Source organism: Algoriphagus sp. AK58 (assembly GCF_014324365.1).
Lineage (GTDB): Bacteria > Bacteroidota > Bacteroidia > Cytophagales > Cyclobacteriaceae > Algoriphagus.
On sequence record NZ_QEIG01000017.1, the window covers coordinates 1 to 57,671 of the forward strand.

Genomic DNA, 57,671 nt, shown 5'->3' on the forward strand with positions numbered 1-57,671 from the left:
TGAATAATGATCAATACAGTGTGGTCATTACCTACAATCATCTAAACCTTCCCAAGTCCATCATATTCTCAGGGACTGGAAGAAGCCTCACCTATTGGTACAATGCGGAAGGGGTGAAGGTTCGCCAAGTAAATGTAGAAGGGGCCACTACCACTACCTTGGATTATTTGGGGGAATTTGTGTTTGAAAAAATCAATACGGGAGCCAATACCCTGTCCTATATCATGCATGAAGAAGGACGCGCGGCCTATGAGAATTCAGCGTTCCAATACGAATTCTTCGTCAAAGATCACTTGGGCAATGTACGTCAGGTAGTCCGTGCACCACAGTCCACGCTGAGAATGGCTACCATGGAGCCGGAAAAGGCCGAGGAGGAAGAGGAGCTGTTTGACAATATCAAGGAATCTCGCCAAGGCGCAAGTGAGCATAACAAGACACCGGGTGGCTATGCGACAGCGTGGCTCAATGCGGATCGTGGAAGAATACTTGGTCCTTCCCGAAGTCAGGAAGTGCAGCAGGGAGACAGTGTGGAAATCGGAGTTTTTGGGAAATATATGGATCCACGAAAAACGCGCCTCCATCCGGTATCCTTTATAAGAACGGGGGCAAATACGAAGATGATCCAGCAGTTGACTGAATTTGGTCAAAATTTGCGGGCTACCGGTCCCAATGAACTGGCCATAGCAAATGTCATCGCTCTGGTGATTACAGAACTTCAGCAAAAACCCGCCCCCGAGGCCTATATGGGCTATGCCCTTTATGATTCGGATTCGGTACTTTACGAACAGGGCAAGGTAGTATTATCCAAAGAAGCCAGAAACAAGCACGAGGAACTGATTCAAAAGCTTGCGATAAAGAAAGATGGCTATATCGAGACCTACCTGGTCAATGAAACGGCTGAAAACGTCTGGTTTGACCAATTCCGGATCATGAGTACAGGTCCGCTGATCGTACAGGAAACCCACTATGACCCGTGGGGAGTCGATCTTTCAGGTCTTGGTTACCAATATGGAGGAATCAAGGTGAATCCTTACCTTTATAATGGTAAAGAGCTGACTAGTGGCCTTGGAGTGATTATGTATGATTACGGAGCAAGATTCTACATCCCGGCGATTGGGAGATGGTTTGTGCATGATCCTTTGTCGGAGTTGATGAGAAGTAATTCCCCATATAATTATACCTTCAATAACCCCCTAAGGTTTATTGATCCAGACGGGATGGCTCCTTATTCGGTTCAGGGTACTCCTGTAAATTCTGGAGAAAATGCATCACAGGATAATGGAGATTTTACTTATTCGGATGGATATGGGACTTATAGCGCTCGAAATAGTACAGGGTCTATGTCCTTTAGTGGATCTTATACCACAGATACCATAAAAACAGATTTGATAGTTTTCAGTAATGGTAGGTCAGGAGAAATTTATCATTCCTACATTGAAAGCTATTTTGAGAGGACAGGAAGAGTAGTAGGTGCAAAAACATTAGCTAATAATCGGTTTTTGGGAAGTAGCAGTATTGATTTCAGCAACTCAAATTTAGCCTTAGATATTGGTGGCGGAATTTATGGAGCGTTACAAGGATTGACTTCTTCTCAAGGTATGTGGCTTGGCCAGAACGGGAAATACTATAATAACTCCTGGGGTGGTAATCAATACACAGGAAGCCGTTCAGGAGCTTTAAAGGCAGCTAGTAATTTTAAGCTAGCTGGTAGAGCTACAATTTTTGGTTCGGCATTAATTGGAATTTATAATACAAGGGTTGGATATCAGAAAGATCGGGGCCAATTTGGATATAATTCGCAAATGGCAGCTGCTAGTAGTATGGGAAGTATTGTAGGAGGTATAGCTGGTGCAGAAGCTGGTGCTTTAATTGGAGCAAGCTTTGGTGCACTATTTGGTGGAGTTGGAGCAATTCCGGGAGCAGTTATCGGAGGCGTAATTGGAGGTTTTGGATTTGGGATAGGAGGAAGTTATGTTGGGGGCTATCTTGGTGGTAAAGCAGTGAATTATTATCATGGTCGATAAGATATGTTTATGAAAATTGAAATGTTGTTTAATATCATACATTACTGTATTTATGTGGCTGATTCTAAGCGGCACATATTTTTTAATAAACTGAATCCTTTTGTTCTTATAGGAAGAATTCCAGCCGTAAAGAAAAAGTTTGAAGAGCAGGGAACAACACATTTAGAAGTGACAAATAAAATTTGGGAGGATAAAAGATATGGGTTTTCTATAATGATTTCGGGGGCAGGACTTGTTATTGTATTATTTTTTATAATTATGGGTGTTTTTGATATATTAAATAGCATTTTTAAGCATCCAATTAAATCTTCTGAATCTCCCTTTCTGATATGTGCTATAGTTGCATATATAATTTGCCATTTTACAGTTTTTAAAGATGATAAATACCTCAATTATTTCAGACAATTTAGTAAATGGACAAAGAGACAAAAATGGAAATATGGATTATTCTCATTTGTTTTTGTGGTTGGGTCATTTGCCTTGTTTTTTTATAGTTTTAAATTTATAACTAAATTTTGATAATATGGGCCTTTCTGAGTATATAAGGAGCTAGTTAAAGTCTAGGACAACTTATAGTTGTAGAGTTTCTATATCCTGGCGATTGGGAGATGGTTTGTGCATGATCCGCTAGCGGAGAAGGCTAGAAGGCAAAGTCCGTATAACTACGCACTCAACAATCCGATGCGCTTTATCGATCCAGATGGCATGGAGGCGTATTCGGTGATGGGGGGGATTACGGTAGATGGGTATTTAGCTCCTGAAGACGTAAACATGCCAATATCCCCAAATGGAGGAGGAAAAGAAGTCCAACGTAAAAATGCAGAACGAGCCAAGCAACAACAAGAATCGAGAAATAGAGTAAATAATGAAATTAGGCAGAGGGCTGGATTAAGGGTAAATGAAAATATGGCTTCAAGTATGTCCTTTCCAGAAAGATCTCTACCAAATTTAATGGTTGCGGAAAGGGCTCAAAATGTAAGTGATTTAATAAATCCAAGCGGTGGAGCATTAAGAGGGCAGGATGCTTATGGAAGTGGGCACTTTGGAGCCTCTCGAGATGGAGGTGGCAGGAAGCATATGGGTATTGATATCTTAACGACTGTGGGTCAAAATTTGGTGTCTCCGGTTACAGGTAGTGCTGTGAATTATACTGGGGCTACCTCTGGAAAGCCTATGATCGATATCACACCTTCTAACTCGACCTTAGGTATTGATAAAGTAAGAATATTATATGTTAATATTCCTTCTGGTGTGAATGCTTGGAAAAAATATAATGTTACAGCTGGGCAAACAATAATTGGCACAGCTGCTAATTTAGGAGCATTGGGTTACCCTAAAGGCATAACTCCACACATTCATGTACAAATAATGGTAAAAGGGAATTGGGTTGATCCAACTCCATATTTCTTTGGACGATAATTTATAACGTAACTATGAAAATAAGTTTTAATTTAGTTTTAGTAGTATTTCTATTTAGCAATAGAACTTGCTCTCAAAGTATTAATGAAAATTTAATAGGTCATTGGTTGTACGTAGGAACAGAGGAAACAAAAAAAGGGGAGATTGAATGTCCTGATCTTTTGGTATTGAACAAAAATGGAAATTATTCTATACTAAATGATTGCTATGGAGGTGATATTGAAAATCCAATAGTTGAGCAAGGCCAATGGAAATTTGATCCTAAAGAAAATAAAATATTACTAACAAATAGGAAGTTTTTTGGGAATTATATCTTTCATGATTCTGTTCCAATACTACAATTGTATGTAAAGATGAGTACAGATAAACTATTAAATATTTGTTTTGATAGAGAGGAGTGTATTATTGAGAATTATGAGAATATTTTAGGCTAAAATAAAAAGTAAATGCAGCTTTTTACCCTCTCTGTTACCAAGGTATTAGTCATAATAATCCCAAATTAAGGGACCATTGCCAAAGTGATTGATTGCCTTAGTAATTTCAGAAGTCCAGCGAAAGCCGGCTCCGGAAGCCTATATGGGCTATGCGCTTTATGATGCAGACAGTAATCTATATGAACAAGGAAAGGTCATCTTATCCAAAAAAGCCCGAAACAAACACGAGGAACTGATTCAAAAGCTGGCGATCAAAAAGGATGGGTACATAGAAACCTATTTGGTCAATGAAACGGCTGAAAACGTCTGGTTTGACCAGTACCGGATCATGAGTACAGGTCCGCTGATCGTGCAGGAGACGCACTATGACCCTTGGGGTGTGGATCTATCAGGTCTTGGTTACCAATATGGAGGAATCAAAACAAATCCGTATTTATACAACGGCAAAGAGCTGACAAGCGGCTTGGGCGTGATTATGTACGATTATGGAGCTAGATTCTATATTCCTGCGATTGGGAGATGGTTTGTGCATGATCCGCTGGCGGAGAAAGCAAGGCGACATAGTCCATACAACTATGCATTGAATAACCCGATGCGCTTTATCGATCCAGACGGGATGGAGGCGTATTCGGTGATGGGGGGAGTTGTATTTGATGGGTATGTGGGTGATGATGGAAACGGGAATTACATTGGAGGACATAAGGGAGACGGTTCCAAGGAAAAGAAACCGAAAAACGAGGGTAGTAATTCAGATGCAACGGAATCACAAACCAATGAGGCGAAAAATGATAACTGTCCTGAATGTATCAATCTTAACCTTGATCAGTTTACTGTAACTGCCCCAAGGTGGTGGCCAGGAGTATTAGGTAGAGCAGCGGATTTGTGGTATGCCCAAAATATTACAAATAGTACTTATGGGAGGGATTATGGAACTGGATATACTCCACAGTCGCAGTGGTATTCTGATTTCCGTACTTTTGTAGGAGCAGGGTATGGAGTCATCAACAATATGTTGATGTTGCCTTTGAGCGGTGCTGGATATGCAGATGAGGTATTGGCAGCAGGTGGTTCTATTGGATCAAATGGAAGAGTATTTTGGTCTGGCGGAAACTTAGCAAGAGAAGCTGCAGAAAACTTTGCTTTGAGTACTGGAGGTAGGACATTAGAGATGACTTTACAGGGAAGGCTCCTGACAAGACTAACAAATTTAACTTCTTACAATGTCACAGCACCCTTGTGGAGGTGGGCATCTTCATCCTTTGCTAGGAATGCTCAGGGTTCTGTGAATGTATTTCAAAATGCTAATACAGGAGTACGTCTAAATAGTGTTTGGAGGACATCAGAATATCCGATATTGAGAGGGAATAATAACATCATCTACCATAATGTCTACTAGTTATGTTAACAATAGAAAAGTTAAATATTTATAAAAAATATTCTGGCGATATTGATTTGTGGGCTCGCTTGAGGAAGAAAAATGAGATTTCATTGATGAATGATAATGATTGGAAATTAATTGATGACTTGGTCCAGAGTCTTGAATTAATTAAAAAAAATGTAACATCAGAAAATTTCAAATTTCAAACTTTTGAAAGAATACAGGCTGTATGCGAAGATGAAGAGACTCAAAATGCTTTGAAATCCTTAGGTGGGAAACATAACTTCAATAGTTTTTGATAGAAAATATTTTAGTTAAAATTAAATAGTATATAACGGACTACCTCTCCGAAAAAAAATAGTCTTTGGTTAATGTTTTAAATCATGAATTATTATATTATTAGTATTTACCTTAGCCAAGATAAATATCCAGAAATAAGTTCAGTTTTTGGATTGGATTTTGAATGGGATAATCAGACAGGTAGATTTGAATTCAATTGTGATTTTAAAGAGAATTATTGGACCTGTTTAAATAGAATTCTTGACATAATCGAAATAAATTCTGATAAGTTGGAATCACTGGGAATCAAAAAAGAGAGTATTTCTATTTGGTTTATTTCTGAAATGTCTGAACAAACAAATTTTGAATTTCCTCCTAACTTATTAGAAAATCTTGGTAAATCAGGAGTCCATTTTTGTATTTCTTTATATTGACAAAAATATTTATAATTCACATAATCACAATCACATTAAAATTATTTTATAAAACTTAGTTGACCATGAAAATCAAAATTCTACTCTTTTTATTTCTGAGCCTGATTTTTATTCAATCTTGCGAAGTTAATGAACTTGACCAAAATCCAACAGAGGAATTGGTTGGTAAAGGTGATCCTGAAAATCTTACGATTTTGGGAAATAAAAGAACGAATCCTTTCACTATTGAAAACGCTAAATTAGCTATGCAGATTCTTGAAGCGAAATATCGGAAAGAAAATAGAAGGTTAGGATGTTCTAATTGTTCCACTAGCCTTAGTCCTACTCATAAATATGTTAAATTTAAGCCTCAGAATTACGATCAACTTATTGCTTTGGAACAGACTGGGTATGATTTGTGGGATTATCCGCTGGATCAAGACATTCAATTTATTGGGGACTATTATCATGATCCTGCAGTAGGCACAGATGGAATTACATATTTCTATACACTTATCCCTTTCCAATATTCAATAAATATTAATGTCCCTTATGACATTCTCTCCGATGTTTATTTGTACCACGAGGATGACGGAGATATCCAAGACGTAGACCCATGGACTCCCCGTCCAGGGTGCTATGACCCAAATAGTACTGATCCGAACTGTGCAATTGCAAGGGAAACTCTTGTAAGTAATACCTTAAACGCAACAAAAACCCTTGATGATTTAGGAATAAACCGCAAAGAACTGTATAACTTAATGATGGAAATTTCCGGAAATGAAGATGAAGTTATTACAGATACAAATGCACGAATAAATTCAACAAATGTTGTGGCCGGGACTATTAAAGTGCGAGATAATTCAATTAATGCGGATGTGCCTTTAGGTGGAGTTTTGGTTAAAAGCAGAAGGTGGTTCAAACTTCGTAGAATATTAACCAGGCCAAATGGTCAGTATTCGATTTGTGTAAACTATCGAAAAAAAGCAATAGTATCTGTCCAGTTTTCTAATGGATCTACAAAAATTCGTGGGATCAACAATGTATGGAAATTTTGGCAATTTGTCATTCCAGTTAATAAAACGTTGGGAGAATTCAATACCTCTGATTTAGCAAATGTTTCATACACATTTCAATACAATTCAAATCCCAATACTAATGCAGCTACTCAGTGGGTTGCCGCACATACTTGGAATACAATCCGAGATGCAGGTTTAAAAAATAGCCAACTTGGAATTAATTATACATCGGAAGCATTAAATGTTTGGATTTCCTCACGAATTACCCAAACTGCCTCTGCACCAATGCTTCGTACTTTATTTAATACATCTATTGTTTCCCTAGGTTTAGATTTTTATCTGGCCGGTGTTACAGGACCCATTGGTGTTGTTGCTAAACAAATAATGCAAAATCTTGTCCCAGATATCACTTTAAGATATGGATCAAGTAGTTCCCAAACTCAGTTTGCAGCTTCAATTATTGAAACTATTTATCATGAGATGGGTCATGCTACCCACTACACTCTGGTTGGGAATGGATACTGGACTGATTATATTTCCTATATTGTTTCAAACGGTGGATATGGATCTAAAAACACAACCGGAAGTGGGAGGATAGCTGTAGCAGAAGCTTGGGGTGCATATGTCGGGGGACTTTATGGGAGTATGTACTATGGAGGAGTATCAGGTGGGGCAGGCCAAGCGATTGCTGATAATTTCATTTTGAATCTTGAAAATCAAAAACCATCTGATACTTCAAAATCAAATTATTGGATCCCGCGTGGATTGTATTTCGATCTTACGGATACTGGGGAGCCTGGAATTACAGGTGTAGTTGATAATGCTAATCTTTATACACCAAATATGATCTTTGGAAGTCTAAATAGTGGGGTGTTATCTGTAGCTCAATTCAAAACAGATTTATTAGGCAGAAACAACAATTTGCAATCCTCACAAGTTAATCAACTAATACAGAGTTATGGATATTAAAATAACTAAATTTGATTTTTTTCGACATGTAAGGCTAATTGTATCCCTTGCTCTATTATCGTTCTCATGTGGTGAGGATGACACATTGTACCTATCGAAAGAGTTTAACTTTCCGGTTACAATTACACCTGCCAGGGAAAATTTTAAGATTGGAGATACGTTGAAAATTGAAGTTTTAATTCCAAAAATTATGGCAGATCGGGAAAATTCAGTCCAATACCTGTTTGAAAACTTTGATTTCGATCCATTTTTAAGTATTCGTGAGCTAGGGGATAAATCAAAATTTCTTACAAATCAACCAGGTGCGAATGATAAAGTGAAAATTTTGAATGGAGAAGGCGAAATTTTACCTTTTAGTGAAGCTGGAAACAAACTAATATTAAATTATACAGGATCAGAATATAAACTTTCAGGTAAATTGGTTTTACTAAATGAGGGAGTTTTTAATTTGTTATTTAGTACTGGAGAGATCAAAGGAAAGGCTGCAATTATAAATCCACCACCTGGATTTAAAAAAATAATTTCCGGTGTAGGCCCGTCGTATTTTTTGGTTAATTCAGGAATTGATATAAATCAATTTTTGATTAATGAATACACAAATACTAAATTAGGTTTACCAGATAGTATCGACTGGGCTAGACCATTTTTCTCTTTCCGAGTAGTACGATAGAATATAAACATTTTCATTAGTTCTTTCCCCAGTAGAGCTACGCCTTATATGATTCGGATTCCGTCTTATATGAGCAAGGTAAAGTCGTCCTAAGTAAGGACGACAGAAATAATCACGAGGAACTGATGCAAAAGCTGGCGATCAAGAAAGTTTGACACATAGAAACCTACTTGGTAAACCAAACATCTGAAAACGCCTGGTTTGACCAGTTCCGGATTATGAGTACAGGCCCGCTGATCGTGCAGGAGGCGCATTATGGCCCTTAGGGAGTGGATCTTTCAGGTCTAGGATATCAATATGGAGGAATAGAACAAATTCGTATCTAGACAATGGCAAAGAGCTGACAAGCGGCTTGGCGGTGATCATGTATGATTATCTGGAATTGCTGTATAGTATTAGGCCAAATAATGAGATGTATTATGAGAGAATTACTCTTATATCCTTAAAATCGAATGAGAAATTTCCTATTAATTTTGGCAGGTGCTTTGTTTTCATTTTCATGCCAACCACAAGAATCACCAGGTGAACCACCGATATGGAGTCATTTTATCAGACTTGAAACAGCAGATGGAGAAGATTATTTTTCAGTAAAAGGGAACTATAAAATTTCAGATTTGAAATTATGCACAAATCTAAGTGAACCATTCTGCACTCTAGTAACTTCCGATACGCTTTACTATACCGAAAAAGATGGTTTCAAAGTAATTGGTGTAGGGAGAAAAGGTGATAGGTATCTAGATTTTGGAAACGGTGATATTGATACTTTAAGCTATCAATGGAGTCCAAATGTAGACCCTAGCAGTAACTTTAATAACCTTGATTATTTTGATGTTTTTTATAATGGTAAGAAAGTGTTTCGTTATGATTTTAAAAATGATACTCCTTCTTGGCAGGACCTAATGGTAAGAAATGGGAATAGGTTTAAAGAAAATCTAATTATTATCCCAATTGTCAAAGAGGACTTTGAGGAGGGGGCTGATTAGATTTGTTGCGAAATGGCCAATTGATGTCAGTAGCATGACAAAATGGAAATAGTAGAAAGGGGATTATCCAATCGTACTCTTCGTACAGCTCGTACATATCGCACGGTACGAATTGTTCGAGGGCTGAAATTCGAAATCACTCAAATGGATTAGGAATGGCTAAATTGCAAGGTCACAAAAATTCGATTTCTGATCTCAGTAGCTAAAATTCTTTTGAAATCAGAATCTTTACATTAAAAGAAAAAAATCATTTAAATCTCGACTGACTTAATTGGCTCATAAATCGTGATTTTATTGATAATTTCAGGTTGTAGACTGAAATCAATTCAAATGAATTTGAAATTTTTGGCCCAAAATGAACCTGTCCCCCGATTTGTCCTCTAGATGTCATAAATTATTATTAACCAGTATTTTAAAATAGTCCTGTTCCCGCTACTTAGCAAGGACACTGAAAAGTGTCCTTTTTTATTTTGTGGCTTTTATACTAAGGCTAGTATAATGAGGAAGAGACAGGTTTAACTTTTGATCGATTTACTCGAGTTTATATTTTGCAAAAATACAATTACTCTCCTCCTCCTTTTCTCTCCTCCTCGGCGAAGTATTTCGCATAACGCTCCAGGTCCTCGTCCATGCAAAGGGGAAGATAGTTGAGCCGGAAGCGGCTGAGAAGCTCGGCTCTTTTTTGGTGAATTGCGGCACGTTTGAGAAGGAATTTTTCTCTCTGAGACTGCTTTAAAAAATCAATCTTCCGTCTCAAACTGCTTTTCCCGTTCCTCTTCAATTTGGTTTCTATTAAGAATGCTTGTCCTTTTATTGATTACCAGAGCAAAAATTTTGCTAGCTTCTCTGAGAAGGCAAATTAACCGCGGAAATCTTAAATAAAATACCCACAACTGGGTATTTTCTGAATTCTTTTCCTAAAATCTAGGGAATTTTGGGTTTTTTTCTCTTAGGGTTTCTTTGCTGAATCCAAAGAAAACTTACCTGCCCCTGCGATCAATATCCCCAGGAAAACTGCAAAATAAAGCAAGGGTAACTCCTTCTTTCCAAAAGGATCGTTCCAATGCGCATAAAAGGCCGCAACCAGCATGGTAATCATCAGGGGGATGGTTGCTATTCGGGTTTTAAAACCGACCATGATCAAGATCGAGCAGACTACCTCCGAGAAAATGGCCATGATAAGGCTAACCTCGGGCCCAATTCCAAAAGGGTTAGCGAATTTGACCGGACCTTCACCCAAAAGTCTTCCGATCTTTGGAATCCCGTGGGTAAGCATCATGCCGCCAGCCAAAAGTCTGACTAACAAAAGTCCCAAGTTATTGAGCGTCTTGTTTTGCATAAATAGGTTGGTTAGGTGTCTAAATTAATTCGAAGTAGCGGTGATCATCCTTTCTTTTCCATTAAGATCAGAATGAACGGTTACTCGGTCGTAACCTTGTTTTTCCAAAAGCTCCTTTATTCCCTTCGCGGCTTTTTCATAAATCTCAAAATAAAGACGCCCACCTTTTTTCAGCAGACTTTTTCCTTTTTCTCCAATCACCCGATAAAAAATCAAAGGATCTTCGTCAGGCACAAAAAGGGCCAAATGAGGCTCAAAATCCACCACATTCCGATGCATTTCGGATTGATCTTTTTGGGGGACATAGGGAGGATTGGAAACCAAAATGTCCAATTCTGAAATGGCGGGAAGTTCGTTGAGGATATCACATTTCAGGAAATTTACCCCTGAATGCAGTCTTTTTGCATTTCGCTTAGCCACTTCCAATGCTTTTTCCGAGACATCCAATCCAAATACCTCTGACTCCTTCATTTCCAAATTAAGTGTGATCGGAATACATCCTGTGCCGGTACCTATATCTAAAATCTTTTTTCCTATTCCAGGATTTTCCTTGATAATCAGGTGTACCAACTCCTCGGTTTCGTTTCTGGGGATTAAAGTATCCCGGGTCACTTCAAATTCCCGACCGTAAAAAGGGCCATGCCCAAGAATGTATTGAATCGGTTCGCCTGTTTTCAACCGCTCCAAATCTGTTTTTAAAGCGTTTGGTAGATCTTTTTCCTCCAAAAAATGCAGCATATCCACTCTTCTCAATCCCAAATGATGCTCTAAAAGCCATTCTACTAAAGTGGAAGCTTCATTCTCCGGATAAAGAGTAGTGAGCTCCTTAGCCATTTTTTGCGAAAGTTCTTGATATGAAATCGGCATGTCCAAAGGTAAACAGGCTTCTGCTTTTTTGTGAGAAATCTTCCAAAAAGCCATCCTCCAAGAATTACCCTTACCTTTGTGGGAGAACCGGTTTTCCATGAAGTTACATAACAACACCATCCGCGGAGTCCATACCGCATTGCAAGCCATTTTTGAAGAAGGTCAATACGCAGACAAAGTCATCGAGCGGACGCTCAAGTCCAACCCAAAGTGGGGAGCTAAAGACCGATCTTTTATCGCAGAGACGACCTATGAAATGGTGAGATGGTGGAGGCTGATCAATCACCTCAGCCCATCATCCAACTACTGGGATTTGTTTGGTACGTATTGGATCATGCAAGGTCATGCCTTGCCGGATTGGGAGGAGTTTGAGCGACTTCACCCGGAAAAAATCAAAGCCAAATACGAAGCCACCACCGATCCTGGGCTGTTGGAATCCATTCCAGAGTGGCTTCAAAAGCTGGGATCCAAGGAATTGGGCGAAAAATGGGAACCCGAAATCCACGCCCTCAATGAGGAAGCGGAAGTGGTCCTTCGTGTCAATACCCTAAAAACCACTCGGGAGAGGCTAAAAAATCGATTGGCTGAAGATGGAATCAATACCTACATCGTCAAGGGTTATCCTGATGCTTTGATTTTAGAAGAGCGGCAGAATGTGTTTCGCCATCCGGCATTTAAAGAAGGGCTTTTTGAAGTTCAGGACGCAAGCTCTCAGTTGGTTGCCGCTGCTTTGGCAGTGGAGCCCGGCATGCGGGTGATCGATGCCTGTGCGGGTGCAGGTGGAAAGTCCTTGCATTTGGCGGCCTTGATGGAAAATAAAGGAAAAGTGATCTCCATGGATGTAGAGGAGTGGAAGCTGCAACAGGCCAAGTTGCGGGCACGAAGAAATGGAGTGTCGATCTTTGAGCCCAAAGTGATCGAAGGCACCAAAACCATCAAGCGCCTGAAGGAGTCCGCGGACCGATTGCTACTCGATGTGCCTTGTTCGGGGTTGGGAGTACTTCGACGAAATCCCGATACGAAGTGGAAACTCTCTCCGGAGTCTATCGAAAAAGTACAGCAAACCCAGCAGGAAATTCTCCAGACCTATCCTTCCATGCTCAAAAAAGGAGGACAAATGGTCTATGCCACCTGTAGCATCCTACCTTCTGAAAACGAGCTTCAGGTCAAAAAATTCCTGGAAAGTGAAGCGGGAAAGGATTTTGAACTGATCGAAGACAAAAAAGTATTGGCGCAGGAAAGCGGCTTTGACGGCTTTTATATCGCGAGGCTTCGAAAGAAATAAGCAAAAAGACGAAATTCTCTATACAGGCTCTGATATTGAATTCCATCTTTCCGTGGGGAGAGATGGAATTTTTTATGCAAACCATTTAAAATCCAAACCAAATTTCAAATCAGATAAGATTATTCAGGATAAACCGCATTTATTTTGTTTTTTTCTGGGAGGACAAAAGTTTTTGTGTGTAACTTTGACGGGCAAATAGGGTTACCTACAACCAATATTTGCCATGAATCCAAACTCCTCGAAGTTTCTTTACGAAGCACTCACCTATGACGACGTGCTTCTTGTCCCAGGATATTCCGAAGTTCTCCCTAGAGAAACCAACACTTCCACCTGGCTTACCAAAAAAATCCGACTGAACATTCCTCTGGTTTCCGCTGCCATGGACACCGTGACTGAGGCCGAATTGGCTATTGCCATCGCGCTTGAGGGTGGTTTGGGCTTTATTCATAAAAATATGTCCATCGAGAAGCAAGCTGCCCAAGTGCGTAAGGTGAAGCGTTCTCAGGCTGGGATGATTCTCGACCCGATCACCTTGGATATCAATTCCAGAGTAAGGGACGCCGAAGCCATTATGCGTGAATTTCACATCGGAGGGATCCCTGTGGTGGACGAAAACAAAATCCTTAAGGGCATCATCACCAACCGTGACCTTAGATTTATCAAAGATCCCAATAGATTGATCCGTGAGATCATGACCAGTGAAAATCTGATCTCGGCCAAATCAGGGATTTCGCTGGAACAGGCAGAGGAAATCCTGCAGGAGTACAAAATCGAAAAGCTTCCCATCGTTGATGAGGATTATAAACTAACAGGGCTGATCACTTACAAAGACATTCTTAAGAGAAAGGACAAGCCCTATGCGTGTAAGGATGAGTTTGGCCGATTGAGAGTGGGTGCTGCTGTTGGTGTGACTGCAGATATCGTGGAGCGAGTGGAGGCTTTGAAAAATGCTGGAGTGGACGTAGTCTCCATCGACACCGCTCATGGTCATTCCAAAGGGGTGATCGATACCTGTAAAAAAATCAAAGCGGCATTTCCTGATTTGGAAGTGATCGTAGGAAATATTGCCACTCCGGAAGCTGCCATTGCATTGGCCGATGCCGGTGCTGACGCAGTAAAAGTAGGAGTAGGTCCGGGTTCCATCTGTACCACCCGAGTGATTGCAGGTGTGGGTGTTCCACAGCTTTCAGCAGTTTTTGAATGCGCGGAAGCCCTGAAGGATCGAGGTGTTCCGGTCATTGCCGACGGAGGTATCCGATATTCCGGAGACTTGGTCAAAGCGATTGCAGCCGGAGGTAGCTCGATTATGATCGGTTCTTTGTTGGCCGGTACGGAAGAAGCTCCTGGAGAGATGATCATTTACGAAGGAAGAAAATTCAAAACATATCGTGGAATGGGTTCTCTGGAAGCCATGGAATCCGGTTCTAAAGACCGTTACTTCCAAGATGCCGAGGACAATATCAAAAAGTTGGTGCCTGAAGGAATCGTAGGACGTGTGCCGTACAAGGGAATGGTTTCTGAAGTCTTGTACCAATTGGTGGGAGGGTTACAAGCAGGTATGGGTTATTGCGGTACCAAGACTATCGAGGACCTTCAGAAAAATGGAAAGTTTGTGAAAATTACAACTGCCGGAGTGAAAGAATCTCACCCTCATGATGTAAGCGTCACCCGAGAAGCTCCAAATTACAGCTTGAAATCCTAATCATTCGAAACCGACTAATAGAAGTCGGTTTTTTTATGCCAGTCTGTTTTCAAATACAATTACTCTCCAGAAATCCAAGCTTCAATCCCTAACTTTGGATTTCCAACCTAACCTTTGATTCTGTGTATAAGTCGCTTCTCAAACCGCTTCTTTTCCTCAAGAAACCTGAAGACGCCCATCATTTCACCTTTGACTTGACCAAATTGACATTTAACCTGCCGGTCATCCATACTTTGGTGAAATCTAATTTCCAACTGGAAGACCCACGATTGGAACGGGAGGTTTTTGGATTGAAGTTTAAAAATCCGGTAGGCTTGGCGGCTGGTTTTGACAAGGATGCCAAACTGATCGATGAGATGGCCATGTTGGGTTTTGGATTTATTGAAATCGGTACTTTGACTCCAAAACCTCAAGAAGGAAACCCTCAACCACGGCTCTTTAGGCTTCCGAAAGATGAAGCCCTGATCAACAGGATGGGATTCAATAATGGAGGAGTGGCAGACGCGGTTGAACGATTGAAAAAGCGAAAGTCAGAGGTGATTGTAGGGGGGAATATTGGTAAAAACAAGGTGACTCCAAACGAAAATGCGGTGGACGATTACCTGTATTGTCTGGAGGCTCTTCACCCACACGTGGACTATTTTGTAGTCAATGTGAGTTCCCCAAACACGCCCAATCTCCGGGATTTGCAGGAAAAGGAACCATTGAAGCAGTTGCTTACCGCCGTAAAATCGGCAAATGATCAAAAAGCCAAGCCAAAACCTATTCTTTTGAAAATTGCCCCTGATCTTTCCGATGGACAATTGGATGATATCATTGAAATCGTAAAAGAGACGCGGATTGATGGCGTCATCGCGACCAATACGACCATCGACCGTTCGAAACTGAGCACTCCAAAGAATGAAGTGGAAGCCATTGGGGCAGGTGGAGTGAGCGGAAAAGTGTTGGGAAAAAGAAGTACCGAGGTGATCCGGTACTTACATCAGAACTCAAACGGTGCCTTCCCGATCGTGGGAGTGGGGGGTATTTTCTCTGCCGAGGATGCCATCGAAAAGCTGGAGGCCGGTGCGAGCTTGGTACAAGTCTACTCGGGCATGATTTATGAGGGACCAAGTTTGATCAAAAAGATCAAGAAAGGACTTCTGGCATATTTTTCCCGGTAAGTTGGCTTTCTTCTGCCTTTTGGCTAAACTTATTATCGTACTTTCAACCCTAGATGGCATCAGATTCACCCAAGACTAATACTTTTCGAAAGAAATCCGAGAATGCAAAAAAGGCTCATTCTGAACCTAGGAAGCCTCTTTTTTCATTTGGTAAAATTGACACACGGCAGCTCGGACTCACGTTTGGGATCATCCTGATTTCGATAAGTATCTTCTTGTTTATTGCCTTTGTCTCCTACATGCTCAACGGGCCTCAGGATCAAAGCCTGGTTATGAATAATCCCGATCAGGAAATCCGCGAATCTGCTAGGGAGTCAAAAAATTGGGTCGGCTATCTCGGTGCTCAGGCTGCCAACTGGATGATTTACCGTTGGTTTGGGGTCGCAGCATTTCTCTTTCCCCCTTATCTCTTCCTCCTTGGATTTCGCTGGACGTTCAAATTTTCCCTGATTTCCTTGACCCGATATGCTGTATTTGCCTTATTCTTCACTGCTTGGTTGGGCTTGCTGACAGGCTATGCAGTCATCTTGGTGGAGGGATATTCCTATTGGAGCTTTCTTTCGGGGGGACTGGGCTACGAATTGGCCAAGCTTTCCGATGATTTTCTCGGAATGGGTACCTTCATTCTCATTGCTGGGGCTTTCTTGATTTTTGTGGTCCTATTCTTTGGTATACAGCAGTTGAATTGGTTTTCTCCGAAAGAAAAAAGCGAGGAAGATCTGCCACTGGAGCCAAAAGCAAGAGGAATTGCTCCGAATCCATTTGTGGATGAATCTTTGGAAAAAGAAGAGTTGGAGGAAAAGGAAGATTTTGTGGACGACGGAAGTGAATGGGAAGTGAAAACCGCCCCGATCGATTTGGATAATAGTGTGCCTGAGTCAAAGGGGACTACTCCAGCAATTTCTTCACCTGAACTATCATTTACTTATCCTGAAGAGGATCTGGCAGAAGAGGAGGATATTTTTGATGTTCCCCAAGTCAATCTTTTGGAAGAAGGAAATGGCACAAAGCCGACAAAGGAAGGCAATTTCACAGTACAAAAAGCTCCTGAGCTGGAAAAGACTGCAGCAGAGGTTGAAAACTTGGATCCTTATGATCCCACCTTGGATTTGCCAAGATACAAATACCCGACACTGGATTTGCTCAATGAGTATGATGTCAAAAAGGTGACTGTTTCCCGTCAGGAGCTGGAGGAAAACAAGGACAAAATCGTCACCACGCTTGAAAATTTTCAAATTGGGATTCAGGGTATTCAAGCTACGATCGGTCCTACAGTGACCTTGTATGAAATCGTCCCCAATCCCGGGGTTAAGATTTCCAAAATCAAAAATCTGGAAGATGACATTGCCCTTAGTTTGGCTGCTTTGGGCATCCGTATTATTGCGCCGATTCCAGGAAAAGGAACCATCGGGATCGAGGTGCCCAACAAAAACAGAGAATTGGTACCTGCAAGGGCTGTTTTGGGAACAGAAAAATTCATGAAGTCCGACAAGGATCTTCCTATTGCATTGGGTAAAACCATTTCCAATGAAGTCTTTGTGGCGGATTTGGCTAAAATGCCCCACCTCCTGATGGCGGGTGCCACGGGTCAGGGTAAGTCTGTGGGCTTGAATATGATTTTGGCTTCCCTGATTTACAAGAAGCATCCCTCTCAGCTGAAGTTTGTCTTGGTCGATCCCAAAAAAGTGGAATTGACGCTGTTTAATAAGATCGAACGACACTTCCTCGCCAAACTCCCGGGATCGGAAGAGGCCATTATCACTGATACCAAAAAGGTGATCTACACCCTCAATTCCCTATGTATTGAGATGGATAACCGGTATAACCTCCTAAAAGATGCGGGTTGTCGAAATCTCAAAGAGTATAATGCCAAGTTCATTGCCCGAAAACTGAATCCGGAAAAAGGACATTATTTCATGCCTTATATCGTACTGGTGATCGACGAGTTGGCTGACTTGATGATGACGGCAGGAAAAGAGATCGAGGCACCGATTGCACGATTGGCACAGCTGGCACGGGCGATCGGGATTCACTTAGTGGTTGCTACGCAGCGTCCTTCGGTCAATGTGATCACGGGCATTATCAAGGCCAACTTCCCCGCCCGCCTTTCATTTAGGGTGACCTCCAAAATCGACTCCCGTACCATTCTCGACGCAGGAGGTGCTGATCAACTGATTGGTCAGGGGGACATGCTCCTTTCTCATGGTTCTGAAATGACCCGAATCCAATGCGCCTTCCTCGACACACCTGAGGTAGACCATATTTGCGATTGGATTGGAGAGCAAAAGGGCTATTCTTCTGCCTATTTGTTGCCAGAGTTTGAAGGAGAAGATGGGGAAGGTTCTGCCAAAGACATAGATCTAGCCGATCGTGACCCTCTTTTTGATGAGGCAGCGAGATTGATTGTGCTCCATCAGCAGGGAAGTACTTCTCTGATTCAGCGCAAGCTCAAGCTAGGCTATAACCGTGCTGGTCGAATAGTGGACCAATTGGAAGCGGCCGGAGTGGTTGGACCGTTTGAAGGATCCAAAGCCCGTGAGGTACTTATCCAGGATGAGGCCAGTTTGGAACGGTTATTGAATAGCCTGTAAACGCTGCTTTTCCCAGTTCCGGCAGCGTGTTTCCATGAAATTCAACAACCTTCTATTCTCTCTTTTTTTGCTGATTGGTGTGGCTTCCCAAGGCTACGCCCAAAAGGATCCCAAAGCAAAAGCAGTCTTAGATGGCATGAGCCAAAAGTACCAAAGTATGAAAGGCTTCACTGCTAGTTTTGATTACACTTTTCAGGATGGTGGTGGTGCCGGAGATCGACAGACCGGTGAGATTGCAGTAAGTGGGGAAAAATACCGTCTTAAACTCCCTGATCAGGAAATCTACAACGACGGCAAGACGGTCTGGACCTTTATCCAAACCAATTCCTACAAGGAAGTTACCATCAATGACGCCACGCAGATGGAAGGGGAATTAACGCCCTCAAACATTTATAAAATGTATCAAACCGGCTTCAATTATAAGCTGCTGGCCGACAAAACATATCAAGGAAAAGCGGTTAGCGTGGTAGAATTGACAGCTCTCAAGGCCAATGCGCCTTTTAAGCAGGTGAAGCTGATGGTGGACAAAAGCACCCAAGACCTCTTGGGCTGGGAAATGTTTGATGGCCAAGGAGGCGTGTTTTCGTACTCTTTCAAAAACATGAAAGCAGCCCCAAGCTTACCGGCAGATTATTTTGTTTTTGATGTGAAAAAGCACCCCGGGATTGAGGTGATTGATTTGAGGTGACGGTGATTTTTCTATTCCGCTCAAATTTCCTTCAAAGTGCTTCTGAAGTTCAATTTCGTACTATCTGAATTTTACCTCCCTATCCAGTTTGGTAATTTTTAACTAATCTTTTTATCCTAACTAGGGATATTATCCGATATTTTCTTTACTTCCACTAAACTAATTGGTTAAAAAGTTCAAGCCTTGAGCGTTCGGAGCCAGTTTTGGATGATGTCCATCCCGTATTGGGTCAGGTAGGCTTCGGGATGGTATTGGATCCCCAAAATGGGCAGGCTTCGATGTGCGATTCCCATGATTTCTCCGCCTTCTGTCTCTAATATCGATTCTAGGCAATCCGGCAAATCGGTCAATTGGAGCGAATGGTAGCGAGTGACCTGAAAACGTTCCGGAAGATTATGGGTAAAAAAATGTGGCCGGGTCTGTCGGATAGTATGGACCTTTCCATGAGTTGGCACAGTGTTTTTGACTAATTTGGCACCGAACAATTCCCCGATCGCCTGATGACCGAGGCAGACGCCGAGGATGGGTACTTGATCGACATACTTTTTCAGAATGGGCATCAAATTGCCTGATGTGGCCGGTGTCCCCGGTCCGGGGGAAAGGATCAAGCCCTTGAAATCAATCTTGTCGATTTCCTCCAAGGAGACCTTATTCCGTTTGATAATCAACTCTTCGCCGGTTTGCCTGATCAGATCGGCGAGGATGTGACTGAAGGAGTCAAAATTGTCAATCAGCAGCAGCATCTTTCCTGAACTCTTTTACAATCTCGTCCATGGTCTCGATGGCTTGCTTGACCTTGGGGAAAATAGGTTCCAGCACCCAAATCACACTCGGGGCGAGTGGCTCGATGTATTGGAGATATTCGCTTTTGGCCCGCCATTCCCGTGGCATTTTGAGGTCAAACTGTAGCGAAAGCCACATAAAAAGGCTGATGAAAAATCCGGATTTAACTATCCCCAAAATTGCGCCAGCAATGCTGTCAAAACCGCCAAGCAGGATCATATCCATCATTTTTTTCAATATCCAACCCGCCAGATTCACAATAAGCAAGGTTAGAAAAAATACAATCAGAAAGGCTATGATTGGAAAGGCGAAGGTGAGTTCGTCCAGATTTGCAGCAAGCCATTTGCTCACCGGGTCCATAAAGTAAACCCCAAGGATGATAGCCAAAACAAAGCCTATGAGCCCCACAATACTCAGCAACAAGCCTTTCTTGTAGCCCTCATAGGCTCCCAATCCGATTAGGATCAATATGACGATGTCAATCGGTGCCAAATCAGCTGTTGAGCAGGGATTTTACCTTTTCAGAAATAGCCTTACCATCTGCTTTTCCTGCCAACTGCTTGCTCGCCACGCCCATTACTTTACCCATGTCCTTTGGACCGGCAGCACCGGTGACATTGATGATCTCCTGAATGGCAAAAGTCAATTCCTCATCAGTCAAGGCCTTTGGCAAAAATTCCTGGATCACGGCTAACTCAGCCAATTCCACTTCCAAAAGGTCGGCCCTTCCTTGCTTTTCATAGATGTCTGCGGAGTCTTTCCGCTGCTTGGCAGCTTTGGTGAGGAGCTTCATCTCGTCATCTGAGCTCAAGGTTCCGGAAAAACCCTCTTTGGTCTCCTCCAACAAAATCATCGATTTGATGGCTCGCAATGCGGTCAATCTCACCTTGTCTTTAGCGATCATGGCGGATTTTATTTGACTTTCTACATTCTGCTTTAAACTCATTCGTCCTAAGTTTGTGTTACTACTTCAATACCGGGTAAAAATACCCCTTTTTCCTTGCCGATATGACAAAGCTGAGTGTAAATATCAATAAGATCGCCACCCTGCGCAATGCCCGTGGCGCCAACAATCCCAACGTGGTCAAGGTGGCCTTGGACTGCGAGCGATTTGGTGCACAGGGGATTACAGTGCATCCACGGCCTGATGAACGTCACATTCGATATCAGGATGCAGTGGATTTGGCAAAAGTGGTAAAGACGGAGTTCAACATTGAGGGCTATCCCGATCAGCGATTTATGCAACTGATCCGTGAAGTGAAGCCTGCCCAAGCGACCTTGGTCCCTGATCCGCCGAATGCCATCACCTCCAATACCGGTTGGGATACCATCGCTCATCAGAGCATGCTGAAAGACATCGTGGCCGAGCTCAAAGAAATCGGCACCCGTGTATCCATCTTCATCAATCCCGAAGCAAAATACTTCGAACCCGCCAAGCTCACGGGCACCGACCGGGTAGAACTCTACACCGAACCTTACGCTTCACACTATCATCAGAACCGGGAGAAAGCCGTAAAACCCTATGTGGAAGTAGCCAATCTCGCCCGAGAACTCGGCTTAGGGCTGAATGCCGGGCACGACTTGGACTTGCACAACTTGGCCTACCTCAAGCAGCAGATTCCATTCTTGGAAGAAGTCTCCATCGGCCACGCGCTAATCTGCGATGCGCTGTACTACGGATTGGAAAATACAATTCAGATGTACAGAAGGCAGTTGGAGATTTGATTGATTGAAAGAACTTGTCCGACGTGGCGGATTGAAAAATTAGAAGATTGGAAAATTGGTATCACTTAGGCGGATGGTTCCCAATTTCTAAAATTTCCAGTTTCGGTTATTGCTGACACTAACCGAGGTGTAAAGGTACCTACCAAGCCTGTGATTGGAACTAAAAAAAGCCTTGGCTTTTTTCTTTGGGTTCTTGAAAAGGGTTGAAAAAGGGAAAGGCTTTGAGGTCTAATCTTATAACTCCTTCTTCTGCTCCTTTTTTTCTTTGCGAAACTTTGCGGTTAAAAAAGTCATTTACCAAGGGGTGATTGATATTTTACCATTGAAAAGGTAATCTTTCCTCATGACCTTCTTATTGATAAATCGAAATTTGAATGAAGCTTAACTTCAAAAAATCCGGCTCCGGCCCTCCTCTCGTCATTCTCCACGGACTCTTTGGTTCGCTGGACAACTGGTTTTCCATCGCCAAGGAACTGGTCGAGCACTACACCTTGTATCTCGTCGATCAGCGAAATCATGGAGACTCTCCCCATTCCGAGGAGTGGAACTATGCCGTGATGGTGGAAGATTTGAAGGAACTTATCGATGACGAAGGACTGGAAAAAATCTACCTTATGGGGCACTCCATGGGCGGGAAAACGGTGATGAACTTTGCTGTAACCTATCCCGAGCGGGTCGAAAAACTAATCGTCGCTGACATCGCCCCAAGATTTTACCCCATCCACCATCAGACGATTTTGGAAGGATTGAATTCTCTGAAGCTAAGCGAAATCAAATCCCGAAAAGAAGCCGATGATCAGTTGGCACATTACATTCCGGAACTAGGAGTAAGGCAATTTTTGCTTAAAAGTCTGACTCGGGACGCTGAAGGCTTTGCCTGGAAGATCAACCTGAAAATCATCACCGAAAAGATTGAAAACGTCGGAGAAGCCTTGGCCGATGGGGCTGTCTTTGAAGGACCAACCCTTTTTCTCGCAGGTGCCAATTCCAACTACATCCAGCAAAAGGACTTGCCTGACTTGGAGGCCCATTTCCCGAATTACGAACTCGAGTTTATCCCCAATGCCGGTCACTGGCTCCATGCCGAGCAGCCTCATGCAGTCGTGGAGGAGATGAGAAGGTTTTTGGGCTAAAACGAAAAAGGGGTGAATCTGCATCAGATCTCACCCCTTTTTTTCAGCTTTCTGCCTTTAGCTTTCTGCCTTTCACTTCACCTTCTTCCCATGCTTCATCACCATATCCACATCCTGTAGCAGGTTGATGTAGCGAAGGACATCTCCACGCACGGCGATGATGTCGGCGTATTTTCCTTCAGAAATCGTCCCATAGTCCTTGTCCACTTTCATGGCCACCGCAGGCCAGTAGGTGGCTGCTTTGATGGTCAGGAGTGGATCCATGCCAAAATGATTGACCCAGACATCGAGTTCGTTCCAGGTGCTTTGGCTGTGAAATTTCATCGGTATGCCACTGTCCGTACCCACCAACATCACCACGCCACTTTCTTTCAGTTGCGCAAACTTCCGATCCAGAGTCGGCTTTCTCACCGGAGTCAATTGGAAGTAAGACATCCTTCCCGGAAAGCGTAGCGAAGCCCGTATATCCCGAATGATCGAATCCGGCAAACCTAAGTGCCAGGAAGTATCATCCAGCTTTTCGGGATTGTCTCGGACATATTCGTAGTTGAACAAGCCCTCGACGGTGGGGGTCCAGAAGAGTGGCCCCAAGTTCATTTTGGCTGCCCGCTCTTTCATCATTTGCATAATGTCCTCGGGATATTCCGGCGCCGAACTCAAACCCGTATGTTCAAAATTATCCACGCCGATCTGCAATCCGATGCGGATTTCGTCGGGTCGATGAGAGTGGCCTACGACCATTTTCCCGTACTTATGCGCTTCATCGACTACTGCCTTGGCTTCCTCGAGGGTCATTTGATCCTGATCGATCAATTTGATCACATCCACCCCGGCATCGATGAGTTTTTTGACTTTGGCCCGTGCATCGGCGGCCCCATTCACTCCCCAGCGGAAGGCTTCCGTACCAGGATAGGGTGCTTTTTGGATAAATGGACCGGATACATAGATCGTCGGACCGGGGATTTCCCCTCGCTTGATCCGTTCGCGAACGTTGATACTCGCTTCGAGTGGTGCGCCAAGGTCTCGCGCGCTTGTCACTCCTGCCATGAGCAATTGATGCGCAGAAGAAGGCATGATCACCGACTCAAAGACATCGATGTAGGTGCTGTCCCAATGGGTGTAGTCGCTGTGTCCATTCAGCATCAGGTGAACATGCATATCCCAAAGACCCGGAAGAACACTCATTCCTTCGGTGGAAATAACTTCTGCACCTGCCGGGATTGCTAGGCTGCCCACTTGCCCTATAGCTTTGATCCGCTCGCCTTCGACAATAATGACCGAATTGCGAATCGGCGTACCACCAAAACCGTCGATCAGGGTGCCACCGACGAGGGCTTTGAGGTTTTGGGCAGATACTTGAAAGGAAAATGCAAGAAATAATAGGGTGAGAAATTGACTTGGCTTCATAGCTTGGTTGGGATAATGACCCAAAAAGTTACAAAAAAAGCTGCCAGAATTTCTGACAGCTTTTTGCTAGTTATGAATAACTTTCACTTGATTCGATAAGAGTATCCGATTTCTACAGAAGAATAGCTTAGACTTGTCGAATGAGTTACTGAATAAGTTTCACCATCAAGTAATACTTCTGGAAAATCTCTAACGATCACCGAATTCATCAAAGAAATCCCAAGAGTTCCTTTTACAAATAAAGTCGATCTTTCGCCGACTGCATAGTGCAGCTCAAGACTTGGCTTTAGCAAAGGGAAAACCCGGCTTTTGACTTCCTGCGAACCTGAAAATGTGAGGTCATAAAGAGGTACTCCATAACTAGTGAACATCACTTTAAATGAATGATCATTTTGGTAGTACCTGTCAGCTAATGTCACTATACCAGCCCCAAACGCAAAATTCAGTCGAAAGGAGAACTTACTGCCAGGAATAATATGATTGTAGCCGATAAGAGGTAAAATGGAGAAGTGATGGATTTCTCCCACTCCTGGCCTGCTAATTCCATATTGAAACCCGTTTCCATACCGGTTTACCCCAAGATCGATTCCATAAATCAACCCATCCTCTTTGATCTTTAGTCCTGAAGCTGTGATTGACCAACCGCTAGTATTTACAGTTCTTAATCCATCTAAGTTGCCACTATAGCCCCAATTGATCTTTGGAAATCCAAAGGAGAGATTGAAAGTACTTTGAGCATAAACTTTGGACTGGATTGCAAAAAATATAAGCAAGGCTATTACTGCGTTTTTGAGCATGGAGAATTTCCCTTTATTATTTCAAAAGAATCTGATATCCCAGTTGTATAGCCCAAAAATCTCCCTTGAGCTTATGTTTGGAATTGGAAAGAATCCCTTCCAATTGGAAATTGTTGAATTCCTGAAGGATTAAAGGTTGGCCTATTCCGACTCCATATTGAAACCTTGCGGTAAACTTAGAATATTTGGAAGCCCTAAAGGTCAAGCCTGCTTCGGGCCGTATTACTACCGACCAGGAATTTGCCTTTTCCTGAGCGGAGTAAGGGGTCTGCTCCAGAGGAACGGTGTTCCAATCACCGCTTGGGTTTAGTTCTCTTTTTCCTACGATTCTAAAATTGGTTTCATTCAATTCACGATCATTACCATTGTTCCATTGGATACTTGGGCCAACGCTTAAAAATCCGCCAAATTTTGACTCCCCAAATTCCTTGTTGTAAATCAACTTGGGAGTGATTCCCAAATTAAAAAAAGGTGTACTACCTGCGGAATAGCTGGAGTAATCGGTATTTGTCCGGATTGTGTTGGTTATTCGATGAATTGAAACATCCAAGCCCCAAGTAATTGACTTTTGAATGTTTTTTTGAAACTCCAAGCCAACGGCATAAGAACCTGTCGCTTCAGAAATGATAAATGGCGCATTGGCATCATTTGACCAAGTATACTTAGGAACGCCAAAATTGATTCCAATTGAATTCTGGGCAATTGAAATGTTCGAAATCAGGAAGAGAACTAGTGAAAATATAATTCTGATGTTCATTTGATTTTTCATAAAGGCTTGTTTTAAAAATTTAATCCGAATAAAAGAAAAACGGACTATATAATTCAATATTGTGATTAATCTTTCAGGTATTTTTTCATATCTGATTACCAGCTTAATAACAGCTTTTGAATCGATTTTTCTGGCATTTTCAGGCACTTGCCATTTTTCTTCCGAATTTCGCCCCCATGCCCAAAGGAAAGCTTTTCTTAATCCCCAATGTCTTGGCAGACAACACTGCCCATTGGGTCATCTCTCCGCAGGTACAGGAGGTGATTGCCCATACCAAGATCTTTTTGGTCGAAAATCCCCGCTCTGCCCGACGCTACATTTCCAGCCTTAAACTGGGAGTCAATCTCGAAGAGGTGCACATGGAAGTGTTGGACAAAGAAACCAAACCCGAGCAACTTCCACGCTTGATGCAACCTCTTATGAACGGCGCAGATATCGGAGTAATTTCGGAGGCTGGCTGTCCCGGAATCGCTGATCCGGGAGCCTTGGCCGTAGCCTATGCTCACCAAAAGGGAATTCAAGTCGTCCCGATCTCAGGACCTAGTTCCATGTTTTTGGCGCTGATGGGTTCTGGCTTCAATGGGCAATCTTTTGCTTTCCACGGCTATTTGCCCATTGATAAAAAAGACAGAACTGCCGCTATTAAAAAACTGGAAGCTGAATCCATTCGGGAAAAACGCGCCCAGATTTTTATGGAAACACCCTTCCGAAATAATCAACTTTTCGAGGATTTACTTTCCACTTTGGCACCGCTTACCAAGCTTTGCATTGCCAAAAACCTCACCGCGGCGGATGAAATGATCCAAACCAAGACCGTCGCCGATTGGAAAAACCATCCCGTTGACCTGCATAAGATTCCCACTGTTTTTGTCCTTCAAGCCTTCTGAGCCATGTTTACGATAGATGCGCACCTCGACCTGAGTATGAATGCCCTCGAGTGGAATCGGGACCTTACCCGGCCCGTCTCCGAGATCAATGTCCGTGAAAAAGGCCTGAGCGACAAGCCCGACCGAGGTAATGCAACCGTCTCTCTTCCTGAGCTTCGCAAGGGAAATGTCGGGCTGGTGGTGGCGACACAGATCGCCCGATTCGTGGCTCCGGAAAATCCCCTTCCGGGTTGGCATTCGCCCGAACAGGCTTGGGCTCAAACTCAGGGGCAATTGGCTTGGTATCGTGCGATGGTTGAAAAAGGGGAAATGACCCAAATCCGAAATTGGAATGAGTTGGAAGCGCACTTGGCTCACTGGAATCAAGGCGAGGACAAAATCCAAAAGCCGGTGGGATTTATACTTTCACTGGAAGGTGCGGACTCGATTGTGAATCTGAGTTATTTGGAAAAAGCCTACGAAAGCGGTCTCCGCGCTTTGGGTCCGGCGCATTACGGACCGGGTCGCTATGCCTTTGGAACAGATTCTTCCGCTCCTTTGAGTAAGCAAGGAAAAGAGTTGGTGAAGAAAATGGATGAGCTCGGGATCATTCTGGATGCTACTCACCTCTGTGATTTGGCGTTTTGGGATGCTTTGGAAATTTACCAAGGTCCCGTTTGGGCCAGTCACAACAACTGCCGTGCACTCGTCGATCACAATCGGCAATTTTCCGACGAAATGATCAAAGCGCTAGTCGATCGCGGAGCGGTCATCGGAGGCGCCTTTGATGCCTGGATGCTCAGTCCGGGTTGGGTGAGGGGAAAAAGCACTCCGAAAGAGCGAAATGTGACTCTTTCTACCGTACTGGATCACCTGGACCACATCTGTCAGATCGCCGGCAATGCCAATCACATCGGGATTGGGTCCGACTTGGACGGAGCTTTTGGTACAGAGCAAAGCCCGGCAGACTTGGAGACCATTGCCGATTTGCAAAAGATTCCTGAATTACTTCGAGGAAGAGGATATGCCGAATCTGATGTGGAAAAGGTCATGCACGGCAATTGGTTGAATTTTTTGAAGAAAGCTTGGGCCTGATCTAAGAATAATTGTCTTTTTCAACAAACTATGCTTTGCATAAGTTATTCTTATTGGATTATTTGCGTCCTAAAACCACCAGATTTAAGCGTATGAATTTCAAACATTTACTAACACTTTGCCTTTTCACCCTCTTTTCTACTGCTACTTTTTCCCAAAAAATCATGCTTTTTGCTAATCATAGTGATGCAAAGTTCACTTTGCTCAACGACTATGATGATTCAGATAAGCAAGAGTTGGGCACGGGTTCCGTGGAGTTAAAACTCGAAAAGGATTCCAAAAACAGAGTTAAGATCACTAAACCAGGTTACCAGCCGATCATCAAAGAATACAACAAGGACCTAAAATGGGACAAGGAACAGCGGATCACCTTGGACACCCGTCAGGTGGATATTACTGCGGAGCCCTTTGATGCTGAAATATATGTCGATGGTAGAATGATTGGCACGAAAGCCATTTATCTGTACATACAAAAGGATAGGTTTTTAACCGTTGAAGTAAAAAAACCTGGTTTTTCAACAGTTTCCAAAGTTTACTACAATCAGCCGGATAAGGAAACTCCTCCGATGAAGGATCATTTTACGCTGAAGGACCGTCAAGTCCGATTGGAAGTCCAGCCAGCAGATGCCAATGTAGCGACCAATGGAGTCACACTAGGTCGAGGTAATCAGGACATTAAAATTCCTTTTGGTGATTGTGTGACCACTACAGTTACGAAGGAAGGCTATGTCAATTTTGAAAAAGTTTTTTGTAACAAAGAAGGTGATCCAGAGCCACCGATTAGAGATAAGGCAGTCCTGGAGGATCGACTGGTTAAAATCACTACCGCTCCAAATGATGCCGCTATCGAAATTGGCGGAAAAAGGGTTGGCAATGGATCTTACGATCTGAAAGTGGCAAAAAATTCCTGTGTCGAAATCCGTGTGAGCAAAGACGGTTTTGTGCGATATATCAAAAACTACTGTAATCAGACCAATATGCAGGAGCCTCCTGTGACTGATTTTCTGGAGTTGGCTGTGGATGAGGCCTACACTTCATCAGTATCGTCTGATTTGGCAAACGTGAGGATTACTGTTCCGGTTAAGGCAGGAATAGCTCCTGAAGAAGCCTGGAAAATCTTGAGCTCCATCATTACAGGCTACTTTGATATTTTGGAAACGGTAGATTACAATACCGGCTACTTGACTACCGCCTGGCAAGTCCAAAACTTTCAATCCAGCATCATCAGAACCCGAGTGATTGTATCCACAGGCGGTAATACCGATCAGATAGCTTATGCAGTAAAATTGATCAGTCAGGAAGCTTTCTTGGATGGGAAAAATCAAGTGACCGTGAAGGATGACGAGAAATTTCAGGATTGGGCGCGTATCCTTAAAAAATATGATGGATTGATTCAGGAGATTCAGGCACGTCTCCAGTAAGAAAAGCGTTGAAGCTTCAATTTATCCCCGACACAATCTTGTCGGGGATTTTTTTTTGAAAATGTGAAAAAAAATATTTCAAGAAATCAATCGATTTCCATGTAGTTTTTGCTCTTGTTGGGGTTCGATGTGGCTTCAAAGGCATTTTTCGGAGCCTTATTCTTTTGTATTTTTTGATGCTTGAATAGAAAGAGCCTACTACCCAATTTAACCTCATGCGAAAGCCTCACTTATCCTTTTCCCAAATCATCAACATGAACGTTGGTTTTTTTGGGATTCAATACAGCTTTGGTCTCCAACAAAGCGCCGTCAATCCGATCTATGACATGCTGGGTGCGGCGCCAGATGAGATTCCGATTTTGAATCTTGCTGGCCCGATGACCGGCCTTTTGATTCAACCCATTATAGGTGCTCTCAGTGACAGCACCTGGAGTGAAAAGTATGGAAGGCGAAAGCCCTATTTCTTTATTGGGGCCTTGCTATGCAGCATCTGCCTGTTTTTTTACCCGTTTAGCAGTTCATTGTGGATGGCGGCAGGCTTACTTTGGGTGCTCGATGCCGCGAATAATACGGCAATGGAACCGTACCGCGCATTGATTGCAGATTCCCTTCCTGAAGAGCAATATGGAAAAGGCTTTTTGACACAAAGCTTCTTTACCGGTTTGGGCATTACGCTTGCCAATATCTCCCTTTTTGTTTTCCAGATTTTCTTCAAAGGCACCGTCGGTTCGCTCCCGATGTGGGTCTATGCTTCTTTCTTTTTGGGTACTGTCTGCTCGATCACCTCGGTGATGTGGAGCATTTCCAAAACTCCGGAATATCCGCCTTCACCAGAAGAATTGGCTGCTTTGAAGGAGCGAAACAAAGGCATGCCTAATCCTGCGATTCAGTTTTTTCTATCCATCCTCACCACCTTAGTAGCCTACACGATCTTCTTACTGCTTTTGATTCCTTCGATTTTTGACCGGGGTTTGATCAGGAGTGTGATGAAAAATGCTGAAAATAATCCAACTACACGAGTCATTTTCGCTCAAAATCTGGAGATTATCGAGTCCATCATGGAAATGCCCGCTGTGATGTGGAAGCTTGCCTTGGTCTATCTTTTCCAATGGTATGCCCTGTTCTGTTATTGGCAAAATGCCGCCAAATCCATCGCGCTCTCCGTGTGGGACGCAACCCCTTCAAGCGACCCTGCCAAGTATGAGGAAGCAGTAGGTTGGGCAGGTCTGGTCAATGGCTGGTACAATATCGTGACCTTCCTTTCTGCCTTTTTCCTGGCACGAATGACCCAGCGATTTGGTCCCAAAAAGGTGCATTTCATTTGTCTGCTGATGGCGGGAGTGGGACTGATCCTATTTCCGATGATTGAAAACAAGTACTTGCTGTTTGCTCCGATGACCGGATTTGGGGTCGCTTGGGCCAGCATGATGGGCGTGCCTTACCTGCTTGTCGTGAATGAAATTCCAAAGGAACGATACGGGGTCTACATGGGAATTATCAACATGATGATCGTGATTCCGATGATCCTGCAGACGCTGACCTTTGGTTTTATCTCCAAAAACTTCTTGGACAATGATGCCGGACAAGCCATCATTTTCGGTGGGTTTTTGCTGCTGATTGCGGCCCTCGCCACGCTTCGAATCAAAGAAAACAAGTCCATAGATCCTTCTACAGCGCCTGTTTCGGCAGGACATTAACTCCCTTTTCAAACCAACTGAACCCATTCCATGTACCCGGAATCTATTATTTCTGAAAAAATCCATCAACTCTTCCAAGAGCATTCCATTGACCCTTTCAAAAAGGATAAGGACTTTGCTGATCGTCTCCAAGCCCATTTGCCAAAAATCCATAGACTATTTGGGGAGATCTATGGAGGATGTTTTGATGCAGAGCAGCAGTTTATGGAATTGCTTCGAAGTCTGATTCTAGCCCACAAAAGCCGAGAGGCGGGTCTGAAAAAAAGGGATCAGGAAAAATCCGAAAAGGGCGTTTGGTTTCTCAGCAATCAGCTTGCAGGCATGAGCTTATACGTGGATCGATTTGCAGGAAGTCTGAAGATCATGCCGACCAAGCTTTCTCATCTCGAAGAATTAGGAGTGAATTTTCTTCACCTGATGCCGATTTTTGAAAGCCCGGCAGGTGAAAGTGACGGAGGCTATGCCGTATCGGATTTCAGAAAAGTGGATCCCCGTTTTGGGACTTTGGAGGATTTGATTTCCCTACGAAAAAACATGCATAGTCAAGGTATGTACCTTATGCTGGACATTGTACTCAACCATACTTCGCATCACCACGAGTGGGCGCAAAAGGCCAAAGCGGGAGATTCCTATTATCAGGACTTCTTTTACACCTATTCCAACCGCTCGATTCCGGATGAGTTTGAGCGGGACATGCCGGAGATTTTTCCGGAAAGTGCTCCGGGAAATTTCACCTGGAGTGAAGAAATGGGCAAGTGGGTGATGACGGTATTTCATCGCTATCAATGGGACCTGAATTACACCAACCCGAATGTCTTCCGCGCCATGCTGGATACCGTTTTGTTTTATGGTAACCTTGGTGTGGACTTGCTAAGGATAGATGCTCCAGCTTTCATCTGGAAACAGATGGGCACTTCCTGCCAAAACCTTCCCCAAGCACATACGCTTCTCCGATTGATCAAGCAGTGTGTACAAGTAGCTACACCCGGAATGGCCCTTTTGGGTGAAGCCATTGTGGCCCCTAAAGAAATTATGAAGTACTTTGGCACGGGAGAATTCATCGCTCAGGAATGTGATTTTGCCTACAATGCTACCCAAATGGCCCTTCAATGGGACATGCTGGCCTCAGGAGAAACCCGCGTCATGCTCAATGCGCAATCAGAAATTCTGAACAAGCCTTATGGAACTTCATGGATTACCTATACCCGTTGTCACGACGATATCGGACTGGGCTATGACGACTACATGATCGCTCAGGCAGGAAAAGATCCCTATCAGCATCGAAAATTTCTGAAAGAATACTATTCCTTTTCCGGAGATCAGTGGATGAGTCCGGCAAGGGGAGCCCTTTTCTCTTCCAATCCCAAAACTGGCGATGCCCGGATCAGTGGAACTCTGGCTTCACTTTGCGGATTGGAAAAAGCCCTGATTGAAGGCAATGGTCCGGCAATTGATCAAAGCATTCAGAAAATCCTGATGATGCAGGCGCATTCGATCTTTTTGGGCGGGTTGCCGATGCTTTTCTATGGGGACGAAGTCGGTTATACCAATGACTACAGCTATCAACATGATCCCGGAAAAAGCTATGACAACCGCTGGATGCACCGCCCGGTGATTGATTGGGAAAAGGTCAACCGCAAAAAAGTAGAAGGAACAGTCGAGCATCAGATTTTTGAAGGGACGAAGAGATTACTTCAGATCCGGAAGGAAAATGAGCTTTTCAGCGACTTGAGCAATATCTCTTGGATGAGTCCACACAACATCCACGTGGCAGGCCTTGTCCGCCGAATGGGAAATGAGCGGATGTACTGTCTGTTCAACTTCTCCGACAAGGCATCCTACCTGACTTGGTATGCCTTTCGCGAGCAGGGAGAAGGGTCTGGTAAACTTTGGGATCACTGGACACAATCCGAAGTAGAAATTGGGCCTGATCATGAATACCTGATTTTAGAGCCGTATGGGTTTCGGGTTTTAGAGCCTAAAAATTGACTAAACCTTCCAAGTTTTTAAAACCCGGAAGGTTTTTCAGCTTCTCATTGAAGATCCCCTGACGACCAGTTCGGTTTTCATCTCCAGAGTTTCATTTTGACCCATGTCCTGATTTTTTAGCAATTCGATCATCCATTCTGCCGCCCTGCTACCCATCCGATAGCCATATTGATCCACCGAACTCAAGGAAGGAGTGGTGTATTCCGAAAGCATCCAATTGCTAAAGCCTATCAAGCCTACCTGAGTTGGTATCTGATAGCCGGAGGATTTCAGGTAATTCATCGCTCCCAAAGCCACCAGATCCGTGATGCAAAATAATGCATCCGGCTTTTCTTCAGAATTCATCAAATCTCGGGTGAATTCGAAGCCTTCTTCTTCGGAAATCGCAAAGCAGTTTTTGACCAAGGATTCCTTGAATTCCAAGCCATGATCCTCCAAGGCTTTTTGGTAGCCCAAAAATCGTTCATGTGCGTTTTTAACTTCCATTCGTCCGCTGAGGTGGGCGATTTTTCGATAACCTTGCCGGATTAGATGGGTTACTGCCTGATAGGCTCCTTGAAAATCATCCACCTCGATTTTGGGCCCCGGTAGTTGATCTGTGACTTTGTCAAACTGGATCACTGGCTTGCCTTCATCCAAAAATGCCTGTAAGTGATCTGCCTCTTTGGTTTCATTAGAGACTGAAATCAGCAATCCATCTACACCCATTCCTAATAAGTATTGACTTGCCAGAATCTCGTCTTTCAATAAATCATAAGATTGGGCTAGGAGAATGCTATAACCATGCTTTTTCGCTGTTTCCATCGCGCCGCTAATGGTGGTAGAGAAAAAGTGATGGACAATCTGTGGCACAATCATGCCTAAAATCGAAGTTCGGTTTTTCCGGAAGTTCACCGCCATCGTGTTGGGTACATAATTGTGCTTTTCCGCATATTCCTTGACCATCTGAATGGTATCTTCCGAAAGAGAGGGGTAGCCATTGAGCGCGCGGGAAACGGTAGATGGGGAAAGATTGAGGTCTTTGGCAATGTCTTTTAGTGTGACTTTTCTTTTTTCAGCCATGGTTTAGGTTTATTGGGTTCGGCACGGTTGGCTCTTGTGCTATTTGATTCCAGAAAGTACAACTATTTAAACCCAAATCCATGTTTGAATAGTCCTTTCATACATTTTGTAAGTAAAAAAGGCAGGAAAAATTTTATATTCAATCCCAACCTTAAACCCAAACTAAATGAAACCTATTGTACAGATCTCGCTCGATCTGACGAATATCGATGAGGCACTGGAAACCGCCGCTTTGGCGCTTCGAGCAGGAGTAGACTGGCTGGAGGCTGGCACTCCCTTAATTTTAGCAGAAGGCCTCCATGGAGTCCGAAAACTGCGAGAAGCCTTTCCCGGAATTCCTATTGTCGCAGACCTTAAAACCATGGACGGGGGCTACCTGGAGGCCGAAATGATGGCTAAAGCCGGTGCTACCCACGTCGTGGTCATGGCCCGAGCACATGCCGAGACGATCAAGTGTGTGGTCAAGGCCGGGAAAGACTTTGGGGTGCAAGTGATGGGAGATAATATGATCTGTCCGGACATGGTGGAAGGGGCCAAATTTTTGGAAGACCTAGGCTGTGACTATGTCATCCATCATATCGGCTACGATGAGCGTAGAGGCATTGCCGCTGCAGGCCACCGTATGCCAAGTCCGCTCGATCAACTTCGGGAAGTAGTCGCTGCGGTCAATATTCCCGTGCAGGCAGTAGGTGGTCTTTCTCTCGAGCAGGCCATTCAATGCCCTCAATATGGAGCGCCTTTAGTCGTCTTGGGTGCGCCGCTCACCATCGATGCAGATTCTTTTAAAACGGCTGACGGAGATCTTGAATCCTCTCTTCGAATGATCTGCGAAGCTATCCATGCCCAAACCACTGTTTTCCCCTCTAAATCCTAAGCCATGTCCAGCACCAAAATACCCGCAGTAGTCAACTACTCCGAGCAAAAGCATTCCGTAGAAATCCGCGAAATCCCTGTTCCTGAAATCGGGGAAGAAGATATCCTTCTCGAAGTCGAAAATGTAGGAGTCTGCGGCAGTGACCTCCATCAATGGACTTCCGACCACAGTTGGCCGGTGAATTATCCGGTCGTATTGGGTCATGAATTTGGGGGGAAAATTGCCGCTTTGGGTTCCCGAGTCTCGGGTTGGAAGGTCGGTGATCGGGTCGTGTCTGAAACCGCTGCTGTGATCGATACCCAAAATCCCATGAGCAAGGTGGGACTTTATAATCTCGACCCCACCCGCAAAGGCTTCGGCTATGGGGTGAATGGTGCGATGACTCGATTTGTACGGGTGCCGGCAAGATGCCTGCATACTGTCCCTGAAAACCTTTCTTTCGAAGAAGCCTGCCTGACTGAGCCCTGCTGTGTCGCTTTCAATTCCTTGGTCGGAAATTCCCATATCAAACCAGGAGATCGGGTCATCGTCATCGGGCCGGGTACCATTGGGATTCTATGTGCAGCGGTGGCCAGACTTTGTGGTGCCGAAGTGGCCGTATTGGGTTTGGAAGCGGACCGAGGCCGACTGGAAATCGCCAAAAATGCCTACGGTTGTGATCCTCTTATCGGAGAAGATGCTGCCGAAGCCTGGGCTAGAAAGCGGGATGGATTGGGTGCCGACCTGATCGTTGATGCGGCAGGACATAGTATTACTCTCAAGACAGCAATGAAGCTGGTTAGACCAAACGGGCAAATCACCAAAGTAGGATGGGGACCTCAACCGCTGAATTTCTCCATTGACCCCATCGTGCAGAAAAATGTGCGTCTGCAAGGTAGTTTCAGTCATAACTGGCCGATCTGGGAACGGGTAATCGCACTGCTGGCAAGCGGAGCTTTGAATGTCAAGCCGATCATCGGAGGGGTGTGGCCGATTACCGATTGGCATACCGCTTTTGAAAAAATGCACACAGGGCAGGTGGTGAAGTCGGTTTTAAAGCCTGTTTAAATAGAACTTTATGCTTTACCAATTGCCTTTGAATTTATCCTTGATCCTGATTTTTTTCGATTTTGGGCTATTGGTATGGGTAATCCGTTCTTCGAAGTGGGAAAAATGGATGACTCTTTCCAGGATTGTGGCGTTCGTGCTTTTTTGTTCATTTTCTGTGTTGAAATGGATAGGTACTTCCCCAACTTTTGCAGCCTCATCTCCTAATGTGCTCATTTTCAAAAGCAGTGATGAGATCGGAAAGTTGTATTTCGCAAGGCAGAGAGATGAAGACCTTTTTATTTTTTGGGAAGAAAAAATAAATGGAAAAGAAGGAAGACTCACGTTTGAAATGGAGGGTGTTTCCTCAAATGGTCTTGTGATTTTCAAAGAGATCGATCAGAAGTTACTCGAATTTCGACCTAATTTGGAATTGGATGGGAATACTTGGAAGCCAATCCAATTGGATATAAATGATTCTGTATTTGAGCCTATCTCGCGAGAGGGAGAATTGGCATTTAAAAGCCATAGAAAAGTAGTTTGGGCCAATTATGCATCGCAGATTCTTTCGATAGCGTTTTTGACGATCTTTCTGATTACTTCATTTAAAAACCCAGAGAAAACGTCTTGATTTCTTAAACTAAAAATTCATGCGACTCAAAGACAAAGTCATTATCGTCACCGGAAGTACCACAGGTATCGGAAAAGCCATCGCCAAACGATGTGTAGCCGAATGTGCTAAAGTCATTTTGCACGGATTGGAAGGATTTCTTGGAGAGGAAGTTTTGGAAGAGATTGGAACAGAACATGCCGTATTCCATCAGGAAGACATTTCCGACGAGGGCTGTCCTGAGCGCTTGGTCAGGCTGGCGGTCGATCGTTTTGGCAGGCTCGATGCTGTGGTCAACAATGCCGCTTGGGTGATTCAGTCCAATATTGAAAACACCGACCGGGCGTTTCTCCAAAAAGTCCTGGATATCAATGCTATCTCCCCTTTTCTCCTGATTCAGGCCGCCTTGCCCGAACTAGCCAAAAATCAGGGCTGCGTACTTAACATCGGCTCGGTCAATGCCTGGAGCGGGGAACCCAATCTGTTGGCTTATTCGATTTCCAAGGGAGCTTTGATGACCCTGACCCGAAATCTGGGGGATTCCCTAATGCGCGATTATGGTATTCGGGTCAATCAGATCAATCCGGGTTGGGTGCTGACGGAGCGGGAAAAGGAACGCAAAAAAGATCACGGTCTATCCGAAACCTGGTATGAGGACTTGCCCAACATGTACGCTCCGGCAGGTCGGATTCTTTGGCCGGAAGAAATTGCCGCTGCGTGTATTTATTGGCTTTCGGACGAAGCAGGACCGATTTCCGGACAGGTGGTTGACCTCGAGCAATATCCCATGATCGGGCGAAATGCCCCCAAAGACACCTCAACTATTCACTGATTTATGCCAAAACTCGCCGCCTTTCCCAAGGCCTTTATGCAGCAGCTCTGCAAGGATGGGAGTATGAAAATCGCCGATTGGGTGAAATTAGCCGCCCCGCTTCAGATCGATGGACTGGAGTGGTATGCCGGATTTTTGGAGATGGCCGATGAAAAAAACTGGCCCAAATTCCGGAGAATGGTCGAAAATGAAGGCATGGTCATACCCATGATGTGCTGCTCTCCGGATTTTACTCATCGGGACAAAGCTTTCCGGGAAAATGAAATCCAAAAGCAAAAGCGCTGGATCGAAATGACCGATGCCTTGGGAGGGAAATACTGCCGGGTTCTTTCCGGTCAATACCGACCTGAGCTTTCTGTGGAAGAGGGAATTCAACTCGCCAAAGACTGCATCGAAGCCTGTCTCCCTTATGCCCAAAGTCTGGGAATTACCCTGATCATCGAAAATCATTACAAGGATGATTTTTGGGAATATCCCGAATTTGCGCAGAAGCGGGCTATCTTCACCAAGCTGGTCAATTCCATCCACCATCCCAACTTTGGGGTGAATTACGACCCGAGCAATACCTTTTTGGCAGGGGAAGATCCGTTGGACTTATTGTATGACGTGTCTGAGCGGGTGGTGACCATGCATGCGAGCGACCGGTTTTTAAAGTACGGGACGATCGAGGATCTTCGAAAAGTAGAGGGGGGAGCCATGGGGTATGCGAAAATGCTCAGTCACGGCGAAATCGGCAAAGGGATGAATGACTATGATGCGATCTTTACCGAACTAAAGCGGGTCGGCTTTGACAACTGGATCAGCATCGAAGACGGGGTGGATGGCATGGATCAGCTGGAGCGCAGTGTGGCGTTTTTGAAGAAGAAGATTGCGCAATATTGGCATAAATGATTTACGAGTTACGATGCTTCGACTTAGCTCAGCACAAGTTTACGATTTACGACATCTTTTCTTCAAGTTGACCTTGTTTTAAGGTGGAATCATTAGTGTTCTATTAATTTTCAAATCTTTCAATTTTCCAATATTTCAATCCAACCTACATGAAAAGTATCCAAATGAAATCTATCCCGAGCCAGTGCTTTTTGGGCGAAGGCCCGCTGTGGATCGCCAAGCGGGGCTGTTTCTTCTGGGTGGATATCGAAAAGGGAAACCTACATCGCTATCATTTAGCGACCGAACAACTCGAAATCCGTCATTTTCCACATCGATTGGCCGTGGTCTTAGAGGGAAAGAATGGAAAGTTGATTTTGGGTTTGGACCGGAAGCTGGTTCGCTACGATTGGGAAACGCAGGAGATCGAAGAGCTCTGTGCGGTTGAGGCAGGCTTGACTTTGAATCGGTTCAATGACGGGAAAGTAGATCCTCAAGGCCGAATTTGGATTGGAACCATGAGCACGCTTTTTACCGAAGGTGCGGGTTCGTTGTATCGAATTGATTCAAGTTTGCAGCCTGAATGCCAATTGAAAGGTCTTACCATTTCCAACGGGATGGCTTGGACAGCGGATATGCAAATATTTTACTTTATAGACACGCCCACGAAGAAAATCCAAGAATTTACCTTTGATCCCATGTCTGGCGCCATTGAGTTTCGACGAATTGCGGTGGAGATTCCGGAGGGATTGGGCTTCCCGGATGGGATGTGTATCGATCGGGATGGGATGCTATGGGTGGCGCATTATGCGGGTTCGGGTGTGTATTGCTGGAATCCGAATACTGGCCAACTTTTAGATAAAATCGAACTGCCGGTTCCTCACGTCACATCCTGTTGTTTTGGAGGGGAAAATTTGGATCTGATGCTGATTACCACAGCGCAGGAAAATCTGACAGCTGATGATTTGGAAAAGTACCCGCAGAGCGGGGATGTATTTTTGGTAAACGTAGAGGTCGGGGGATTTGAGTCGAATCCGGCGATGATTTAATTTTTCCCACAGATTATCACAGAAAAAAGACACTGATGGGCACAGATTTCAATGAGATACTCTCTGTGCAAATCTGTGATTTTAATCCGTGTGAATCTGTGGGAAATAAAAAAAGGCCAATCTCTCGATCAGCCTTCCCTTGTTCTATAACATCGGCCTAAACTGCCGAAGAAACCGCACGTCATTTTCGGTAAAGAGTCGCAAGTCACGGATCTGATACTTCAGCATCGCGATTCGCTCGATACCCATCCCGAAGGCAAAACCGGTGTATTTCTTGGAGTCAATTCCGCAATTTTCCAGCACATTCGGATCGACCATTCCCGATCCTCCGATTTCTACCCAACCGCTGTGCTTACACACGTTGCAGCCTTTACCACCGCAGATTAGGCAGGAAATATCGATCTCCGCACTTGGTTCGGTGAAGGGGAAGAAAGAAGGCCGGAACCTCACCTTGGTCTCCTTGCCAAACATCTCCTTGGCGAAGTGGTAAAGCGTATTTTTCAAATCCGCGAAACCCACATTTTCGTCTACATAGAGTCCTTCGACTTGATGGAAGATGCAGTGTGCACGGGCCGATATCGCTTCGTTTCGGTAAACCCTTCCTGGAGAAAGGGTACGGATGGGCGGTTTTTGATTTTCCATCACGCGAACCTGCACGGAGGAAGTATGGGTCCGTAGCGCGATATCAGGATTCTTCTCAATGAAAAAGGTGTCCTGCATTTCGCGTGCAGGGTGATTCTCAGGAAAGTTTAGCGCGGTAAAGTTATGCCAATCGTCCTCGATCTCCGGTCCTTCGGACAGGTTGAACCCGATGCGCTCAAAGATCTCGATGATCCGCTGACGGGTAGCCGTAAGCGGGTGAATGCCTCCCAATGCCACATTGGATGGAGGAAGCGTCAGATCGATATCCGCTGATTTCGACTTTTTATTGGCTGCATTGACTTTTTCGATCAGTTCCTGGAATTTCTCCTCAGCCAATTGCTTCACGCCATTGACGAGCTGACCATAGGCACGCTTTTCTTCATTGGGGATTTGGCCCATGGCGGCAAAAAGTTCGCCCACGACACTTTTCTTGGAGATAAACTCCATTCGATAAGCTTCGAGTTGGTCGGGTGTATGGGCGTCAGCCGCGGCAATGGCAGCTTTGATGGCTTCGATTTTCTCCTGATACATGAGTTGCGAGTTTTTCCGGTCACAAAGCTACCATTTTTAGGCTTTTTTGAATAAAAGTCTCTGACGAACTCATCGATCCCAATTTTTTTGAAAAAATCTTAAAAGGCATAAATCCAGCCTTTCATTTCTCCTCGTAAGTGCTTCCAAATTCAACAAACACAATCAAAACCATGAAAAATTTCTTTAAAATGACCTTAGCAGCCTTTGTATTCCTTTCTGGACAAGTGGCAATCGCTCAAATGGAAAAGACTGTAGAAGTCGGCGGTGCACCGATGTATCCTTCCAAAAACATTGTGGAAAATGCGGTGAACTCTGCAGACCATACCACCTTGGTAGCAGCCGTAAAAGCAGCTGGATTGGTAGAGACCTTACAGACCGCCGGACCTTTCACCGTGTTTGCTCCAGACAATGCAGCGTTTACTAAACTTCCTGCAGGAACAGTGGAAACACTTTTGAAGCCTGAAAATAAAGGCCAACTGACAGCGGTGTTGACTTACCATGTAGTAGCGGGTAAAATGGGCTCCAAGGACATCGCCGACGCGATCAAAAAAGGAAATGGAAAAGCGGTCCTGACCACGGTACAAGGCGGAAAGCTGACTGCATGGATGAAGGGCAAAGATCTCTACATCACGGATGAAAACGGCGGTCAGTCCAAAGTAACCATCGCCGACGTATGGCAATCAAACGGGGTGATTCACTCCGTGGATACCGTGGTACTTCCTAAAATGTAAACCAAACAGTCCAGAGTAAACTAAAAAGCCGCTTGAAAATTACTTTCAAGCGGCTTTTTCATTTTTTAAGAAGTTCTTTGGGGATATCGAAAACTGCTATGCCTGGGTCTTCGTCGGTTGTGAGGCCATAAAACTGGCCTGTTTCTTCATTAAATACCATTTCAATAATTGACCTATCCAATTTTAGATTCCATAGTGGATTTCCCTTGTGGTCAAAAACTAAAATATCTTCTGCTATTTTTCCGGTTTTATTTATCTCTGCTTGACTATATCCTCCATAAAGAGCAAAGATATATTTAGAGGTAATTGCAATATCCCGATATCGATAGGTCGATTCTGGCCTAAAAAAAACTGAAGGTCCGTTAGTTTGGTGAAGATCAAAAAGAGGAAGGTCTTTGTATGGGCCCTCAATAGTGATAAATTCTTTCTTTTGGTAGTCAAAAATTTTAAGAATGTCACGATAAAGTGTAGCTAAGGCAAAAAGTCCTATTTCCGGGTTTCCTTTAAACCAACCAGTACTCAATTCACCGATTTCTTTATTGCCAAGATCTGGACGTTCAGGAAAGCTTTCCCATGTTCCAAATGAGCCCAACAGCTTTCCTTCTTGATCAAATTCTTGAATTACAGCAAGACCATCCCATGGACTTGCCAAAAAACCACCATTTTTAGTTTTTTCTATAAAACGGATCATAGACATATCCTCTGAAAGCCTCCATTCATCGGTTCCCAAAAGAGAGCTGTCCACTTTGGAGAATTTCACCAATTTTCTGCCATTCATATTGTATACCCAGAATTCACTTAGGTCGTCCAAAGAAAGGATACCAGATGCATCTGTGATTTCCAGAGGTCCTTTACCATACTTTCCTTTAGACATTTGGTAGCTCATATCATTTGTATCGACCAAATGCATCCTTGGAAACTCTTCTGGTACCCGCCATGCTTCTCCGATGATCAAAAAATTATCACTAAAACCTATAGAAGCGGGATTAATAATTTCATCAAAATAGTGCTTTTCAGAATTGATCTTTATTACTTCAAAATCATCCCAAGTAATCGTAAGATTTTTCTTCTCTTCAATTGAAGTTGTACAGGATAAAAAATACAAAAGAGGCAAAATCAGAACTATATATTTTTTCATAGTCTAAATCTAGAAATAAAGGTGTATTTAAAAATAAAGTCATTAAAACACCCAAAGCCATTTGATTTTATCCAAATATAGAATTCTATAAAAAGATAAACCCCTACTATACTTGAATAGCAGGGCTTTTTCAGCTTTCTGACTTTATCTTTCAGACTTTGTTACCAAGTTCTTCCTCCTCCTCCAGGAGGTCTTCCCATCATCCAAGGTTGTTGAGGCTGGGCAGCAGGTTGCTTAAAGTTGCCAATGATGTAGGTAAAGGTTACCATGCCATACCTTGTGAGTACATTGGTAAACACATCGGTCACGGAAACATCAGAAATGGTTCGGCTGATGCTGTTGTTTTGATTGAGTACGTCAAACACCACCGCCTTCAACTCAGCCTTGTTGTTTTTCGCAAACCGAAATCCACCCTCCAAATTCCAAAGCCAGAAATTTTGATTGAATCCTTCAGAAAGGCCAGTGTATAGGGTATGAGCAAAATTATTACCCATGAAGAACTTCCCGTTGGTGGAGGAGAAGTACAATCGGATATTGGATTCTTGCTGATAAAAGTTGTTGTTCAGATTTTGCTGGAGAGAAGAGTTTACGATATTATATGAACCGGTGGTATTGATGGAGAAGTCAACATTTTGGCTAATGTTGGAGCTGAAAGTCAATCCTTGGCTAAGCGTTAGGTTGTCGTTCAGGTTTTTTTCTCCATTGATCAAGCCGGGAATTCTGTTGAAGCTAACCCTTGAGTTGGTATTAAACTGGGTCTTGATCTTTTTGATCGGAGCCCCATAGGTTAAGAAAAAGCTTGTTCTAAAGTTTCCACTGAGATTGACCGGCTGACTAATCTGGCCACCGGATCTGAGTAGAATCTCGTTGTTGATCAGTGTATCCCTTGTAGTCAAAAAGGTACTGTTTCCGATGTAATCATTAGTTCCGCTGTAATTCAAGAACATGAACAAGGTTCTGGATTTCTCCAGGTTGACCTTGCTGATGTTGGCGAAGATGTTGTGGTTGTAGCTTTGGCCCAACTCCGGATTTCCCACTCTTAGATTCAAAGGGTTTTGGTTGTTTACCACATTTTGGAGCTCAGCCACGGATGGTTCGTTGGTGTCGGTACGGTATCTGAATCTCCAGCTAAATCCTGTTTCCCTGTTTCTGTAATTCACATTGGCGCTGGGAAGAAGATTGTTGAAGCTTCTGTTGAAAGTTCCCACTTCCGGGAAGAAGGACTGATTATCCAATCTTGCATTTTGGTAATCCAAGTTTAGGTTGACACTCCATGCCTGATTGTTGTAAGCATATCCGGAGCGAAGTCTTTGAGTGATGAATTTGTTGTTGAATTCATTACTTAAAGCAGTATCCAGCACAGGTCTTCTCTCATCATCCAGGATATAAGTTTTCTGGTCGGCATTGGTTTTATTATTGCCAATTTGGTAGCCAAATGTCCCAATGGAGTTTTTACCCAACTGCTCCGTAAAGGTCATATTGACTCGATAATTGAAGCCATCATTCAATGCGTCAGTCTCCTGCAGCGTGGTGTCAATTACAAATCTCCTAAAATCCCTACTGGCTGCCAAGAGGTCAGAAACCTGGTCCCGGTTGCTCCAGGCAGTAAAGATTTCTGTGGAAAGTGTCCTTCCCTTTTTATTGAATTTATATCGATAGGTGAGGTTATTGGAAATGTTGAATGCCTTGGTCTCTGCATTGGAGATAGATCTCAGGGCAGAAAGAGAGTCACCTGCATTGGTCAATGTCAATGCATCCCTGTCGCTGAACGTATTATTGTTTTGGAATGACAAGCTTGGGGTCAGAATGATCGAGTTTTTCTCATTCAAATCCGCCTCGATTCTGGCATTGGCTCTATGGTTATTGTTTTCAACAGTATTGATCAGGTTTTCCTGGTAATACTGGATCAAATTTTCATTAACCACCGTTTCTCTGTTGGTAATTTGTCGCAAGGAATTGGTGGTGTTGTTGAAGAAATAGGAGCCTGTAAAATTGACTTTTTTACCCCATTTGTCAGAGTAGTTCAATCCCAGAGCATTGGTCGTCACGATTCCGCCTTGGTTACCGACAAAGAAATTGTTGTTTCCTCCACCGCCCCATTGGCCACCTCCTCCAGGTCTTCCTCCTGCACCCATCATTCCACCACGCATGCCACCTCCTCCGGAAGCATTGGCCGTCACTCCGGCAAGGTCTTGACTTGAAAAGTTTTGCTGGTTGATGTTATTGAAAAGGCCTAGTACAGAAAATCGTTGGTCCCCCTTAAACATGTTTAGGCTACCTCCTGCAGCATATCGGTCATCCGTGCCATATCCTCCATAAGCTCGGCCAAATGAACCGTTTTTGCGGTCTTCTCTCAGAATGATGTTGATGGTTTTGGTGTAGTTGCCATCATCAAATCCGGTCAGTCTACTTTGGTCGGATCTTTGGTCAAGGACTTCTACCCGATCGATCGCATCTGCCGGAAGGTTTCTTAACGCGATATTTGGATCGTTTCCAAAAAACTCCCTGCCATCTACCAGAATCCGCTGGACATTTTCTCCTTGGGCTTGTATTTGTCCTCCTTGCATCGTGATCCCAGGCATTTTTCGGATTAGATCCTCTGCCTGTGCGTTTGTTTGGGTCTTGAATGCATTAGCATTGAAGGAAGTGGTATCTCCTTTTTGCTCACCAACCACGTTTTGACCTTGGATAACCACCTCACCGAGTACTTTGGTGTCTTCCAAAAGAATCAGGTCTCCCAGGGTCACGGGTTCTCGCATGCTGTGGATTCGGGATATGGTTTTATATCCCAAAAAGGTAATTTCCAGTTTTACTTGAGGGATATCAGGACGGGAGATTTCAAATGTACCATCTGCTCCGGTCACCGTGCCTCTAAGCAAAGAGTCAGTTACGGTCTTTACCAATACGTTGGCACCGATCATGGGAGTATTAGTCACTCCATCGATGACTTTGCCGGTAAATTTCCGCTCTTCTTGTGCTTGACCGGCAGGTCTTTGGCCGAAAGCTGAAAAGGTCAGCAAAAGGCTAAAAATCAGGATACTAAGGGTGTAATGTTTTTTCATAACAGGACAAAGTTCAAATTCTTTGACTGATCATGAAAGAAAAAGGTTTAACCCGATCCTGGGTAAAAATTAGAATGGGAAATTCTCAGGATAAATGGTGAAAATTCCTTTTGAGAATAAGCTTTGCTCAAAGCTGAGCCATTATCTCCGGATAGGAAATGCCAAAATGACTATTGTCATATACTGCTATCCCATTTTTGACAATCAAGACTTGGGGAGATTCATGGGGTACTCCAAATTCTTCCTCAATTTGATCTGAGAGTGATCGGTAAGCGATGAGATCAAGGTAATAGGGGGTAATTTTCTCCTCGTCTCCGTTTTTCCAGTTGCGTAAAAGCCGGTCTAAGGACATGCTGCTGATGGAGCACCGGGTGGAGTGTTTGAAAATCAACACGGGCTTCTCCATACTCAGAGACCTGATTTCTTCCAGTTGATTCGAATGGGTAAGCTTATTCCAGTTCATATACTCTTTTCCTTACTTTTGGGGCAATTCTTGCTAGGGCAAATAAGTTCCCTGTGAAAGTCGAATTATGATGAAGATTCTACTCCCTTTTAATAAAATTTTCAAACACTTGGTCTTGGTTCTGGTGATAGCGCACCTTGGCTTATCCTGCAAATCACTTGACCCGAGTGCTCAACTTCCACTGGCTAAAATTACGTCGCCCCAGTCATCGGTCAATGTGCCGCTGGAAATTCCTGTGACTACACTGGCTAATTTGGTTAACCAAGCAGTGCCCCCAACGATTTTTTTTGAAAAAGGAATGGACTTGGGCAATGGAATAATCGGGGATTTGAATTTCAACAGAAATGGGCTGATCGAGATAAATCCCCTGGATAGTCAGCGAATGCAGGTCATTTTTCCGGTCAGAATTCAAGGGGAAGTAGGGCTCAAGCCTGGTGGGCTTCGCAATCTTTTTCAGTCAAAAATTCCGGTTGACAGAGCTCTTACGCCGGTGTTTGTAATCAATCCCGAGATTAATCCCAATTGGTCTTTTGGGATACGGGATTTTGAGCTGATTGATTTGGGCGGAAAAATATCCCTTTCTGCTTTGGGAATGGAGATTGACCTCAGTCCGATAATTCAAAATGAAATACGATCCTTTGCGAGGGAAAAGCTGGTTTCAAAGAGAGACTTGATTAATTTAAAACCTTTGGTGGATGCGAGTTGGGAACAAGTTGGCAAGCCCATTTTTGTCGAATATGAAGGAAAACGAATGGCCTTTTCAATCCGCCCGGACTCTGTCAAAATCAAAGAATATCTGGTGTCCGGAAAAGGATACCATTTCGATCTGGGGTTAAATGGGCAAGTACAGATACATCCCGGAAATGCGGTCCCTTCTCGTCCATTTCCGCTTCCCAAAATTACCGGGAATGAGGATCCGTCCAATCATCTGAAAATCACCGTGCCTCTTCATTTGGCCTATTCGGAGTTGGACAACATGATTGGAGAGGCTTTCGAGGGTTTATCGGTCCGAGTGAATAGAAAGTATATTTTCCGTCCTTCCAATTTTAGAACAAAACCGTATGGAGAGCAATTGGGGATCATGATGGATTTTGTTGCCACCAGCCTGGATGGTAAGGAAATAAGCGGGGAGTTTTTTTTAGCAGGATTGCCGGTTTATGATAAAGAAGCAGGTGTTTTGGCTTTTGAAAAAGTAAACTTCAACCTCGAAAGCAATAGTTCTAAGGCAAAATTTGCGGCAAGTGCAAAAAGGAGAAAAATAATAAAGCAACTCAATCAGAGAATGAAATTTTCCTTGGAGGAGGCGCTGGATGGGAGTTTAGCAGGGATTAAGGAGCGGCTGGCTTTGCAAACCCCTATGGCCGATTTGAAAATAGCCGATCTGATTATTTTTCCGGCCGGATTTTACCCTACGGCAACTGGCTTGGATATTCAGTTGCAGGCTGAAGGGAAAGTGGAGGTAACCTGGAAATAATCAACGAAGGAGGGCTTCATAGGTAATGATGCCTTTCTGTCTTGCAATTTTCAACAGTTTAATGAATAGCAGCGCTGTCAGGAATGCATCCCCCGAAGCGGTATGCCGATCATCCGGCTCGATTTCATATTTTTTACAAAGTGCATCTAAACTGTAATTCTCTCTTTTTATTCTACTCAAATCAGCTTGAGGGCCATGTTCCAATCGAATGGCCAGATAAAACGTATCGATGACTGGGTTTGGAAAATAGGATAGCCCAAATGGTTTTAGGCAGTTTTTTAGGATTTCGAGGTCGAAGCCGACGTGATGACCTACTAGAATGGAAGAACCTATGTAGCCAAGAAATTTCCTGGCAAAATCATCTGTTGTAATCCTGTTTTGAATTTCTACCAACTCATGAATAGCCACCGTGTTTTTTCCGGATATTTCGGATTCGGGGTACCACTCAACGGATTGGTTAATCAGGATTTTTCCATGTTGTATTCTCAATGCACCAAACGAAAGCACGCGGTCTTTGGCTGGATCCAATCCGGTGGTTTCTGTGTCTAAAATTGTAAAAATAAGCTGATCAATAGATCTGATGCCAGGAATGGGCTGCGCATTTACCTCGAGATAGGATTGTACAAAATCCGTTTTGGCCTTTCCTGATTTCCAAAATTCCCACCAATTCATCTCCGGAAGTAATCAAGTTGAAATCTAATCTGGATGATCTCCTGGAGTTCAGAGATCGGGCTAAAGGTATTTTTTAGGAGTTGTCTTTGAATTTTGCCCAAAGATTTTGGGTTGAGATATCGTCCGCTATTTTGATGTTCGATTCCTTCCAGTGCCCGCATTCGCATCAGGATTTCATAGGCTTTTCCGGCTTGTTGGAAAAGATCGGCATAGTTTGGTTCAATTTCCGCCAGCTTTTCAAAGCGTTTGAAGGTGTTGTTGATACCGACCATTTCATGGCTTAGGGTAAGCAGTCTTGCCAGGTCTGTCAGTGGCATCATAGCTCTGGCTTTGATGTCAAAATGATCTTTGTGCTCGCCTGTTTTTTCTACCATAAAATCCTTGAAAAAACCCAATGGAGGAGGATTTTGAAGTGCATTTTGGCCCATAAAACTCAAAAAAGCCTTCTTTTTTCGGATTTCCTCATAGATGTGCCTAGTCAACTCTTCGGCGAGTGATGAGTTACCCTTTACCGGTCTGAAATCAAAAAAGATGGAAGACTTTAACAGAGCTTCTGGAGTTGGTCTCATGATCCATTCGGAAAAATATTCTTTCCAAATGGAAAGGGGTTGAACCCACTCGGGATTGTTCGCCATCATCTTGGCCGGGCAGGGATCAAATCCACATGCCAATAGCACCTCTATGACCTGCTCCCCAAGCTTGAGAAAATACTCTTTTGCCCGTTCAGATTGGCTTTCGGAAGTATCGGCGTACAGGATCGCATTGTCCAAGTCAGTACGGAGAAGTTGCTCCTCTCTTCCTTCGCTGCCAAGTGAGAGGAAGCAAAAAGGTACCTGATTCATTCCCGGAAAATCGGAGGCGAGATTATTCTTGCCTATTTCCAAGGCTTGGGTGATAATCACGTCATTTATCTCTGTCATCACCGAAGCTACAAACTCCATGGATACCTCATTCTCCAGGTAATACCTCAGCATTTGTTCTGCCCTGTCTCGGATCTTTCGCATTTCTCCCACATCGAGGGTGTTCATCAGGGCATGAATCAACACTGCCGGACTATTTCCCATCGATAAGAAAATGTCATGGTCAGAGATCAATCCGCAAACAGGACTTCGGTCGGTACCGTCTTCCGTCAGCACCAGATGGTGGAGGCGATTTCGGATCATGGTGAGATACAAGTTGCCGAATCCATCAGATTTTTTGCGTGTGATCACGGGTTGGGTCATGACCTGAGAAACCGGGAGATCAGGAGAGATTCCTAAAGCCAATACTCTGGTTCGCAAGTCCTTGTCTGTGAGGATTCCTAATGGAAAATTGGAATAGTCACAGATGATAATGCTGCTTACCTGAGCAGTGGACATCAGTTTTGCAGCGGTCTGGATGGAGTCGTTAGGGCCGCAGGTCAGGACTTTTTCGGATACTTTGACTTCGTATTGATCAGAAAAAATCATCAGGGAATGGTCACCTGTGGGCTTCTTGAATTCACCCCGTGCTTTTTGCCCCTGTGAAAGATCTTGCCTAACGACCACCTGACCGGCTGCAAATCCCGCAGCAAAGAACAGGGCAACCCGGCTGTTTTTTTCCAGTATTTTTTCAAAAACATCCACAGGAATAGCATAGACTAAGCTATTTTCTGTGACTTTAGAGGTCAATAGGTAAGGCCTTTTGCCCAATAATGCCAATACCCCGAAGACATCGCCTTCGTCACATATTTCCCGGATTTCGTCACCTTTCGCGGTACTTTCTACCAAATGAATAGTCCCTTCTTTGAGTACAAAAAAACTGGGTCTAGCAGGTTCTCCTTGTGTGAAAAGCGTTTCCCCCTTTTCCAAATACTGGATTTCTACCTGTTGAGCCACTGTCTGGAGGTCTTCTTTATCCAAAAAGGAAAATGGAGGGAATCTTTTCAGAAACTCAGCAACCCGATTGACAATGACGTTCATTTTATACGCAAGAGGCTAGATAAAAGAAGCAAGACTTAAGACACAAGAAGCTAGATACAAGGTACAAACTTCGAAATTCGACGTTCGGTGTTCGATTTCGAAATTTTATTCATTCAATAATTCTGAGTTCGTTTGTTTTTGAGTCAATAGCTATCATCCAATGATGAATCCCAAATGACAACTTTTACGATGCTAGGGACAAGATTCTTGACATTCAGATCAACAAGTAATTCACAAGAAATTACAATTACAGGATAGCCAAGATTGAATTGGCTTTCGGCAAGTCTAAAGCTTGAGTCTAATGTCTTGTATCTAATATCTTGCTTCTAAAGTCTCTCTTTACTTTCTCCCCTCAATGATCTTCTCCACTACTTCCGGATCGAGTAGGGTGGAGGTGTCACCCATGCTGTCAGTGCTGCCTTCGGCGACTTTTCGCAGAATACGTCGCATGATCTTACCTGATCGGGTTTTAGGTAAGCCGGGGACGATTTGAATTTTGTCGGGTTTGGCGATTGGACCTATGATCTTGGATACCATTTCTTTGATCTCGTTGATCAGATTTTCCTCTGTTCGGTTACTCATATCGCAGATCACATAGGCATAAATGCCCTGGCCTTTTACTTCGTGAGGATAGCCAACCACTGCAGATTCGATCACTTTTGGGTGCTCATTGATCGCGTTTTCTACTTCAGCGGTGCCCATTCTATGACCGGAGACATTGATGACATCGTCTACTCGTCCAAGGATTCTGTAATAGCCGTCATGATCCCGTTTCACTCCGTCACCCGTGAAGTACATGTTCTTATAGGTGGAGAAATACGTCTGTTTGCATCTTTCGTGATCTCCGTAGGTGGTTCGGATCATGGAGGGCCAGGGGAATTTAATGCATAGGTTTCCTTCTACCGAATTGCCCGTAAGTTCGTTTCCTTCTGAATCCACGATGCAGAGTTGGATTCCAGGTAACGGCAAGGTGGCATAAGCAGGTTTCGTCGGTGTAATTCCGGCAAGTGGAGAAACCAAAATTCCTCCTGTTTCGGTTTGCCACCAGGTATCGACTATTGGACAATGTCCTTTACCGATGTGGGTATGATACCAGTGCCAAGCTTCTTCGTTGATCGGTTCTCCCACTGACCCGAGGACCTTCAATGAACTCAAATCATATCCTTCGATGGGTTCGGTGCCAAATGCCTGAAGTGCCCTGATGGCAGTAGGTGCGGTGTAAAACACATTGACTTTGTGTTTTTCGATTACCTGCCAGAAGCGACTTGGATTAGGATAAGTCGGCACACCTTCAAACATAAGTGTGGTAGCACCTGCCAATAGTGGGCCATAGACAATGTAGGAGTGGCCTGTGATCCATCCGATGTCTGCTGTGCACCAATAAACGTCACCTGGAGAATATTGGAACACGTTCTCGAAAGAGTATTTGGTGTAGACCATGTATCCTCCTGTAGTATGTACGACTCCTTTGGGTTTTCCAGTCGATCCGGAGGTATAGAGGATAAACAGCATGTCCTCGCTGTCCATCTCTTCGGGGGTATTTTCATCGGATTGGCCTTCAAGAACTTCATCCCACCAAAAGTCTCTCCCGGAGACCATGTTGGTTTCCTGTCCCGTTCTTTTATAGACGATCACCGTTTCTACCGTAGATTTTTCCAACGCTTCATCGACGACACCTTTGACCGTGATTTTTTTGTTGCCTCGATAGTTTCCATCGGAAGTCAGAACAGCCTTGGCTTGGCAGTCATTGATCCGATCAGCCAGCGATGTGCTGGAGAATCCCGCAAAAACCACTGAATGGATAGCTCCTATCCGGGCACAAGCTAACATGGCAATTGCCGCCTCAGGGACCATGGGCATGTAGATGATTACTCGATCACCTTTTCCGATTCCTTTAGCTTTCAAGGCATTGGCAAATCGACAAACTTCTCTGAAAAGCTGGCGATAAGTCAAGGTTCGGGTAGGTTCATCTGGCTCGTTGGGTTCCCAGATGATGGCGGGGCGTTCTCCGATCGTGTACAGTTGTTTTTCAAAGATGTTTTCAGTGATATTCAGCTTGGCACCATCAAACCACCTTACTTCAGGTCCTTCAAAATTCCATTTTAGTACTTTGTTCCATCGCTTTCTCCAATGAAAAGAATCGGCAATTCTAGCCCAGAATTCCTCGGGTTGGGCAATGCTTTTTTGGTATTCGTAAAGGTATCCGCTAAGGGTATGTAGTCTATCACTCATGGTAGTGGGTTATTTGGAAATAAATAAAGTTAATGATCGTGTGCCTTTCCCGCTCCGCGTGGGATACGGATTTCCTGAATCAATTCCTGTACATGTGCAGGAGGTGCAGGTGTATATTTGGAGACGATATAGCAGCAGATGAAGTTGAAAATCATGCCGATAGAGCCAATGCCCTCAGGTGAAATGCCCCACCACCAATACTCGGCGGTGTTGAGTTCAGGCGAAATAAATTTGAAGTAGGAAATGTAGCCTATGGTAAATACCAATCCCACTAGCATTCCGGTGATTGCTCCTTCTTTGTTAATTCGGGTAGAAAAGATTCCCAAGATGATTACCGGAAAAAAAGAGGCGGCTGCCAATCCAAAAGCGAAAGCCACTACCTCCGCCACAAAACCAGGAGGATTCACTCCAAAATAGCCGGCCAAAATCACAGCTCCTGCAGCGGAAAGTCGGGCGATTTGGAGTTCTTTTTTCTCGGATATATCGGGTTTGAAGGTTTTGAATAGATCGCGTGAGACAGAAGTGGAAATGACCAATAATAAACCGGCAGCAGTAGAAAGTGCTGCAGCCATCGCGCCAGCCGCAACCAAGCCTACTACCCAGTTGGGGAGCTCGGCGATCTCAGGGCTTGCCAGCACCATGATGTCTTTGTCGATCGTCAGCTCGTTGGCCTTGGGGTCGGCCAGATATTGGACTTTTCCATCGGCATTTTTATCCTCGATCTGAATCAGATTGGTCTTTTCCCAGGTGGCTATCCAGTTGGGTAGTTCGTCAAGTTTCTTCTCTGCGGTGGAATTGATGGCATTGTAGATTCCAAAAGCAGCAACAGCCGGAGCTGTGGTATATAGGATTGCGATAAAAATCAAGGCATAACCAGCAGAAAGTCTAGCATCCTTCACCTTCGGTACAGTGAAAAACCGCACAATCACATGAGGTAGTCCTGCTGTGCCTACCATCAGTGCCAGGGTGATCATTAACATATCTCCCATTCCTTTTCTACCGGAAGTATATTCTGCAAAACCCAGATCTGCCAAAACACCATCCAGTTTCTCCAAAAGTGGTACTCCATCTTCCAAACTTCCTCCCAAGCCAAGCTGTGGGATTGGGTTGCCCGTCAACTGCATAGAGATGAAGATCGCAGGTACCATATAAGCAAAGATCAACACACAGTATTGAGCCACTTGGGTGTAGGTAATTCCTTTCATTCCCCCCAAAACGGCATAAAAAAACACAATGCACATTCCAATTACCACGCCCCATTCAATCGGGACTTCGAGATAGCGGGAAAAGACGATGCCTACCCCTCTCATCTGACCAGCTACATAGATGAAGGAGATGAACAGAGCACAAATTACCGCGACGACTCTGGCTTTATTGGAATAGTATCGGTCACCTACAAAATCAGGAACTGTGAATTTGCCAAACTTCCGTAAATAAGGGGCAAGCAGTAAAGCCAAAAGCACATAGCCACCGGTCCATCCCATCAGATATACCGAACCATCGTATCCCGCAAAAGATATCAAACCGGCCATAGAGATGAATGAAGCCGCTGACATCCAGTCTGCGGCAGTTGCCATGCCGTTTGCCAAGGGGGAAACGCCTCCTCCTGCCACATAAAATTCCTTGGTTGATCCTGCCCGTGCCCAAATCGCAATTCCGATGTAAAGTGCAAAACTCAACCCCACCAGGAGGTAAGTCCATGTCAAAATCTCCATCTCAGTCTTCGTTTACGTCAAATTCCCGATCCAACCTGTTCATCCGGACCACATAAATGAAAATCACCAAAATAAAGGTGTAAATCGAACCTTGCTGTGCAAACCAAAATCCTAGCGGATAGCCTCCGATTTTGATGGCATTCAGTGGTTCTACGAGTAATATTCCAAACCCGAAGGATACCAAAAACCATATGGCTAAGAGAAAAAGGAGAGTTTGGAGATTTTTCTTCCAATAAGCAGAAGATTTGGATTGGCGATCGGTCATAATTTTGGGTTTTTATTGAAAATCCAAATGAACTTCTTTCAGAAGATTAATTTTACAAAAAGAAATTCCGCTTTTGATTTCCAAAAATGAAATACCTGAATCTCCTTGGAGAATCCAAAGGCTTTTACATCAAAAAGCTAAATTTTTTATAAAAGTCCCCTATACTTTAAAATATTCCTGAGTGAAGTGATTAGATCAGGTACTCGGAGATCATTGCCAACCCTGCTGCCAAAAAAGTCACCAACAGTTTATTGAGCTGAAACTTGTGATGTGGACTGCTTTCGAAGAAAATGGTAGTCGATATATGCAAAAAACCTCCTGTCACCAAGCCATACAAGATCCCGATCCCCTGCTTGGAAAGTAGGCCATTTTCAATAAAAACAGAGCTTGAAAACATTCCTAAAGGAGAAGCCAAAGCAAATATGGTGAGCAGTCCGATCGTCCATTTTTTACTCAATGAGGCGGAGAGAACAGCTGTCAACGCAAACGCAGCAGGTCCTTTGTGCATGATTATTCCAAGAAGAACGGTGTTGTTGTTATGGACATGACCTGACGCTATAGTGTCTGCCACCACAGGTTCTCCATGTGAAAGTAGAGTACCCTCTAAAAAAGCATGAATGAACAAACCCGTCATCAGAGTGATGACCCCTTTGGTGCTCTCAGATTGGTGCTTGTGAATATGACCATGCTCGATGCCCGAGGACCAAAATTCAAGAAGTTGCTGTAAAAGAAATCCAAAAAGAATGTAAAGCCCCATTTCTCCTGTTCCATAATCCGAAGAGAATAATTCGGGAATGATGTGAAGAATAGTGATCGAAAAAAGATAAGAACCTGCAAAAACCAGGACCAGCTTAAAGTATTTTTCCCGGAACACCGGGGCAAAAAATACCAGCAAGCCCGCAATCATCGCGGTGAGAAAGAGCAATAGAAAGTTTAGTCCCATGATTTTTTTAGCCATTATTCCCGGTTTCAAAGGAATAATGCTGCAATAACTGCAACAAAGGTACAAAAATTCAATAATGTTGCATTTATCTTAGGGGTTTACCTTAAAGGAAAGATAAGGTTTTAGGCTTGGACTTACATATTGTTTCAGTTTTCCTCCCCGCTCGTGGTAAATAAGAATAAATTGGACATCACTACGAAGGGAATCCAGTCGGAGAGCGGCACCACGACCTGAGACTCGAAGGTAATCGGTAAGCGCATCGGAGGTTTCTGCTTCATTGCTGATTACCGTTGCTTTCAATAGCCCGTGATTGACCGGGAATCCTGTTCTTGGATCAAGGGTATATCCGATTTTTAAAGAATCTCTCTGATAAAATTCCTGTTCATTACCCCAAATGGATATGGCCTTGTTTTCCAAAGCAATCATGCCTGCTGAGGTATTGTCCAAGTTATCTGAAAGATAAGTTAAGCTTGATTTCCAAAGCTCACCTTTTTCGTTCACTCCTTTTGCCAGTGCGGTTTTCAATGACTTTAGGTGGTAATTTGAGATTCCTTTTTTCTCTAATAAAACCGCGATTCTATCCAGAATCAATCCTTCACTGATTTTACTGAAATTAACAGACATACCGGATGGCTTTCGGAGTAGGGAATCACTCAAAGTAATTCTTTGGAACCCGGTAAGTTTTAGGAAAAAGCTGACATCTGTACTGTCCCTTAGTTTTGGCCCTGAGTTTGAAAAGCTCCAGATTTCATTGAGTGGTTTTTCGGTAAATTCTACAGCTCCCCCAGTTTCTACCTGCCATTTTTGGGCTTTTTTCATCCACAATACCAGCTCTTTACTGGGCAAAAAGAGTGTATCCTTGTAGTTGAATGTGCTGACTTCTGAGCTTGGGGAATTTACATCAGCGGCTTTGGCCATTTCCTGAATCAAAGAATCAACTGCAGGCTTCATGTCCCTACCTGCAGAGTCCAAATAGATGATGGTGAATTCGGTTCCGAAACCGTTTACTTTGACCTCTTTTGCAGTGATCAAAGTAAGCTGTTCGCCTGATGTCCAATTTTTCTTCAACCAGCCTTCACAGGAAGAGAGGAGGAAAACCAAAGCGAAAAGGCAGTTTGATAACAGAAATCGGGGGCTCATTTGACAATAATTTCAGGCGAATTTAGGCTATTTTTTCTCAGGAGTGGAAAAACCCGAGCAAGCTGGGCATGGGCTTTTGTTTATATTTGTGGGTATCCATTTTGCCATGAGAGAAGATTATTTGAAAGGAGACGAGGAGCATTTGAGTCCCAAAGACAGGGAATTTGAGCGGGCTTTGCGTCCGTTGAGTTTTGATGATTTCACCGGTCAGGCCAAAATATTGGAAAATCTCCGGGTCTTCGTTCATGCCGCCAAAAAGCGAAAAGAACCCCTTGATCACGTGCTGTTGCATGGCCCTCCAGGGCTTGGCAAGACCACCTTGAGCAACATCATCGCCAATGAACTTCAGGCAGGAATCAAAATCACTTCCGGTCCAGTGCTTGATAAGCCTTCCGATTTGGCAGGTTTGCTGACCAACTTGGAGGAAGGTGATGTGCTTTTCATCGATGAGATTCACCGACTCAATCCTATCGTGGAGGAATATCTCTACTCGGCTATGGAGGACTTCCGCATCGATATCATGCTGGATTCGGGACCCAATGCCCGTTCGGTGCAGATTTCCCTCAGTCCTTTTACCTTGATCGGAGCAACGACGAGGTCAGGCTTATTGACATCACCGCTTCGGGCCCGATTCGGGATCAATTCCCGGTTGGAATACTACGATGCCAAATTGCTGACGGACATTGTGACCCGATCTGCGGGGATTTTGCAAACTCCAATTGATGAGGTGGCTGCCTATGAAATCGCACGTAGAAGCCGTGGGACACCGCGAATCGCCAATATGCTGCTTCGTCGAACCCGAGACTTTGCCGAAGTCAAAGGAAACGGAACGATTACCCTCGAAATCGCCAAAATTGCCCTCAATGCCCTTGATGTGGATGAAAATGGCCTGGACGAAATGGACAATCGCATCCTCTTGACAATCATCGAGAAATTCAAAGGCGGACCAGTTGGTCTGGGCACCATCGCTACCGCCTGCGGGGAAGAAGCGGAGACTATCGAAGAAGTGTACGAACCCTTCCTAATCCAAGAAGGCTATATGAAGCGTACCGCCCGAGGTCGCATGGCAACTGAATTAGCTTATAAACATTTGAAAATCAAGCCGACCGGAGCGAGTGGGACATTGTTTGATTTGTGATTGAATCTCTAAAAACAATTCAGTTTAAATCGAATAGCTACAGGGGTTTGAGTGTCTTTTAAATCTTAAATTTTGTGGGGTCTATTCGGTTTGGTCTTAAAGTGATGACCTCGATTTCCTCAGCTTTAATTCGATAGTAAATACTCGTTTGAGGACTAAAAACACATTTTCGTAACCCCGACTTTCTTTTTGATTCTGGATACATTTCTGGATTTTTAGAAATCAATTCCAGTGTTTGATTCATTTTTTGAAAGACTTCATTTGCTTTCGAGTTTCCAAATTTTTGAACAATATATTCGAGGATAGCAATTTGCTCCTCGATGGCACGAAGGGAATATTTGATCCTTCTGCTCAATT

General features: G+C 43.9%; 53 protein-coding genes. 31 read left to right on the forward strand and 22 right to left on the reverse strand.

The features are described from left to right. The 10 genes from DDT91_RS20500 to DDT91_RS15060 all read left to right on the forward strand — a co-directional run. On the forward strand, positions 1 to 2,024 hold a 2,024-nt coding region (locus DDT91_RS20500; RefSeq protein ID WP_222718661.1), incomplete at its 5' end, for an RHS repeat-associated core domain-containing protein. Positions 2,025 to 2,033: 9 nt separating this feature from the next. After that, positions 2,034 to 2,543, forward strand: a complete 510-nt coding sequence (locus DDT91_RS15020) for a hypothetical protein (RefSeq protein WP_187177015.1) — start codon at positions 2,034 to 2,036, stop codon at positions 2,541 to 2,543. 162 nt (positions 2,544 to 2,705) lie between these two features. Beyond that, positions 2,706 to 3,443, forward strand: coding sequence for a hypothetical protein (locus tag DDT91_RS15025; RefSeq protein WP_187177016.1), 738 nt, complete (start codon positions 2,706 to 2,708; stop codon positions 3,441 to 3,443). Positions 3,444 to 3,457: 14 nt separating this feature from the next. After that, positions 3,458 to 3,877: a hypothetical protein gene (locus tag DDT91_RS15030; protein ID WP_111394807.1), complete on the forward strand. Its 420-nt coding sequence runs from the start codon at positions 3,458 to 3,460 to the stop codon at positions 3,875 to 3,877. 88 nt (positions 3,878 to 3,965) lie between these two features. Then, on the forward strand, positions 3,966 to 5,273 hold the full coding sequence (locus DDT91_RS15035; protein WP_222718662.1) for an RHS repeat-associated core domain-containing protein: 1,308 nt from the start codon (positions 3,966 to 3,968) through the stop codon (positions 5,271 to 5,273). 2 nt (positions 5,274 to 5,275) lie between these two features. Then, a complete protein-coding gene (locus DDT91_RS15040) occupies positions 5,276 to 5,554 on the forward strand; it encodes a hypothetical protein (RefSeq protein WP_187177017.1) in 279 nt (92 codons plus the stop codon). 84 nt (positions 5,555 to 5,638) lie between these two features. After that, a complete protein-coding gene (locus DDT91_RS15045) occupies positions 5,639 to 5,968 on the forward strand; it encodes a hypothetical protein (RefSeq protein ID WP_187177018.1) in 330 nt (109 codons plus the stop codon). Between the two features lie 65 nt (positions 5,969 to 6,033). Beyond that, positions 6,034 to 7,935, forward strand: coding sequence for a hypothetical protein (locus tag DDT91_RS15050; RefSeq protein WP_187177019.1), 1,902 nt, complete (start codon positions 6,034 to 6,036; stop codon positions 7,933 to 7,935). Next, positions 7,925 to 8,605, forward strand: a complete 681-nt coding sequence (locus DDT91_RS15055; RefSeq protein ID WP_187177020.1) for a hypothetical protein — start codon at positions 7,925 to 7,927, stop codon at positions 8,603 to 8,605. The genes DDT91_RS15050 and DDT91_RS15055 overlap by 11 nt, the downstream gene beginning before the upstream one ends. Before the next feature lie 452 nt (positions 8,606 to 9,057). After that, positions 9,058 to 9,588 carry a hypothetical protein gene (locus tag DDT91_RS15060; protein WP_187177021.1) on the forward strand — a complete coding sequence of 177 codons (531 nt, stop codon included), beginning with the start codon at positions 9,058 to 9,060 and terminating at the stop codon, positions 9,586 to 9,588. Positions 9,589 to 10,150: 562 nt separating this feature from the next. Here DDT91_RS15060 and DDT91_RS15065 read toward each other — a convergent pair. From DDT91_RS15065 to prmC, 3 genes are all read right to left on the reverse strand, one after another. Then, entirely contained in the window at positions 10,151 to 10,345 is a 195-nt protein-coding gene (locus DDT91_RS15065) for a hypothetical protein (RefSeq protein ID WP_187177022.1), read from the reverse strand. Positions 10,346 to 10,537: 192 nt separating this feature from the next. Further along, positions 10,538 to 10,927 carry a DoxX family protein gene (locus tag DDT91_RS15070; RefSeq protein ID WP_187177023.1) on the reverse strand — a complete coding sequence of 130 codons (390 nt, stop codon included), beginning with the start codon at positions 10,925 to 10,927 and terminating at the stop codon, positions 10,538 to 10,540. A gap of 24 nt (positions 10,928 to 10,951) precedes the next feature. Next, entirely contained in the window at positions 10,952 to 11,848 is an 897-nt protein-coding gene (prmC, locus tag DDT91_RS15075; protein ID WP_370539325.1) for a peptide chain release factor N(5)-glutamine methyltransferase, read from the reverse strand. Between the two features lie 43 nt (positions 11,849 to 11,891). On the opposite strand from prmC, the gene DDT91_RS15080 reads away from it, so the two are divergent. The 5 genes from DDT91_RS15080 to DDT91_RS15100 all read left to right on the forward strand — a co-directional run bounded on the left by DDT91_RS15080 (position 11,892) and on the right by DDT91_RS15100 (position 19,223). After that, on the forward strand, positions 11,892 to 13,079 hold the full coding sequence (locus DDT91_RS15080; RefSeq protein ID WP_187177024.1) for an RsmB/NOP family class I SAM-dependent RNA methyltransferase: 1,188 nt from the start codon (positions 11,892 to 11,894) through the stop codon (positions 13,077 to 13,079). 223 nt (positions 13,080 to 13,302) lie between these two features. Then, positions 13,303 to 14,781: an IMP dehydrogenase gene (guaB, locus tag DDT91_RS15085; protein ID WP_187177025.1), complete on the forward strand. Its 1,479-nt coding sequence runs from the start codon at positions 13,303 to 13,305 to the stop codon at positions 14,779 to 14,781. Positions 14,782 to 14,903: 122 nt separating this feature from the next. Continuing rightward, on the forward strand, positions 14,904 to 15,944 hold the full coding sequence (locus tag DDT91_RS15090) for a quinone-dependent dihydroorotate dehydrogenase (protein ID WP_187177026.1): 1,041 nt from the start codon (positions 14,904 to 14,906) through the stop codon (positions 15,942 to 15,944). A 53-nt stretch (positions 15,945 to 15,997) separates the two neighbouring features. Beyond that, positions 15,998 to 18,535 (forward strand): DNA translocase FtsK, encoded by a 2,538-nt coding sequence (locus DDT91_RS15095; RefSeq protein ID WP_187177027.1) that lies wholly within the window; start codon positions 15,998 to 16,000, stop codon positions 18,533 to 18,535. A 34-nt stretch (positions 18,536 to 18,569) separates the two neighbouring features. Further along, positions 18,570 to 19,223 (forward strand): outer membrane lipoprotein carrier protein LolA, encoded by a 654-nt coding sequence (locus DDT91_RS15100; protein WP_187177028.1) that lies wholly within the window; start codon positions 18,570 to 18,572, stop codon positions 19,221 to 19,223. A 176-nt stretch (positions 19,224 to 19,399) separates the two neighbouring features. Here DDT91_RS15100 and DDT91_RS15105 read toward each other — a convergent pair whose 3' ends face one another. Genes DDT91_RS15105 through DDT91_RS15115 form a run of 3 tightly spaced genes read right to left on the reverse strand, consistent with a single transcriptional unit; the run spans position 19,400 to position 20,952 of the window. Further along, the gene (locus DDT91_RS15105; protein ID WP_187177029.1) at positions 19,400 to 19,966 is read right to left on the reverse strand and encodes an aminodeoxychorismate/anthranilate synthase component II; all 567 of its coding nucleotides are present in this window, start codon (positions 19,964 to 19,966) and stop codon (positions 19,400 to 19,402) included. Further along, positions 19,950 to 20,498, reverse strand: a complete 549-nt coding sequence (locus tag DDT91_RS15110) for a CvpA family protein (RefSeq protein WP_187177030.1) — start codon at positions 20,496 to 20,498, stop codon at positions 19,950 to 19,952. The genes DDT91_RS15105 and DDT91_RS15110 overlap by 17 nt, the downstream gene beginning before the upstream one ends. A 1-nt stretch (position 20,499) precedes the next feature. Then, positions 20,500 to 20,952, reverse strand: a complete 453-nt coding sequence (locus DDT91_RS15115) for a GatB/YqeY domain-containing protein (RefSeq protein ID WP_187177031.1) — start codon at positions 20,950 to 20,952, stop codon at positions 20,500 to 20,502. A gap of 62 nt (positions 20,953 to 21,014) precedes the next feature. Here DDT91_RS15115 and DDT91_RS15120 point away from each other — a divergent pair, with 62 nt between their 5' ends. Both DDT91_RS15120 and DDT91_RS15125 read left to right on the forward strand, forming a co-directional pair. Beyond that, entirely contained in the window at positions 21,015 to 21,731 is a 717-nt protein-coding gene (locus tag DDT91_RS15120; RefSeq protein ID WP_187177032.1) for a pyridoxine 5'-phosphate synthase, read from the forward strand. A 374-nt stretch (positions 21,732 to 22,105) separates the two neighbouring features. Next, positions 22,106 to 22,864 carry an alpha/beta fold hydrolase gene (locus DDT91_RS15125; RefSeq protein WP_187177033.1) on the forward strand — a complete coding sequence of 253 codons (759 nt, stop codon included), beginning with the start codon at positions 22,106 to 22,108 and terminating at the stop codon, positions 22,862 to 22,864. Positions 22,865 to 22,936: 72 nt separating this feature from the next. Here DDT91_RS15125 and DDT91_RS15130 read toward each other — a convergent pair whose 3' ends face one another. The 3 genes from DDT91_RS15130 to DDT91_RS15140 form a co-directional block, all read right to left on the reverse strand. After that, the gene (locus DDT91_RS15130; protein WP_187177034.1) at positions 22,937 to 24,271 is read right to left on the reverse strand and encodes an amidohydrolase family protein; all 1,335 of its coding nucleotides are present in this window, start codon (positions 24,269 to 24,271) and stop codon (positions 22,937 to 22,939) included. Between the two features lie 83 nt (positions 24,272 to 24,354). After that, the gene (locus DDT91_RS15135) at positions 24,355 to 25,068 is read right to left on the reverse strand and encodes a hypothetical protein (RefSeq protein WP_187177035.1); all 714 of its coding nucleotides are present in this window, start codon (positions 25,066 to 25,068) and stop codon (positions 24,355 to 24,357) included. A 16-nt stretch (positions 25,069 to 25,084) separates the two neighbouring features. Then, positions 25,085 to 25,837 carry a hypothetical protein gene (locus tag DDT91_RS15140; RefSeq protein WP_187177036.1) on the reverse strand — a complete coding sequence of 251 codons (753 nt, stop codon included), beginning with the start codon at positions 25,835 to 25,837 and terminating at the stop codon, positions 25,085 to 25,087. A 176-nt stretch (positions 25,838 to 26,013) separates the two neighbouring features. On the opposite strand from DDT91_RS15140, the gene DDT91_RS15145 reads away from it, so the two are divergent. The 5 genes from DDT91_RS15145 (at position 26,014) to DDT91_RS15165 (ending at position 32,905) form a co-directional block, all read left to right on the forward strand. Beyond that, positions 26,014 to 26,724 carry an SAM-dependent methyltransferase gene (locus tag DDT91_RS15145; protein WP_187177102.1) on the forward strand — a complete coding sequence of 237 codons (711 nt, stop codon included), beginning with the start codon at positions 26,014 to 26,016 and terminating at the stop codon, positions 26,722 to 26,724. 3 nt (positions 26,725 to 26,727) lie between these two features. Next, on the forward strand, positions 26,728 to 27,798 hold the full coding sequence (locus DDT91_RS15150; protein WP_187177037.1) for a dipeptidase: 1,071 nt from the start codon (positions 26,728 to 26,730) through the stop codon (positions 27,796 to 27,798). A gap of 164 nt (positions 27,799 to 27,962) precedes the next feature. Beyond that, the gene (locus DDT91_RS15155) at positions 27,963 to 29,219 is read left to right on the forward strand and encodes a hypothetical protein (RefSeq protein WP_255502139.1); all 1,257 of its coding nucleotides are present in this window, start codon (positions 27,963 to 27,965) and stop codon (positions 29,217 to 29,219) included. Positions 29,220 to 29,434: 215 nt separating this feature from the next. Beyond that, entirely contained in the window at positions 29,435 to 30,916 is a 1,482-nt protein-coding gene (locus tag DDT91_RS15160; protein ID WP_187177039.1) for an MFS transporter, read from the forward strand. Positions 30,917 to 30,946: 30 nt separating this feature from the next. Further along, a complete protein-coding gene (locus DDT91_RS15165; protein ID WP_187177040.1) occupies positions 30,947 to 32,905 on the forward strand; it encodes an amylosucrase in 1,959 nt (652 codons plus the stop codon). A gap of 36 nt (positions 32,906 to 32,941) precedes the next feature. On the opposite strand, the gene DDT91_RS15170 is transcribed toward DDT91_RS15165, so the two are convergent. Further along, positions 32,942 to 33,967: a LacI family DNA-binding transcriptional regulator gene (locus DDT91_RS15170; RefSeq protein WP_187177041.1), complete on the reverse strand. Its 1,026-nt coding sequence runs from the start codon at positions 33,965 to 33,967 to the stop codon at positions 32,942 to 32,944. 166 nt (positions 33,968 to 34,133) lie between these two features. Between DDT91_RS15170 and DDT91_RS15175 the strand changes: the two genes are divergently transcribed. The 6 genes from DDT91_RS15175 (at position 34,134) to DDT91_RS15200 (ending at position 39,228) form a co-directional block, all read left to right on the forward strand. After that, positions 34,134 to 34,841: an orotidine 5'-phosphate decarboxylase / HUMPS family protein gene (locus tag DDT91_RS15175; RefSeq protein ID WP_187177042.1), complete on the forward strand. Its 708-nt coding sequence runs from the start codon at positions 34,134 to 34,136 to the stop codon at positions 34,839 to 34,841. 3 nt (positions 34,842 to 34,844) lie between these two features. Further along, on the forward strand, positions 34,845 to 35,888 hold the full coding sequence (locus DDT91_RS15180; protein WP_187177043.1) for a zinc-binding dehydrogenase: 1,044 nt from the start codon (positions 34,845 to 34,847) through the stop codon (positions 35,886 to 35,888). 10 nt (positions 35,889 to 35,898) lie between these two features. After that, positions 35,899 to 36,498, forward strand: a complete 600-nt coding sequence (locus tag DDT91_RS15185; RefSeq protein ID WP_187177044.1) for a hypothetical protein — start codon at positions 35,899 to 35,901, stop codon at positions 36,496 to 36,498. A 19-nt stretch (positions 36,499 to 36,517) separates the two neighbouring features. Next, on the forward strand, positions 36,518 to 37,309 hold the full coding sequence (locus DDT91_RS15190; RefSeq protein WP_187177045.1) for an SDR family NAD(P)-dependent oxidoreductase: 792 nt from the start codon (positions 36,518 to 36,520) through the stop codon (positions 37,307 to 37,309). Between the two features lie 3 nt (positions 37,310 to 37,312). Next, positions 37,313 to 38,200 (forward strand): sugar phosphate isomerase/epimerase, encoded by an 888-nt coding sequence (locus tag DDT91_RS15195; RefSeq protein ID WP_187177046.1) that lies wholly within the window; start codon positions 37,313 to 37,315, stop codon positions 38,198 to 38,200. Between the two features lie 149 nt (positions 38,201 to 38,349). Beyond that, positions 38,350 to 39,228 carry an SMP-30/gluconolactonase/LRE family protein gene (locus tag DDT91_RS15200; RefSeq protein ID WP_187177047.1) on the forward strand — a complete coding sequence of 293 codons (879 nt, stop codon included), beginning with the start codon at positions 38,350 to 38,352 and terminating at the stop codon, positions 39,226 to 39,228. A gap of 144 nt (positions 39,229 to 39,372) precedes the next feature. On the opposite strand, the gene pheS is transcribed toward DDT91_RS15200, so the two are convergent. Then, entirely contained in the window at positions 39,373 to 40,401 is a 1,029-nt protein-coding gene (pheS, locus tag DDT91_RS15205) for a phenylalanine--tRNA ligase subunit alpha (RefSeq protein ID WP_187177048.1), read from the reverse strand. Between the two features lie 170 nt (positions 40,402 to 40,571). Here pheS and DDT91_RS15210 point away from each other — a divergent pair, with 170 nt between their 5' ends. After that, entirely contained in the window at positions 40,572 to 41,132 is a 561-nt protein-coding gene (locus DDT91_RS15210) for a fasciclin domain-containing protein (protein ID WP_187177049.1), read from the forward strand. 58 nt (positions 41,133 to 41,190) lie between these two features. Here the strand turns inward: DDT91_RS15210 and DDT91_RS15215 are convergent, their stop codons facing one another. The 3 genes from DDT91_RS15215 to ytxJ all read right to left on the reverse strand — a co-directional run bounded on the left by DDT91_RS15215 (position 41,191) and on the right by ytxJ (position 45,795). Then, positions 41,191 to 42,270: a BF3164 family lipoprotein gene (locus DDT91_RS15215; RefSeq protein ID WP_187177050.1), complete on the reverse strand. Its 1,080-nt coding sequence runs from the start codon at positions 42,268 to 42,270 to the stop codon at positions 41,191 to 41,193. A 161-nt stretch (positions 42,271 to 42,431) separates the two neighbouring features. Beyond that, the gene (locus DDT91_RS15220; protein ID WP_187177051.1) at positions 42,432 to 45,332 is read right to left on the reverse strand and encodes a TonB-dependent receptor; all 2,901 of its coding nucleotides are present in this window, start codon (positions 45,330 to 45,332) and stop codon (positions 42,432 to 42,434) included. A 127-nt stretch (positions 45,333 to 45,459) separates the two neighbouring features. Beyond that, entirely contained in the window at positions 45,460 to 45,795 is a 336-nt protein-coding gene (ytxJ, locus tag DDT91_RS15225; RefSeq protein ID WP_187177052.1) for a bacillithiol system redox-active protein YtxJ, read from the reverse strand. Between the two features lie 67 nt (positions 45,796 to 45,862). Between ytxJ and DDT91_RS15230 the strand changes: the two genes are divergently transcribed. Beyond that, positions 45,863 to 47,269 (forward strand): DUF4403 family protein, encoded by a 1,407-nt coding sequence (locus tag DDT91_RS15230; RefSeq protein ID WP_187177053.1) that lies wholly within the window; start codon positions 45,863 to 45,865, stop codon positions 47,267 to 47,269. Here DDT91_RS15230 and DDT91_RS15235 read toward each other — a convergent pair whose 3' ends face one another. The 7 genes from DDT91_RS15235 to DDT91_RS15265 form a co-directional block, all read right to left on the reverse strand. Next, on the reverse strand, positions 47,270 to 47,941 hold the full coding sequence (locus DDT91_RS15235) for a PolC-type DNA polymerase III (RefSeq protein ID WP_187177054.1): 672 nt from the start codon (positions 47,939 to 47,941) through the stop codon (positions 47,270 to 47,272). After that, positions 47,938 to 49,881 (reverse strand): DUF294 nucleotidyltransferase-like domain-containing protein, encoded by a 1,944-nt coding sequence (locus DDT91_RS15240; protein ID WP_187177055.1) that lies wholly within the window; start codon positions 49,879 to 49,881, stop codon positions 47,938 to 47,940. The genes DDT91_RS15235 and DDT91_RS15240 overlap by 4 nt, the downstream gene beginning before the upstream one ends. A 339-nt stretch (positions 49,882 to 50,220) precedes the next feature. After that, positions 50,221 to 52,113, reverse strand: coding sequence for an acetate--CoA ligase (acs, locus tag DDT91_RS15245; protein WP_187177056.1), 1,893 nt, complete (start codon positions 52,111 to 52,113; stop codon positions 50,221 to 50,223). Between the two features lie 29 nt (positions 52,114 to 52,142). Further along, entirely contained in the window at positions 52,143 to 53,828 is a 1,686-nt protein-coding gene (locus DDT91_RS15250) for a sodium:solute symporter family protein (protein ID WP_187177057.1), read from the reverse strand. Between the two features lies 1 nt (position 53,829). Next, positions 53,830 to 54,093 (reverse strand): DUF4212 domain-containing protein, encoded by a 264-nt coding sequence (locus DDT91_RS15255; RefSeq protein WP_187177058.1) that lies wholly within the window; start codon positions 54,091 to 54,093, stop codon positions 53,830 to 53,832. 190 nt (positions 54,094 to 54,283) lie between these two features. Further along, positions 54,284 to 55,051: a ZIP family metal transporter gene (locus tag DDT91_RS15260; RefSeq protein WP_255502140.1), complete on the reverse strand. Its 768-nt coding sequence runs from the start codon at positions 55,049 to 55,051 to the stop codon at positions 54,284 to 54,286. Between the two features lie 75 nt (positions 55,052 to 55,126). Next, positions 55,127 to 56,176 carry an FAD:protein FMN transferase gene (locus tag DDT91_RS15265; protein ID WP_187177059.1) on the reverse strand — a complete coding sequence of 350 codons (1,050 nt, stop codon included), beginning with the start codon at positions 56,174 to 56,176 and terminating at the stop codon, positions 55,127 to 55,129. 106 nt (positions 56,177 to 56,282) lie between these two features. Here DDT91_RS15265 and ruvB point away from each other — a divergent pair, with 106 nt between their 5' ends. Continuing rightward, the gene (gene ruvB, locus DDT91_RS15270) at positions 56,283 to 57,314 is read left to right on the forward strand and encodes a Holliday junction branch migration DNA helicase RuvB (protein ID WP_187177104.1); all 1,032 of its coding nucleotides are present in this window, start codon (positions 56,283 to 56,285) and stop codon (positions 57,312 to 57,314) included. A gap of 58 nt (positions 57,315 to 57,372) precedes the next feature. Here the strand turns inward: ruvB and DDT91_RS20850 are convergent, their stop codons facing one another. Beyond that, positions 57,373 to 57,669, reverse strand: a complete 297-nt coding sequence (locus DDT91_RS20850; RefSeq protein ID WP_187177060.1) for a type II toxin-antitoxin system RelE/ParE family toxin — start codon at positions 57,667 to 57,669, stop codon at positions 57,373 to 57,375. Positions 57,670 to 57,671: the final 2 nt, after the last annotated feature.

What these genes read in the sequence shown, in the direction of transcription:
- DDT91_RS15070 (WP_187177023.1), bottom strand. Translation starts at nt 10,927, where the DNA reads ATGCAAAACAAGACGCTCAATAACTTGGGACTTTTGTTAGTCAGACTT.
- DDT91_RS15030 (WP_111394807.1), top strand. Translation starts at nt 3,458, where the DNA reads ATGAAAATAAGTTTTAATTTAGTTTTAGTAGTATTTCTATTTAGCAAT.
- DDT91_RS15135 (WP_187177035.1), bottom strand. Translation starts at nt 25,068, where the DNA reads ATGCTCAAAAACGCAGTAATAGCCTTGCTTATATTTTTTGCAATCCAG.
- DDT91_RS15215 (WP_187177050.1), bottom strand. Translation starts at nt 42,270, where the DNA reads ATGAAAAAATATATAGTTCTGATTTTGCCTCTTTTGTATTTTTTATCC.
- DDT91_RS15235 (WP_187177054.1), bottom strand. Translation starts at nt 47,941, where the DNA reads ATGAATTGGTGGGAATTTTGGAAATCAGGAAAGGCCAAAACGGATTTT.
- DDT91_RS15100 (WP_187177028.1), top strand. Translation starts at nt 18,570, where the DNA reads ATGAAATTCAACAACCTTCTATTCTCTCTTTTTTTGCTGATTGGTGTG.
- DDT91_RS15115 (WP_187177031.1), bottom strand. Translation starts at nt 20,952, where the DNA reads ATGAGTTTAAAGCAGAATGTAGAAAGTCAAATAAAATCCGCCATGATC.
- DDT91_RS15105 (WP_187177029.1), bottom strand. Translation starts at nt 19,966, where the DNA reads ATGCTGCTGCTGATTGACAATTTTGACTCCTTCAGTCACATCCTCGCC.
- DDT91_RS15260 (WP_255502140.1), bottom strand. Translation starts at nt 55,051, where the DNA reads ATGGCTAAAAAAATCATGGGACTAAACTTTCTATTGCTCTTTCTCACC.
- DDT91_RS15200 (WP_187177047.1), top strand. Translation starts at nt 38,350, where the DNA reads ATGAAAAGTATCCAAATGAAATCTATCCCGAGCCAGTGCTTTTTGGGC.
- guaB (WP_187177025.1), top strand. Translation starts at nt 13,303, where the DNA reads ATGAATCCAAACTCCTCGAAGTTTCTTTACGAAGCACTCACCTATGAC.
- ruvB (WP_187177104.1), top strand. Translation starts at nt 56,283, where the DNA reads ATGAGAGAAGATTATTTGAAAGGAGACGAGGAGCATTTGAGTCCCAAA.
- DDT91_RS15255 (WP_187177058.1), bottom strand. Translation starts at nt 54,093, where the DNA reads ATGACCGATCGCCAATCCAAATCTTCTGCTTATTGGAAGAAAAATCTC.
- DDT91_RS15060 (WP_187177021.1), top strand. Translation starts at nt 9,058, where the DNA reads ATGAGAAATTTCCTATTAATTTTGGCAGGTGCTTTGTTTTCATTTTCA.
- DDT91_RS15025 (WP_187177016.1), top strand. Translation starts at nt 2,706, where the DNA reads ATGCGCTTTATCGATCCAGATGGCATGGAGGCGTATTCGGTGATGGGG.
- DDT91_RS15220 (WP_187177051.1), bottom strand. Translation starts at nt 45,332, where the DNA reads ATGAAAAAACATTACACCCTTAGTATCCTGATTTTTAGCCTTTTGCTG.
- DDT91_RS15150 (WP_187177037.1), top strand. Translation starts at nt 26,728, where the DNA reads ATGTTTACGATAGATGCGCACCTCGACCTGAGTATGAATGCCCTCGAG.
- DDT91_RS15265 (WP_187177059.1), bottom strand. Translation starts at nt 56,176, where the DNA reads ATGAGCCCCCGATTTCTGTTATCAAACTGCCTTTTCGCTTTGGTTTTC.
- DDT91_RS15095 (WP_187177027.1), top strand. Translation starts at nt 15,998, where the DNA reads ATGGCATCAGATTCACCCAAGACTAATACTTTTCGAAAGAAATCCGAG.
- DDT91_RS15155 (WP_255502139.1), top strand. Translation starts at nt 27,963, where the DNA reads ATGCTTTTTGCTAATCATAGTGATGCAAAGTTCACTTTGCTCAACGAC.
- acs (WP_187177056.1), bottom strand. Translation starts at nt 52,113, where the DNA reads ATGAGTGATAGACTACATACCCTTAGCGGATACCTTTACGAATACCAA.
- ytxJ (WP_187177052.1), bottom strand. Translation starts at nt 45,795, where the DNA reads ATGAACTGGAATAAGCTTACCCATTCGAATCAACTGGAAGAAATCAGG.
- DDT91_RS15120 (WP_187177032.1), top strand. Translation starts at nt 21,015, where the DNA reads ATGACAAAGCTGAGTGTAAATATCAATAAGATCGCCACCCTGCGCAAT.
- DDT91_RS15165 (WP_187177040.1), top strand. Translation starts at nt 30,947, where the DNA reads ATGTACCCGGAATCTATTATTTCTGAAAAAATCCATCAACTCTTCCAA.
- DDT91_RS15160 (WP_187177039.1), top strand. Translation starts at nt 29,435, where the DNA reads ATGCGAAAGCCTCACTTATCCTTTTCCCAAATCATCAACATGAACGTT.
- DDT91_RS15080 (WP_187177024.1), top strand. Translation starts at nt 11,892, where the DNA reads ATGAAGTTACATAACAACACCATCCGCGGAGTCCATACCGCATTGCAA.
- DDT91_RS15050 (WP_187177019.1), top strand. Translation starts at nt 6,034, where the DNA reads ATGAAAATCAAAATTCTACTCTTTTTATTTCTGAGCCTGATTTTTATT.
- DDT91_RS15130 (WP_187177034.1), bottom strand. Translation starts at nt 24,271, where the DNA reads ATGAAGCCAAGTCAATTTCTCACCCTATTATTTCTTGCATTTTCCTTT.
- DDT91_RS15020 (WP_187177015.1), top strand. Translation starts at nt 2,034, where the DNA reads ATGAAAATTGAAATGTTGTTTAATATCATACATTACTGTATTTATGTG.
- DDT91_RS15175 (WP_187177042.1), top strand. Translation starts at nt 34,134, where the DNA reads ATGAAACCTATTGTACAGATCTCGCTCGATCTGACGAATATCGATGAG.
- DDT91_RS15240 (WP_187177055.1), bottom strand. Translation starts at nt 49,881, where the DNA reads ATGAACGTCATTGTCAATCGGGTTGCTGAGTTTCTGAAAAGATTCCCT.
- DDT91_RS15230 (WP_187177053.1), top strand. Translation starts at nt 45,863, where the DNA reads ATGATGAAGATTCTACTCCCTTTTAATAAAATTTTCAAACACTTGGTC.
- pheS (WP_187177048.1), bottom strand. Translation starts at nt 40,401, where the DNA reads ATGTATCAGGAGAAAATCGAAGCCATCAAAGCTGCCATTGCCGCGGCT.
- DDT91_RS15210 (WP_187177049.1), top strand. Translation starts at nt 40,572, where the DNA reads ATGAAAAATTTCTTTAAAATGACCTTAGCAGCCTTTGTATTCCTTTCT.
- DDT91_RS15145 (WP_187177102.1), top strand. Translation starts at nt 26,014, where the DNA reads ATGCCCAAAGGAAAGCTTTTCTTAATCCCCAATGTCTTGGCAGACAAC.
- DDT91_RS15055 (WP_187177020.1), top strand. Translation starts at nt 7,925, where the DNA reads ATGGATATTAAAATAACTAAATTTGATTTTTTTCGACATGTAAGGCTA.
- DDT91_RS15190 (WP_187177045.1), top strand. Translation starts at nt 36,518, where the DNA reads ATGCGACTCAAAGACAAAGTCATTATCGTCACCGGAAGTACCACAGGT.
- DDT91_RS15180 (WP_187177043.1), top strand. Translation starts at nt 34,845, where the DNA reads ATGTCCAGCACCAAAATACCCGCAGTAGTCAACTACTCCGAGCAAAAG.
- DDT91_RS15250 (WP_187177057.1), bottom strand. Translation starts at nt 53,828, where the DNA reads ATGGAGATTTTGACATGGACTTACCTCCTGGTGGGGTTGAGTTTTGCA.
- DDT91_RS15125 (WP_187177033.1), top strand. Translation starts at nt 22,106, where the DNA reads ATGAAGCTTAACTTCAAAAAATCCGGCTCCGGCCCTCCTCTCGTCATT.
- DDT91_RS15195 (WP_187177046.1), top strand. Translation starts at nt 37,313, where the DNA reads ATGCCAAAACTCGCCGCCTTTCCCAAGGCCTTTATGCAGCAGCTCTGC.
- DDT91_RS15185 (WP_187177044.1), top strand. Translation starts at nt 35,899, where the DNA reads ATGCTTTACCAATTGCCTTTGAATTTATCCTTGATCCTGATTTTTTTC.
- DDT91_RS15140 (WP_187177036.1), bottom strand. Translation starts at nt 25,837, where the DNA reads ATGAAAAATCAAATGAACATCAGAATTATATTTTCACTAGTTCTCTTC.
- prmC (WP_370539325.1), bottom strand. Translation starts at nt 11,848, where the DNA reads ATGGCTTTTTGGAAGATTTCTCACAAAAAAGCAGAAGCCTGTTTACCT.
- DDT91_RS15040 (WP_187177017.1), top strand. Translation starts at nt 5,276, where the DNA reads ATGTTAACAATAGAAAAGTTAAATATTTATAAAAAATATTCTGGCGAT.
- DDT91_RS15045 (WP_187177018.1), top strand. Translation starts at nt 5,639, where the DNA reads ATGAATTATTATATTATTAGTATTTACCTTAGCCAAGATAAATATCCA.
- DDT91_RS15170 (WP_187177041.1), bottom strand. Translation starts at nt 33,967, where the DNA reads ATGGCTGAAAAAAGAAAAGTCACACTAAAAGACATTGCCAAAGACCTC.